58 protein-coding genes, 1 tRNA gene, 1 pseudogene and 1 other annotated feature (1 of these 61 running past the window's edge) are annotated in these 57,671 nt (G+C 46.3%); of the genes and pseudogenes, 16 read left to right on the top strand and 44 right to left on the bottom strand.

Going from position 1 to position 57,671, the window contains the following annotated elements; translation table 11 throughout:
• From QZV31_RS07040 to QZV31_RS07030, 3 genes are all read right to left on the bottom strand, one after another.
• Positions 1-213: the 5' portion of a hypothetical protein gene (locus QZV31_RS07040; RefSeq protein ID WP_295359362.1), read on the bottom strand. Its footprint begins 189 nt before the window's first position; only the first 213 of its 402 coding nucleotides appear in the window; its start codon is at positions 211-213; its stop codon lies beyond the left edge, outside the window.
• 42 nt (positions 214-255) lie between these two features.
• Complete coding sequence (locus QZV31_RS07035; protein ID WP_295359361.1) at positions 256-681, bottom strand: hypothetical protein; 426 nt, start codon at positions 679-681, stop codon at positions 256-258.
• Positions 682-758: 77 nt separating this feature from the next.
• The gene (locus tag QZV31_RS07030; RefSeq protein ID WP_295359360.1) at positions 759-1,241 is read right to left on the bottom strand and encodes a hypothetical protein; all 483 of its coding nucleotides are present in this window, start codon (positions 1,239-1,241) and stop codon (positions 759-761) included.
• A 223-nt stretch (positions 1,242-1,464) separates the two neighbouring features.
• Between QZV31_RS07030 and QZV31_RS07025 the strand changes: the two genes are divergently transcribed.
• Complete coding sequence (locus QZV31_RS07025) at positions 1,465-1,914, top strand: helix-turn-helix transcriptional regulator (protein WP_295359359.1); 450 nt, start codon at positions 1,465-1,467, stop codon at positions 1,912-1,914.
• Between the two features lie 331 nt (positions 1,915-2,245).
• Here the strand turns inward: QZV31_RS07025 and QZV31_RS07020 are convergent, their stop codons facing one another.
• The 6 genes from QZV31_RS07020 to QZV31_RS06995 form a co-directional block, all read right to left on the bottom strand.
• Positions 2,246-3,739: a hypothetical protein gene (locus tag QZV31_RS07020; RefSeq protein WP_295359358.1), complete on the bottom strand. Its 1,494-nt coding sequence runs from the start codon at positions 3,737-3,739 to the stop codon at positions 2,246-2,248.
• 141 nt (positions 3,740-3,880) lie between these two features.
• The gene (locus QZV31_RS07015) at positions 3,881-4,201 is read right to left on the bottom strand and encodes a hypothetical protein (RefSeq protein WP_295359357.1); all 321 of its coding nucleotides are present in this window, start codon (positions 4,199-4,201) and stop codon (positions 3,881-3,883) included.
• Between the two features lie 90 nt (positions 4,202-4,291).
• Positions 4,292-4,522, bottom strand: a complete 231-nt coding sequence (locus QZV31_RS07010) for a hypothetical protein (RefSeq protein WP_295359356.1) — start codon at positions 4,520-4,522, stop codon at positions 4,292-4,294.
• Between the two features lie 35 nt (positions 4,523-4,557).
• A complete protein-coding gene (locus QZV31_RS07005; protein ID WP_295359355.1) occupies positions 4,558-4,794 on the bottom strand; it encodes a DUF5348 domain-containing protein in 237 nt (78 codons plus the stop codon).
• A gap of 46 nt (positions 4,795-4,840) precedes the next feature.
• On the bottom strand, positions 4,841-6,067 hold the full coding sequence (locus QZV31_RS07000; protein ID WP_295359354.1) for a site-specific integrase: 1,227 nt from the start codon (positions 6,065-6,067) through the stop codon (positions 4,841-4,843).
• Positions 6,064-6,288: a hypothetical protein gene (locus tag QZV31_RS06995; RefSeq protein WP_295359353.1), complete on the bottom strand. Its 225-nt coding sequence runs from the start codon at positions 6,286-6,288 to the stop codon at positions 6,064-6,066. Before QZV31_RS06995 ends, QZV31_RS07000 begins: the two co-directional genes overlap by 4 nt.
• Positions 6,289-6,469: 181 nt before the next feature.
• Between QZV31_RS06995 and QZV31_RS06990 the strand changes: the two genes are divergently transcribed.
• Positions 6,470-7,048, top strand: coding sequence for a helix-turn-helix transcriptional regulator (locus QZV31_RS06990; protein WP_295359352.1), 579 nt, complete (start codon positions 6,470-6,472; stop codon positions 7,046-7,048).
• Between the two features lie 162 nt (positions 7,049-7,210).
• Here QZV31_RS06990 and QZV31_RS06985 read toward each other — a convergent pair.
• The 11 genes and pseudogenes from QZV31_RS06985 to ychF form a co-directional block, all read right to left on the bottom strand.
• A tRNA-Thr gene (locus tag QZV31_RS06985) sits at positions 7,211-7,286 on the bottom strand.
• 137 nt (positions 7,287-7,423) lie between these two features.
• Entirely contained in the window at positions 7,424-7,969 is a 546-nt protein-coding gene (locus tag QZV31_RS06980; RefSeq protein WP_295359351.1) for a GDSL-type esterase/lipase family protein, read from the bottom strand.
• Between the two features lie 192 nt (positions 7,970-8,161).
• Positions 8,162-9,433: an ATP-binding protein gene (locus QZV31_RS06975; RefSeq protein ID WP_295359350.1), complete on the bottom strand. Its 1,272-nt coding sequence runs from the start codon at positions 9,431-9,433 to the stop codon at positions 8,162-8,164.
• A gap of 244 nt (positions 9,434-9,677) precedes the next feature.
• Positions 9,678-11,378 carry a biosynthetic-type acetolactate synthase large subunit gene (gene ilvB / locus QZV31_RS06970; protein WP_295359349.1) on the bottom strand — a complete coding sequence of 567 codons (1,701 nt, stop codon included), beginning with the start codon at positions 11,376-11,378 and terminating at the stop codon, positions 9,678-9,680.
• A 263-nt stretch (positions 11,379-11,641) separates the two neighbouring features.
• Positions 11,642-12,631 (bottom strand): annotated as a pseudogene (ilvC, locus tag QZV31_RS06965) (ketol-acid reductoisomerase); the annotation flags it as partial.
• A 199-nt stretch (positions 12,632-12,830) separates the two neighbouring features.
• Positions 12,831-13,334 (bottom strand): acetolactate synthase small subunit, encoded by a 504-nt coding sequence (gene ilvN, locus QZV31_RS06960; protein WP_295359348.1) that lies wholly within the window; start codon positions 13,332-13,334, stop codon positions 12,831-12,833.
• A 121-nt stretch (positions 13,335-13,455) separates the two neighbouring features.
• Positions 13,456-13,689, bottom strand: a binding site (T-box leader).
• 193 nt (positions 13,690-13,882) lie between these two features.
• On the bottom strand, positions 13,883-14,305 hold the full coding sequence (gene panD, locus QZV31_RS06955; RefSeq protein ID WP_295359347.1) for an aspartate 1-decarboxylase: 423 nt from the start codon (positions 14,303-14,305) through the stop codon (positions 13,883-13,885).
• A gap of 110 nt (positions 14,306-14,415) precedes the next feature.
• Positions 14,416-15,273, bottom strand: a complete 858-nt coding sequence (gene panC, locus QZV31_RS06950; RefSeq protein ID WP_295359346.1) for a pantoate--beta-alanine ligase — start codon at positions 15,271-15,273, stop codon at positions 14,416-14,418.
• A gap of 307 nt (positions 15,274-15,580) precedes the next feature.
• Positions 15,581-16,918 (bottom strand): MATE family efflux transporter, encoded by a 1,338-nt coding sequence (locus QZV31_RS06945; protein WP_295359345.1) that lies wholly within the window; start codon positions 16,916-16,918, stop codon positions 15,581-15,583.
• A gap of 4 nt (positions 16,919-16,922) precedes the next feature.
• On the bottom strand, positions 16,923-17,693 hold the full coding sequence (locus QZV31_RS06940) for a histidinol-phosphatase HisJ family protein (protein WP_295359344.1): 771 nt from the start codon (positions 17,691-17,693) through the stop codon (positions 16,923-16,925).
• Between the two features lie 120 nt (positions 17,694-17,813).
• The gene (gene ychF, locus QZV31_RS06935; RefSeq protein ID WP_366508696.1) at positions 17,814-18,920 is read right to left on the bottom strand and encodes a redox-regulated ATPase YchF; all 1,107 of its coding nucleotides are present in this window, start codon (positions 18,918-18,920) and stop codon (positions 17,814-17,816) included.
• A gap of 344 nt (positions 18,921-19,264) precedes the next feature.
• Here ychF and QZV31_RS06930 point away from each other — a divergent pair, with 344 nt between their 5' ends.
• Positions 19,265-20,050 (top strand): ZIP family metal transporter, encoded by a 786-nt coding sequence (locus QZV31_RS06930; RefSeq protein ID WP_295359342.1) that lies wholly within the window; start codon positions 19,265-19,267, stop codon positions 20,048-20,050.
• An 820-nt stretch (positions 20,051-20,870) separates the two neighbouring features.
• On the opposite strand, the gene QZV31_RS06925 is transcribed toward QZV31_RS06930, so the two are convergent.
• From QZV31_RS06925 to rpmH, 22 genes are all read right to left on the bottom strand, one after another.
• Complete coding sequence (locus QZV31_RS06925; protein ID WP_093729737.1) at positions 20,871-21,476, bottom strand: DNA-3-methyladenine glycosylase I; 606 nt, start codon at positions 21,474-21,476, stop codon at positions 20,871-20,873.
• Between the two features lie 24 nt (positions 21,477-21,500).
• Positions 21,501-21,881, bottom strand: coding sequence for a type II toxin-antitoxin system HicB family antitoxin (locus tag QZV31_RS06920; RefSeq protein WP_295359341.1), 381 nt, complete (start codon positions 21,879-21,881; stop codon positions 21,501-21,503).
• A gap of 28 nt (positions 21,882-21,909) precedes the next feature.
• Positions 21,910-22,086: a type II toxin-antitoxin system HicA family toxin gene (locus QZV31_RS06915; RefSeq protein ID WP_295359340.1), complete on the bottom strand. Its 177-nt coding sequence runs from the start codon at positions 22,084-22,086 to the stop codon at positions 21,910-21,912.
• Between the two features lie 648 nt (positions 22,087-22,734).
• On the bottom strand, positions 22,735-22,935 hold the full coding sequence (locus tag QZV31_RS06910; RefSeq protein WP_093729736.1) for a DUF951 domain-containing protein: 201 nt from the start codon (positions 22,933-22,935) through the stop codon (positions 22,735-22,737).
• A gap of 2 nt (positions 22,936-22,937) precedes the next feature.
• Positions 22,938-23,597: a CBS and ACT domain-containing protein gene (locus QZV31_RS06905; RefSeq protein ID WP_093729735.1), complete on the bottom strand. Its 660-nt coding sequence runs from the start codon at positions 23,595-23,597 to the stop codon at positions 22,938-22,940.
• Positions 23,598-23,699: 102 nt separating this feature from the next.
• Complete coding sequence (locus tag QZV31_RS06900) at positions 23,700-24,404, bottom strand: ABC transporter ATP-binding protein (RefSeq protein WP_093729931.1); 705 nt, start codon at positions 24,402-24,404, stop codon at positions 23,700-23,702.
• Between the two features lie 10 nt (positions 24,405-24,414).
• Positions 24,415-25,191 (bottom strand): ABC transporter ATP-binding protein, encoded by a 777-nt coding sequence (locus QZV31_RS06895; RefSeq protein ID WP_295359339.1) that lies wholly within the window; start codon positions 25,189-25,191, stop codon positions 24,415-24,417.
• The gene (locus QZV31_RS06890; RefSeq protein WP_295359338.1) at positions 25,184-26,131 is read right to left on the bottom strand and encodes a branched-chain amino acid ABC transporter permease; all 948 of its coding nucleotides are present in this window, start codon (positions 26,129-26,131) and stop codon (positions 25,184-25,186) included. The genes QZV31_RS06895 and QZV31_RS06890 overlap by 8 nt, the downstream gene beginning before the upstream one ends.
• A 12-nt stretch (positions 26,132-26,143) precedes the next feature.
• Complete coding sequence (locus tag QZV31_RS06885) at positions 26,144-27,037, bottom strand: branched-chain amino acid ABC transporter permease (protein ID WP_093729732.1); 894 nt, start codon at positions 27,035-27,037, stop codon at positions 26,144-26,146.
• Positions 27,038-27,169: 132 nt separating this feature from the next.
• A complete protein-coding gene (locus tag QZV31_RS06880) occupies positions 27,170-28,354 on the bottom strand; it encodes an ABC transporter substrate-binding protein (protein ID WP_295359337.1) in 1,185 nt (394 codons plus the stop codon).
• A 246-nt stretch (positions 28,355-28,600) separates the two neighbouring features.
• Positions 28,601-29,296, bottom strand: coding sequence for a DUF554 domain-containing protein (locus tag QZV31_RS06875; protein ID WP_295359336.1), 696 nt, complete (start codon positions 29,294-29,296; stop codon positions 28,601-28,603).
• A 54-nt stretch (positions 29,297-29,350) separates the two neighbouring features.
• Positions 29,351-30,364, bottom strand: coding sequence for a ParB/RepB/Spo0J family partition protein (locus tag QZV31_RS06870; protein WP_295359335.1), 1,014 nt, complete (start codon positions 30,362-30,364; stop codon positions 29,351-29,353).
• Complete coding sequence (locus tag QZV31_RS06865; protein ID WP_295359334.1) at positions 30,357-31,121, bottom strand: AAA family ATPase; 765 nt, start codon at positions 31,119-31,121, stop codon at positions 30,357-30,359. Before QZV31_RS06865 ends, QZV31_RS06870 begins: the two co-directional genes overlap by 8 nt.
• A 116-nt stretch (positions 31,122-31,237) precedes the next feature.
• The gene (locus tag QZV31_RS06860; protein ID WP_295359333.1) at positions 31,238-32,116 is read right to left on the bottom strand and encodes a ParB/RepB/Spo0J family partition protein; all 879 of its coding nucleotides are present in this window, start codon (positions 32,114-32,116) and stop codon (positions 31,238-31,240) included.
• A gap of 138 nt (positions 32,117-32,254) precedes the next feature.
• Positions 32,255-33,034, bottom strand: a complete 780-nt coding sequence (rsmG, locus tag QZV31_RS06855; protein WP_295359331.1) for a 16S rRNA (guanine(527)-N(7))-methyltransferase RsmG — start codon at positions 33,032-33,034, stop codon at positions 32,255-32,257.
• On the bottom strand, positions 33,031-34,917 hold the full coding sequence (gene mnmG, locus QZV31_RS06850) for a tRNA uridine-5-carboxymethylaminomethyl(34) synthesis enzyme MnmG (protein ID WP_295359329.1): 1,887 nt from the start codon (positions 34,915-34,917) through the stop codon (positions 33,031-33,033). Before mnmG ends, rsmG begins: the two co-directional genes overlap by 4 nt.
• 6 nt (positions 34,918-34,923) lie before the next feature.
• Positions 34,924-36,306 (bottom strand): tRNA uridine-5-carboxymethylaminomethyl(34) synthesis GTPase MnmE, encoded by a 1,383-nt coding sequence (gene mnmE / locus QZV31_RS06845; RefSeq protein WP_295359328.1) that lies wholly within the window; start codon positions 36,304-36,306, stop codon positions 34,924-34,926.
• Between the two features lie 64 nt (positions 36,307-36,370).
• Positions 36,371-37,348, bottom strand: a complete 978-nt coding sequence (jag, locus tag QZV31_RS06840; protein WP_295359325.1) for an RNA-binding cell elongation regulator Jag/EloR — start codon at positions 37,346-37,348, stop codon at positions 36,371-36,373.
• Positions 37,349-37,379: 31 nt separating this feature from the next.
• The gene (locus QZV31_RS06835) at positions 37,380-38,036 is read right to left on the bottom strand and encodes a YidC/Oxa1 family membrane protein insertase (RefSeq protein WP_366508699.1); all 657 of its coding nucleotides are present in this window, start codon (positions 38,034-38,036) and stop codon (positions 37,380-37,382) included.
• 36 nt (positions 38,037-38,072) lie between these two features.
• The gene (yidD, locus tag QZV31_RS06830; protein ID WP_093729928.1) at positions 38,073-38,282 is read right to left on the bottom strand and encodes a membrane protein insertion efficiency factor YidD; all 210 of its coding nucleotides are present in this window, start codon (positions 38,280-38,282) and stop codon (positions 38,073-38,075) included.
• A 26-nt stretch (positions 38,283-38,308) separates the two neighbouring features.
• Positions 38,309-38,665, bottom strand: a complete 357-nt coding sequence (rnpA, locus tag QZV31_RS06825; RefSeq protein ID WP_256324766.1) for a ribonuclease P protein component — start codon at positions 38,663-38,665, stop codon at positions 38,309-38,311.
• A gap of 63 nt (positions 38,666-38,728) precedes the next feature.
• A complete protein-coding gene (rpmH, locus tag QZV31_RS06820; protein WP_176760399.1) occupies positions 38,729-38,881 on the bottom strand; it encodes a 50S ribosomal protein L34 in 153 nt (50 codons plus the stop codon).
• Positions 38,882-39,073: 192 nt separating this feature from the next.
• Here rpmH and dnaA point away from each other — a divergent pair, with 192 nt between their 5' ends.
• From dnaA to QZV31_RS06755, 13 genes are all read left to right on the top strand, one after another.
• Positions 39,074-40,435, top strand: a complete 1,362-nt coding sequence (gene dnaA, locus QZV31_RS06815; protein WP_295359319.1) for a chromosomal replication initiator protein DnaA — start codon at positions 39,074-39,076, stop codon at positions 40,433-40,435.
• 261 nt (positions 40,436-40,696) lie between these two features.
• Positions 40,697-41,809, top strand: coding sequence for a DNA polymerase III subunit beta (dnaN, locus tag QZV31_RS06810; protein ID WP_093729720.1), 1,113 nt, complete (start codon positions 40,697-40,699; stop codon positions 41,807-41,809).
• 3 nt (positions 41,810-41,812) lie between these two features.
• Positions 41,813-42,943, top strand: coding sequence for a DNA replication/repair protein RecF (gene recF, locus QZV31_RS06805; RefSeq protein WP_295359317.1), 1,131 nt, complete (start codon positions 41,813-41,815; stop codon positions 42,941-42,943).
• Position 42,944: 1 nt separating this feature from the next.
• Positions 42,945-43,775: a DUF721 domain-containing protein gene (locus tag QZV31_RS06800; RefSeq protein WP_295359315.1), complete on the top strand. Its 831-nt coding sequence runs from the start codon at positions 42,945-42,947 to the stop codon at positions 43,773-43,775.
• A 1-nt stretch (position 43,776) separates the two neighbouring features.
• Positions 43,777-44,043, top strand: coding sequence for an extracellular matrix regulator RemB (gene remB / locus QZV31_RS06795; RefSeq protein ID WP_295359314.1), 267 nt, complete (start codon positions 43,777-43,779; stop codon positions 44,041-44,043).
• Positions 44,036-46,048, top strand: coding sequence for a DNA topoisomerase (ATP-hydrolyzing) subunit B (gyrB, locus tag QZV31_RS06790; RefSeq protein ID WP_295359313.1), 2,013 nt, complete (start codon positions 44,036-44,038; stop codon positions 46,046-46,048). Before remB ends, gyrB begins: the two co-directional genes overlap by 8 nt.
• 82 nt (positions 46,049-46,130) lie before the next feature.
• Positions 46,131-46,442: a hypothetical protein gene (locus tag QZV31_RS06785; RefSeq protein ID WP_295359312.1), complete on the top strand. Its 312-nt coding sequence runs from the start codon at positions 46,131-46,133 to the stop codon at positions 46,440-46,442.
• Positions 46,439-47,167 (top strand): thiamine diphosphokinase, encoded by a 729-nt coding sequence (locus QZV31_RS06780; RefSeq protein WP_295359311.1) that lies wholly within the window; start codon positions 46,439-46,441, stop codon positions 47,165-47,167. Before QZV31_RS06785 ends, QZV31_RS06780 begins: the two co-directional genes overlap by 4 nt.
• Positions 47,168-47,282: 115 nt before the next feature.
• On the top strand, positions 47,283-49,745 hold the full coding sequence (gene gyrA / locus QZV31_RS06775; RefSeq protein ID WP_366508698.1) for a DNA gyrase subunit A: 2,463 nt from the start codon (positions 47,283-47,285) through the stop codon (positions 49,743-49,745).
• Between the two features lie 162 nt (positions 49,746-49,907).
• A complete protein-coding gene (locus QZV31_RS06770) occupies positions 49,908-51,353 on the top strand; it encodes an NAD(P)/FAD-dependent oxidoreductase (RefSeq protein ID WP_295359307.1) in 1,446 nt (481 codons plus the stop codon).
• A 42-nt stretch (positions 51,354-51,395) separates the two neighbouring features.
• Entirely contained in the window at positions 51,396-52,676 is a 1,281-nt protein-coding gene (locus tag QZV31_RS06765; RefSeq protein ID WP_295359305.1) for an FAD-dependent oxidoreductase, read from the top strand.
• A 10-nt stretch (positions 52,677-52,686) separates the two neighbouring features.
• Positions 52,687-53,043, top strand: coding sequence for a DUF1667 domain-containing protein (locus QZV31_RS06760; protein WP_295359304.1), 357 nt, complete (start codon positions 52,687-52,689; stop codon positions 53,041-53,043).
• 197 nt (positions 53,044-53,240) lie between these two features.
• Positions 53,241-53,486: a helix-turn-helix transcriptional regulator gene (locus QZV31_RS06755; protein WP_093729710.1), complete on the top strand. Its 246-nt coding sequence runs from the start codon at positions 53,241-53,243 to the stop codon at positions 53,484-53,486.
• 135 nt (positions 53,487-53,621) lie between these two features.
• Here the strand turns inward: QZV31_RS06755 and QZV31_RS06750 are convergent, their stop codons facing one another.
• Both QZV31_RS06750 and QZV31_RS06745 read right to left on the bottom strand, forming a co-directional pair.
• Positions 53,622-55,331: a [FeFe] hydrogenase, group A gene (locus tag QZV31_RS06750; protein WP_295359301.1), complete on the bottom strand. Its 1,710-nt coding sequence runs from the start codon at positions 55,329-55,331 to the stop codon at positions 53,622-53,624.
• On the bottom strand, positions 55,325-57,157 hold the full coding sequence (locus QZV31_RS06745) for an NAD(P)-binding protein (RefSeq protein ID WP_295359299.1): 1,833 nt from the start codon (positions 57,155-57,157) through the stop codon (positions 55,325-55,327). Before QZV31_RS06745 ends, QZV31_RS06750 begins: the two co-directional genes overlap by 7 nt.
• Between the last annotated feature and the right edge of the window lie 514 nt (positions 57,158-57,671).

Here is a 57,671-nt window from a genome sequence, read left to right as displayed (position 1 = left end):
ATAAGGAAGATACTGCTTTCTAAATCTTTCTTTTGAAGGCGAATATGTTTCTTTCGTATGGTCGGGAATTGACGCAACAAGCTTATCATATGCCTTCATTTCCGTTTCCACTTCATTCCGCAGAGACATATACTTCTGTTCATTGCTCTGCCCACAACCAAACAACGAAATTGCCATTACTACACACATAATCATCATTAAAATACGTTTCATTTTGCATTTCCTCGCTTTCTTAAATTAATATCATTTTATAATTTAGTCTGTAAATAGTGAATGTTTTTGATTAGGGTCATACCCTTTTCTTTTAAGCGACTTTGATAAATCGTCAGTACCATTAATTATTTTCGTTTCCTCGTCAATAGCATATTTAAGAAGCGTTGCGCTTTTTATACCAAAATCTTCAAAATCTTTTTTTAATTTCAAATCATCTTTTGCAAGTTTTTCCATTTCTTCTAATTTTGGCATAACACGTTTTTGAATAGCAACCAACTCTGATAAAGATTTTTTATGACGCTCTTTTGAAACACCATAAGGTGTTGCACTAACAACAACATAATATGCTTTCATTTCAGTTTCCACTTCGTTCCGCAGAGACATATACTTCTGTTCCTTGCTCGGTCCGCACCCAAATAGCGAAATCGCCATCACTACACACATAATCATCATTAAAATACGTTTCATTTTTCATTTCCTCGCTTCTCCTTCAATAATTAGTTATAATCATATGTTCCAAAACTAATTTCTTTCCCTCTATCTTTTCAACGGTTTTCAAATTGTGCCAGCAATGCTTCGTTATTATCAATGTTAATTTTCCTTTGTTTCAAACTTTTATAAGCCATTGCAGCTATAGCCGGGGCCATAACAATTCCGGAGATAAAACTGTCATTATAATTAGCTACTTTATCATCCCATGTTCCAGGGTTAAGTTCTCTATTATTAACTTTATGCATACCACTGATTGATTCCGGACAACAAGCAAGCCAAAGGGCTATAATTAAACTTGCAATAATACTGAGTCCACCAGTAAAGCAAATAACAAATACTATCACACCTAATATTTTTCCTATATTAAGCCTCTTCTTAATACCTTCATAGTCTGCCTTATCTGCTTCAACATATTGCCTAAAGCAATCCTGACAATAACTTTGACCACCAAGAGTAATGATACAGTCCCTGCATAATCCTTTTCCACATTTTTGACAAGTCGTAACAGCATCTTCACCATGATAATAACATTTCATAATCATTCGCTCCTTTTTTAATTATCTTATGTTATTGAAACTTCACCAAATAATAATATTATTGTTTATCATCCCCGTTTTCTTGGTATTACATATATGTTACTATTATTATATGACAGAAACATGACGATTTCAACTATTATTCCGATATATAATTAATTATGCTGACGTATTGAAACTTCCCTAAAAATTGCTTTATCATAATCATAAATGGGAGGTTTCCATGTTAGGTGATAAATTACGACAGTTACGGAAAAAACATCATAAAACCCAAGCAGAACTAGGACGTTTGTTAGGTACAGACCAGAGTGGCTATTCCAAAATTGAAAACGGTGTGCACTCCCTGCCAGTATCCCTAATAGCTACCATTGCTAATTTTTATCAAATCACCACGGATGAACTCCTTAATTTCGAATTGGAACAGCCACGTTCAGAAATTGAAAAAGCACTTGAAAAGCTGGACGGCTATAAAATCACTTACAAAAAGGGCACAGATGATTGGATAGAAATACCTATCAGCCAAAGCTACTGTTTTAGGGTTCCTGCTAAAAAGCTACCCCTTTTAATCGCCCGACTGGAGCAAAGGACTGATGACTCTCTAAGAGAGGCACGGGCACAGGTTTTTAAAGCTGTATTATTCGATTACTTGCAATCTGATAATAAAACCGATTAAGACTCTTTCAAAAAAACCAGCAAAGACTTTATGATAGTCTATGCTGGCTTTTTTATTTTACTTTTTATTTTTTATCTTAAAAAATAAAAAGTAAAAATGCGATAAATATTGGACTTTTTATATATAAATTAGCGGTGTTATCATCAATGCTTTGTTGTTTTGTGATTATATCAAAAACACAAGTATTCTGTATAAATAACTTAACCGCCCACGGGAATCAATACCGCAGACGGTTTTTTACATATTGTTATACATTTTATTCTCTTCTAAAAAGGACTTTAAAATATCCGCCGGATCTAGTTAAATTTTGTCTAACTCAACTCACCAATAATCAATGACGTTCGTTGCTCTTGGACCGCTCCCGTTTACTACTCTCTACAATCAGCTGTTTCGACTTCTTTCCGGTATTCTGTACAATGCTTTCCAGCTCATTCGCTATTTGAGGATAACGCTCTTCCAATATTCTTATTTTTACTTTTTCTTTCTGTCCTTCCTTTTCTGCATCACGCTTTATACGTTCAGCTTCAGTTTTTGCACTCTCTATTATAGCTTGTGAATCAGCCTGTAATCTCTCTTTCATTTCCGTTACTTCTGCTTTTTCTAACGCTAATTCATCTGCTAACCTTTTATAACGATACTGTTGGTCACGGTCTTCCAAACTCCATTTATATGCCTGTGCCTCTTTTAATATGCGTTCTGCCTCACGTTCCTTCTGCTTAATGGAAGCCTCACGCTTCTTGAAATCTTTCTCTGCATTCCGTTCCCGTTTCTGCAATTTAACATTCAAACGTTTCACTGTTTCATTCTGCGACGCTTTTTCTCGACGACCTATTTCTTCTGCGTTCTCCGCACGAGCCATCAGAATTGCACGTTCTTTCATCATTTCATTAATCAAGGCCCGCATATCATGCTCACTATACACCGTACCAACAAATGGAATCCGCTTAGCTTCCAATGCATCCAGCGGGTTTTCTCCCCTGTCCACTATCATCTTTACTTTTTCACGTAAAAGCCTGCTCCTTTTACGCAGTTCCGCAACCGGTACAGACTGCAACTCCTTATCTTCCTTCGGTTTGCCAGGTACACGTTCTATACCGTGCCGACGCATTACATCCGTCAGTATTTCGTCCAACACTTTGTTAAACGCATGCTTCACTCCATCATCCCTTTTCCGATTATAGGGTATATTAAGCGCATCCAAACTTTCTGCTAATGCATCCATCAACTTTACCTGTACCGGCAGCCCACGACTATTGTTATGGCAAATTGCCGAATATTGAATCATACAGTGCGGACACGCCTCATCGTTATGCGTCGCACTACAAGTGACTATAAGATTCTTAAATTTTTTCTCGAATTCTACTACAAACTCTTCATAAACTTTATTAGTAATGAGAGCCAGCTCAGGTTGAACCTTCTTGCCATCGACTACTTGCCACGCCTCATTAGTGAGCATATCACCACACTGAATAATGATGTCATTCCATAACCGAGGACGTTTTGTTCCGTTCTTTGCACGTTCACCTGCAAGTATTTCCTCCATATAGCCATCAAGGCTTTTACACCGTTCCGGATGCGGATGCTTGCCCGCAATCTGTTTTGCATTGTATTCCTTAATGCCAGGGCCGATATGTTCATCATATACCTCACGAACATCCCTGTTCACTAACACCCTGTTCCACGGAGTGCGCTCCACATCTATATGCTTACTATAGTCACGATACGGTTTCCCCGTTTCTTCATCGACTCGCAATAACTCCACTCTGGTAGAGCGGGGTTGCGTATTTTTCGAAAGCGAGACGCTTCCCGTCAACTTGTATTTCATGTTCGTTACCTCACACACTATTAAAACCTTTGTTATCCCTTTACAAGGGATAACCGCAACCCTTGTAGTGGGTGCCCCACTACAAAGATTGCGCCCTGCGGGGCTAACTATATGCTACTACCGCAGTCATTATCTTTACTTTCAACTGTTGCGCTTGCGCTCACGCAAAGATTTAACATACTCTACGAATTCATCGGAATGTTTATCCAGTACCCAGCGTAATGACAATGTACGCAAATCGTTTAACGCAAGTTTCACATCACAGCCGGCTTTCGTCAAACGTGACCGTACACGTTCCCTGTCTTCGTCGTCTAATAAACGTTTAGTATTCTTTTTTTTCGCCTGTGCTTTTGCTTTATCTAAAGCGTCTTTCTGCGCCTTCTTAAATATTACTTTTTCCTCCGCCGACAACTTCGCCCAAATCGATTCAACAGAAATCTGTCCCGTGTTATTATCATCCATGATATTTTCCTTTCTTAAACTATCCATTACAATTACTACTTCAACTGTTGTGGCAGGGGCGGGGTTTAACCCCCGTCCCAAAGATTATCGTTAACCCCACCAAATCTCTCCTCTTGTTACCCGCTCCAAGTGTTGTAAGATGTCAGTATACATCCCTAATAGACTGTCAAAACGTACATTGACAGTAGCTTTCGTAGTATGGAAGATAACAATAGCTTTTTCGTTTTTTTCATCATACTTAATCTCAACAATACCTTTATAACTGTCTGTTTCCTTCAAAGCTTTAGCAAACAAGTCCAAACCCTTCTGGATATTTTCCATTATCTCACCTCCCTTCTTTACAGCGTTAGTATCACTTATACTCTTGCTCTTAACCCTTGTAATGCTGCTCCACGATGATTAGGCATACCAACCAAATACCACGCATCCATACCATCTTTACCCCATGCGCCTTCCACAACAGTTTGTATCCAACGCCCATGCACGTTTACATCCACGGGGTCACCGCAATGAAGTGCAATACTCTTACCATTATTATCGGTTAAATAAAATCTATCTTCCCGCTTAATGTAATATAATCTGCCTTCGGTCATAATACGTCCTCCTTTCTTCCGTGTTCACTTGACAGCATAGCTTCAGCTATTCCTTTTTTGCATTCAATTTTAACGTGGGTAATTCTTCCAGAATATTACCCATAATCACAGCTGACTGCTCTTCAATGCCGTGGATAAGTCCAGCATAACGTGTTAAAGTTACTGAAATTTTACTGTGGCCAAGCCGTTCACTTACAACTTTTACGGGCACGCCTGCCTGTAAGAGCTGAGTCGCCATTGTCGCCCTGAGCGAATGCCAATGCACTCCGTGTGGCATCTTTGTCGCCTTGAGCAAGGGTTTCCACCAGCGCTTTGCCAAATTTTGAGGATATACCAGTGTTCCCCACGAACTACAAAAAATCAAACTGTTATCCGAGAATTCCCAAAAACCCCATTTATCACAGTACGCTGATTGATAAACTTTCCATTCCTCTAATAATTTTAAAGCACCTTTTGAAAGCGTTATCGACCGATAACTCGTGGGTGTTTTGGGAGTTCCAATTTTATTCCCTTCCAAAGCCCTGCTGATATACAGCTTTCCATCTTTTAAATCCCGCCAGCGTAGCGCAAATAATTCCCCGTACCTGGCACCACTGTCGATTGCCACTGCTAATGCATAAAAATAGCATCTTCTCAAAAACAACTGACTTTCATCAGAAGTAGTAGGCAGAAAATCACACTTATCCGCTGCATCCAACAATACAAGAATCTGCTCCTTAGTAAGAACTATCGGATTTTTTTGCTCTATACGAGGCGCTTTTGTGAAATTAACAGGATTAGTCTGTAAAATCTTAAACGCTATAGCTTTATTAAGACAAATACTCAATACACGACGAACTGTTGCAACTGTCTCAGGCGACAACCCGTCATGATACAAATTATTTATCATCTTCTGTATATGAACAGGTGTTAACTCATTAAGCCTGATTTTTCCTAAAACCGGATTAATGTGCTTTTTAAAAATACCTTTATAGCCCTTATAGGTTTTCACTTTCAGCGTATCTTTAAAAAGGTCCAGAAACTGTTCTCCCCACTCTTCAACATTCATCTGTTCAGACGGGTGTTCTGCCTCTTTCTGCCTTTTTTCCCTGTCCGCTTCCTGCTTCCTTTTCCATTCATTTACCTTTTCATCTAACTTTTGCTGGGTTAAAGCTGTTATGTTCTTCCTTTTCGTTACGCCTGTTAGCGGGTCCGTGTAACTAAACGAATATACGTACAGTCCGCTTTTATTATTACGATAATAACTGCCTTCCCCATTCCTACGTCTCTTCATAATGAATTCCCTTCTGCTTTTCGCTGCATTTCCTTAACGAATGACGCTGGAATCAACATACGCCGACGAGTCGGCTTTCCTTCCCCATCTATTGCACTTCCAAGCCTTTCACAAGGAATATCACCCCGCAGACACATGTTGCGTACTGTACCGATTGAGATAAGACCGTCATACACAATTTCCCTGACTTCTTCGGGCGTATACCATTTACGTTCAGCCATGATATTTATCTCCTTTCTTTATCTTTTAAGACAAGTATAGCATAGTGTTATCTTTTAAGTCAATAGTTGTTTGCTATAAAGTTAAAAATCTCCAAAATTATTTTTTTAGATAACTTTTATTTTGATAAAAACTGTGTTATTATAAATTAAACTGGTAAAAAATCAAAAAGAGGATACATAGATGAATAAGGAAGAGAAGCTAAAACTTTTTGCCGAAAACTTGCGCAAAGCCCGTGAAAACGCTGGGTTAAGCAAGCCGGAAACTGCATCAAAATTGAACATTCAGCCAGCCCAGTATTATAGGTACGAAGCCGGGAGCGCAGAACCAGGCATCTTTATTGCGATTGAAATGGGCAAGTTGTTCGGCATTACTACAACCAAACTGTTTACTGGAATAGAATCAGATTTATCAAAAGCGGATTATATTGTTAATAAACTTCGGGAATACGGAGTTGACGCTAATATTATCGAAGGCGATTGCGAACATATACAAATTCAATTTAGGGATTACCCCACATCAAAAGAATCTATATCTTTTATCGAAGCAGTTATATCCGTAGCCGAGGAAACGACACGATTAACTATGAAAAATGCATTTCCTGCAGCTTTCTTTAAAGTTCTTTTTGAATCTGTAGATAAAGATGCTATAGATAAACACCTGCTAGAAACTTTTGCTAAAATCAAAGGTATTCCAGCCGAATCATCGAAGCGGACATCTATCGTTAAAAAAAGAAAACCTAAGCCAAAAAAAGAAGATTAAAAAAGTAAAACCGGATTATGCATAAATTTTTGCATATCCGGTTTTTCTTTTTATCTTGATTTTTTACTTTTTTTGACTAATTGCCATACTAATAGCTATACTAACGATATAAAAGGCATAATAAAAGCGGCTCCCAATTTCTCGGGAACCGCTTGTTTTCTTTGGAGCCACTTATAGGATTTGAACCTACGACCCTCTCATTACGAATGAGATGCTCTGCCAGCTGAGCTAAAGTGGCAACTATGATAGTACTATATTATTATCCACATTTTTGGGCCTTTCGTCAAGTGGTTTTTTATTATCATAAACAATTTTCCTTGTACAGCGTGGAAATGCTTTTGGCTTCTTTATCTTTGATTCACCTTTTCTTTCGTTTTACCTTTCCTTTATCCACGTTTCCAGAAACGGCGACGCAAAATTCCCCAATGCTTCATAGGTTTCCGCTTTGGGATGTACGCCGTCCCAGATAAACCACTCAATCCGGTGTTTTTTCGTTAAAAACATAGGTTCAAAGTCAAGCAGACAGCATTTATTATCAAATTCTTTTTTCATTGCGTCACGCAGGCGTTCAATCAGATGATTCAATTCCTCCGCACCGCACAACCAGGGCAGCACCAGACAAAACGCTGCGTTTTGCTCGTCACAAAACTGTTTCGCCAGTTTGATCTGCTCAATGGAAAAGGTCAGCGGACAGCCCTGAATGATATCGTTCATGCCGCCTTCAAAAAGAACATGGGTTACCTCTTTTGGCAACGGACGCCAGATCAGGCGGTCTTTTATATCGTCGCAGCATTCGCCGCAGATACCGTGGTTCAGCATGCGGATTCCCGTATTCTTTTTTACCTGCGCAATCCAGCTGTTCTCCGGTGAAAAGGGAAAGCCTTCAATTAATGAATCTCCGAAACAGGCAATCGTTTTCATACATTTTTCTCCAAAAGATTTCGTTTACTCCATTGCGTTTGCAAAAATTCATTTTGTTTGGATTACAAACCAAAAGTTTCACGTGAAACATAAAATCAAATTCTGTTTATAAAAACGGTTTTATAAAACGCTATTCTATAACTCTCCGGAACTCACTGACTAAACTGCTTTAAACATTTGCGTTACGAATCATCAGTTGTTTCCCAAATACCATTTTACAAACTGATTGGCAATTCTCCCGTTCCGTCCGGAATGTTCCATTTCCCAGCGGACGCCTTCCAGCCGCAGCTCTTCTTTTGATAAACGCACGCCTGCTTTACGCAGTTCGTGGTCAATGATCTGCAGGTATTCTTCCTGGCTGGGGGTGGAATAATGCAGAATCAAACCGAAGCGGTCAGAAAGCGAAATGCTTTCGTTGGCGCTGTCCTGCCGGTACACTTCCGCTTCCAGCGCATCGTTCCGGTCGCTCCATGTTTCTTTCAGCAGATGCCGGCGGTTTGAGGTTGCATAGATCAGCACATTGTCAGGCTGGGCCGTAACGCTTCCGTCAATGGCAGATTTCAAGTATTTATAACCGGACTCCCCTTCGTCAAAGGAAAGGTCATCAAAAAACAGAATGAACTTTTTACTGCGAATCTCATTCAGCTTTTCCAGCACCGGCGCCACCAGTTCCAACTGATCCCGGCCAATTTGGATAAGCCGGAGTCCGTCAGCGGCAAACATGGCTGCCAAAGCCTTCACTCCCGTAGACTTTCCGGTTCCCCGTGCGCCGGTAAGCAGCACATTGTTGGCAGGCCTGCCTTCCATAAAATTCTGTGTGTTTGTCAGCAGTTTGTATTTCTGATCTTCATAGCCTAACAGGTCATCCCAGTTAAAGACAGGAAAATCTGCAATGCCGATCAGGGTTCCGCCTGCCCCGATGCGAAAAGCGGTGTACCGGGCCATCATGCCACTGCCCCATTTTTCGTAATGCCGCAGCAGATGCCTGGTTGCACTGGTAATTGTTTTCATTTCCACCAGTCTTTGCAGTAAGTTAGTTTCAAACAGATTCTGCTCTTTTTTGGCAGGATGATAATTATTCAAAAAAGGATTATCCCTTCCGATAACTACTGTGGTCTTTACCTTCAAATACGGAAGCAGTAAAATCATGTCATCGCCCAGGGAATCCAACAGTCCCTTACCGTAACTGCCGACAGCCTCTATGGTCCTGGCAGCAACATTACCGCCTTCTGCCAGCAAATGCACTATATATGCGGGTAACAAATTACCCGAAATACCCAGCTTTTCTGCTTGTTGTATCAGCAGAGCTGCCACTTCACTCTGAAGAAAGGACTCCATTCTGTTTTTCGCTGGCGATGATGGATATTTTTCCCGGAATTCAACCAGCTCAATAATCTTTTGTATTACAGGATCTTCCAGTAAATCCCTGCATACGACAAGATTCCGCAAATCAGTATTTTTCATATGACTAACCCCTCATTTTCAAACAGCAGAGCCTGCCGAACCGACAATCCTTCTGTCAGCAAATTCAGCAACTCCCGCTGTATTATCAACTTCAAATACGAAAGTACCGGCAGTCCATGGATTTCGTCAGCGGATCGCCGGTACTTTATTTTACTATACTTTGCTTTTTCAGGCAATGCCGGTTATCAGGTTAACAGGATATACACAGGATGTCCGTTTCATTGCCAGATTACGGAACAGCTGCTCAGTCTATCGTGTCCTGCAGGATCATCTGGTCCAGGTGCTTTCCTCCGGGCACCATGGGGAACACATTCTCATCGTTGGGAATCGCCACGTCAACCAGCACGGACTCCTTGCTCTCCAGCGCCGCTTTCACAACACTGTCCAGTTTTTTGGGATCGCTGACCTTCATGCCTTCCACGCCCATGGCCTGGCCCATAGCCGGAAAATCTACCAGATCTTTTACGATGGACTGACTTTCCCGACCGCCGAAGAACAGACGTTGCCACTGGTTCACCATGCCCAGCACGTTGTTGTGCAGCACGAAGACCTTCACCGGAATTCCGTACCGGTGCAGCGTGGCAAATTCCTGGCAGCACATCATGATGCTGCCGTCGCCGGTAAACAGAATCACCTGTTTATCCGGACAGCCCAGCTTTGCACCCATGGAGGCGGGCAGACCGAAGCCCATGGTCCCCAGACCGCCGCTGGACAGGAAATGACGGGGCTGGTCCACATTATAGAACTGGGCCGTCCACATCTGATGCTGTCCTACATCGGTCACCACCACGGCATCTTCGTCCGCATGCTTCATGATCGTCTTATATAACAGTTCCGGCGTAATCTTACCCTTGAGCTTGCGGGAAACGAACGGATGCTCCGCTTTGATTTTCATCATGGCTTCCCGCCAGGGAGCAAACTGTTTTTTCAGGCTCGCGCTGCTTTTCTTTATTTTTTTCACAAACAGCGGCATGGACCAGCGCAGATCGCCGATTACCGGAATGTCCGCATGAACGATCTTGTCGATTTCGACACTGTCCACCTCGAACTGGATAACCGTAACGTTTTTGGCAAATTTGGCCACGTCACCGGTGACACGGTCGCTGAACCGTGCGCCCACAGCCAGGATCAGATCGCACTGGGTTATGCACATATTGGAAGCAAACGAACCGTGCATGCCTACCATGCCAAGGTGCGCGTCATAAAAATCCGATACCGCGCCTTTGCCCATGAGTGTCGTTACAACCGGCACGCCGGTAGCTGCCACAATCTGACGGACAAGCTCCGCCGTATTGGAAGAAATGACGCCGCCGCCGGTCATCAGTACCGGCTTCTTTGCTTCTTTAAACGCGGCAACTGCCTTGTCGATGTCCGCTTCATTCCCGGTAAAATCTGCTTTGTAACCCCGCAGATGAACTTCTGCCGGATACTCAAAATCAATTTCCGCACGGAACACGTCCGTCGCAATATCAATAAGCACCGGACCCGGCCGCCCGGTCGTAGCAATCAGGAACGCTTCTTTAATGACGCGGGGCAGATCCTGAATCTTTTTTACCAGATAGTTATGCTTGGTAATCGGGGTTGTAATACCGGTGATATCCGCTTCCTGGAATGAATCCCTGCCAATGGCCCGGGTTGCCACCTGTGCACTGAAAACAACCAGCGGAATCGAATCCATATAGGCCGTCGCGATACCTGTAACCATGTTGCATACACCTGGTCCGGACGTTGCGAAGCAGACGCCGGGACGCCCTGTGGCACGCGCATATCCGTCTGCCGCGTGTACAGCGCCCTGCTCATGTCCGGGCAGGATATGCCGGGGATACTTCGCCTTATACATTTCATCATACAAAGGCAGGATCACGCCGCCGGGATAGCCGAATACCACATCTACTTTTTCTTTTTTTAAGCTTTCAATTACAACTTGCGCGCCATTCAGTTTCATCGGGCTGTACCTTCTCATTCTTTCAGAGTTATGCTGCCGGAGATACTGCTCCGGCAGCCGTTTCTATTGGGTAATGCAGACTGTTGATTTCATTGAGGCTAAAACGTTCCCTCCGTTTTTCACCTCAATGATACACTGACCTTAAGTCATTATTTTTTTACAGGAGCCTTTTTAGCAGGAGCTTTTTTGACAGCCGCTTTCTTTACCGGTGCTTTCTTTGCCGGAGCTTTTTTAGCAGGAGCCGGAGCTGCTGCTTTGGGAGCCTGCAGCCAGCTCATCATGCTGCGCAGTTTTTTACCAACTTCTTCCAGCTGGGTTTCCGCATGGATACGGCGTTCTGCCAGGAAATGAGCACGGCCTGCGGAGCGGTTTTCCAGCAGCCAGTCTTTGGCAAAGGTGCCGTCCTGGATTTCTTTCAGCGCTTTCTTCATAGCAGCGCGAGTGTCATCGGTAACGATCTTTTTGCCGGTATGATAATCGCCGTATTCCGCCGTGTCGCTGATGGAATGACGCATTTTGGCCATGCCGCCTTCATACATCAGGTCAACGATCAGTTTCATTTCATGGAAGCATTCAAAGTACGCGATTTCAGGCTGATAGCCTGCTTCAACCAGCGTGTTGAAACCGGATTCCATCAGAGCGGTTACGCCGCCGCACAGTACGCACTGTTCGCCGAACAGGTCGGTTTCGGTTTCTTCCTTGAAGGTGGTCTCGATAACGCCGGCACGGGTGCCGCCGATGCCGCGGGCATACGCCAGGGCCAGGTCAAAGCACTTTCCGCTTGCATCCTGATACACCGCAAATACATCGGGAACGCCGGAGCCTTCCGTAAATACGCGGCGAACCAGATGGCCGGGGCCTTTCGGGGCAACCATAAATACATCTACGTCAGCAGCGGGAATAATCTGCTGGAAATGAATATTGAAACCATGGGCAAAAGCCAGCGCGCTGCCGGGTTTCAGGTTCGGCGCGATTTCGTTCTTATAAACGTCAGCCTGCTTTTCATCCGGAATCAGGATCATGGTAATGTCAGCCCATTTCACTGCATCGCCTACAGTCATAACCTTTAAGCCTGCAGCTTCTGCCTTGGCAACGGACTTGGAGCCTTTGTACAGGCCAACTACTACTTCCAGCCCGCTGTCCTTCAGGTTCAGCGCATGAGCATGTCCCTGGCTGCCATACCCTACGATAGCAACCTTTTTACCTTTGATAACGTCCCAGTTAACATCCTGATCGTAATACACTTTTGCCATGATAAATCTCTCCTTTTTTAATTAAAAATATGATAATGATACACCGAAAACGACGTTACGGAATTGCTGATTAAACGCGTTTGCGCAATGGCCGGAGCTTTTGACGAACGGCATACATGCAGGCGGTTTAATTCGCACTTCCTTTATATTTTATATCCCGGACGGCAGTCCGGAATCAAAATATCCGCAAGAATCAGCCTCACATCTTTTTTACTGCGTTAGAACCACGGGACAGGGAAATCTGTCCGGTCCGTGCCATTTCTATAATTTCATATTCCTTCAGCATCTGCAGCAAGGCTTCGATATGGTCTTCCCTGCCGGTGACCCGCATGACCACAGCTCCCGGATTGACGTCCACAATCTTGGCGTGGAACAGGTCCGCCAGGTTGGCAATATCCGATAATTCCTGCGTGGAGCTTACTCTGACTTTAATCATCGCCAGTTCGTAGCTGATGAACGGCGCTTCGTCCAGATTTACAACCTTGATTACATCAATCAGCCGGGCCAGCTGCAGAATTGCCTGGTTCAGGGCCCGCTGGTCTTCCACGGATACGACGATGTTGATACGCGTCACATCCGGTTCTTCCGTATAGCCGGCGTTAATATACTCAATGTTGATGGCTCTCCGGCTGATGAGGCCGGCTACGTGCGTCAGCACGCCCGGTTTATTATCGCACAGAATAGCCAAATGCTGCTTCATCATGTTGATCTCCCCCTGTATCCTTCGAGATTTTCCTACAGCTTTTATTACGTAAACGGCAACAGCCGCTGCGTTTCACAGCATGAAATAACTATCACTATATAAAAAAACCGTCCCACAGAAGCTGAGGGACGGAAATACTCCGCGGTACCACCCTGATTCCCGTAAATATACGGACACTTTACCACGTACCAACATACGCGTTTCCTGTAACGTGGAAAAGACGCAGGCGCTTAATGCTGATTCAGCGCCAGTCTTCAGGGAGGATTTTCCTCTGTCCGCCGTCACCGGTTTTCACCATCCACCGGCTCTCTGGGACCTGCCGCAACAGACTACTCTTTCCCTTCATCAGATGTAACAATTTTAAAATTACGTTAAAATTATTATATGGAAAGATAATTTTTTTGTCAAACAAAATCATTATAAAATAGTATTTTTTTGCGAAAGATTTTATGATTTTTGAAAAATGTTACAACTGATACAAAAACGGGCCCCCGAAAATTCAGGAACCCGCGTTTCACTTGAGGAACGCTGATTAATCAGCTTCTCCTTTATTTTTTCTTTTTCTTCTTTGCTTTTTTCAGTGCGCCGGATACCGTCTGTTTTTCTTTTTCCTGACCGATATCGCTGAGAATATGATTGTGTTCATCCACCATGACGACCTTCGGCTTGTTCGCTTTCGCTTCCTTTTCGTCCATCAATGCATAGGCAATGATAATGACCGTATCACCCACCTGGGCCTTACGGGCAGCCGCACCGTTCAGGCAGATGACGCCGCTGCCGCGCTTGCCGGCAATGGTATACGTCTCCAGTCGTTCCCCATTGTTGTTATTCACGATCTGCACCTTTTCGCCCGGCAGAATTCCGGCAGCCTCCAGCAAATCTTCATCAATCGTTATACTTCCCATATAATCCAGACGGGCCTGGGTAACAACCGCGCGATGAATTTTACCGTGAAACATAGTATATAACATGTATTTGTCCTCCTGTTAACACAACACTGTGTGCCTTTGCAGTTTTATCTGCAAACCTGCGACCTTCTCATTACGAATGAGAGGGTCTTTCATTTCCCGGGAAATAGTTCTTATTTATTTACAGCCAATACCACGTTATCGATGAGCCGGGTGGTTCCGAATTTAACGGCAACCGCCAGCAGATGGTCTGTTGTGATTTCCGCTTCAGCTTCCGTCAGCTCCGGAAGCTGGTACATTTCCACATAATCAATATTACTCATGGGCTCGGTCCGGATCATGTCTGCAGTCAGGGCCACCAGTTTTGCGCTGTTCCGTTCTCCGGCGGCAAACGCTGCTTCCGCTTTTTTCAGCGCCCGGTTCAAAATGACGGCTGCTTTCCGTTCTTCCGGGTTCAGGTACACGTTCCGGCTGCTCTTCGCCAGTCCGTCCTCTTCCCGGACAATCGGCATCACCCGGATCTCCAGCGGGAAGAACAGGTCTTTCACCATACGTTTCAGCACCTGCGCCTGCTGGGCATCCTTCTGCCCGAAGTAGGCCTTATCCGGCTGGGCCAGATTGAACAGCTTGCTTACGACAGTTGCTACGCCCCGGAAATGGATGGGACGGGTACGGCCGCACAGCACTTTGGTAATGTCTCCGGTCACTTCCACCCAGGTCATGTCTTTGCTGGGATACATTTCCTTCGGAGACGGCGCAAACAGTACGTCTGCGCCCATGGCTTCCGCCAGCTCGCAATCGTGATCCAGGGTGCGGGGATAGGCATCCAGGTCTTCCGTGGGTCCGAACTGCGTGGGATTTACAAAGTCACTGACGATGGTAAAATCATTTTCAGCATGGGCCGCCCTGATCAGAGAAGCGTGGCCTTCATGCAACGCACCCATGGTGGGAACCAGGCCGATGGTCCTGCCGCTCCTTTTTACTTCTTTCACAATTGCCTGCAATTCTGCAACAGTTTTTACTAACTTCATAGTATGCACCTCCTGTGTCAGTCGCCGTGGCCCATTAAGTAAACGCTGATTAAATGAGTTTCCTTAATAAAAAACGCGCACCCGAAAACGGATGCGCGGCAAAAGCTGCTATGGCGTCACGTCCCGGTCATTACTGATCCAAGCGATATCTGACTGTATTGTTATACGGTATCTCAGGTTTTCCGGTAAAACTCTCGCGATGTCTTCCGGCTCCCTTCAGACCAAAAGTACTATAGCACACATCAATCAAGAATGCAATAACATTTTTGTGTTCTTTTTTTGAAAAAAATGTAAACTGCTTTTTGTTTTACCGGTTCAGCCGTTCAAACAGGCTGATAAAATACCGGTACGCAAAAAAGAGGAAGACGGACCCAGCCACCCAGGCTACCGGGCTGGCGTAGCACACGCCCCGGTACCCCCAGTCCGTGGCCAGGAACTTGGCCACGCCGGTCCGCATACTCAGTTCGATAAGGGACGAAACCAGGGGCACCATGCCCACGCCCATGCCCTGCACCGCGCTGCGGTAAATAAACATCTGGCTCAGGAAAAAGTAAAACGGCACGGAACAGTTCAGATACAGCAAGGCGTCCTCAATGACTTTCGGGTTTCCTTCTTCGATAAAGACGCCGATAATATTTTCACTGAAAAAGAAAATCAGGATGCCGGAGCAAACGGCAAAAGCCATGGCAATCAGGGAGCATTTTTTCACTGCGTCCCGGATGCGCTGGAACTGGCGGGCTCCGTAATTTTGAGCGCTGAAGGCCGCCATGGCGATACCAAAGGAAGCCATGGGCTGAAGGGCCAGCTGCTCCACCCGGATAGCCGCCGTAAATCCTGCAATGGTATTGGGTCCAAAGGAATTGGTGATGGACTGGATCAGCAAAATGCCTACGCCCAGAATGGAGAACTGCCCGGCCATGGGCAGGCCCATCTTCAGATGCTGAATCGCAAATGCGTTATCCCATTTCCAGTCGCTTTTCTGCAAACGCAAAATGGGAAAGTGCTTCCACATATAAATGACGCACAGAAAAGCGGATATGCCCTGGGCCATGACCAGCGCATAAGCGGAACCCGGCACGCCCATGCCAAACTTTAAAATGAACAGCAGGGCAAGCCCTACGTTGATAATGGTGGCAAAAATCAGAAATGCTACCGGCGTCTTGCTGTCGCCCAGGGCACGCAGCACTGCAGAAAAAAAGTTGTAGGCCATCATGGCCCAAAGCCCTTCCGCCACGATCAGGATATAACTGCGGGTGTCTTCATACAAAACCTCCGGCACGTTCATCATCTGCAGCAACGGATCAATCACAATGAACATGCCAACAGCCAGAATGATCACCGAGATAACACTGAGCATCATGCTCATAGCCACACTGCGGCGCATGTTATTGAAATCATTGGCGCCAAAGAACTGTCCCGTTATGACCGTCAGACCGTTGGACATACCCATGGTCATCATTACCAACAGCATAAAAATCGGAGCCGCCGCGCCGACAGAGGCCAGCGCGTTGACACCGATGGTACGGCCCACGATTATAATATCTGATATGCTGTACATCTGCTGAAATATGTTGCCGATGATCAGCGGCACCATAAAGGTCAGCAACAGTTTCAGGGAGTTCCCCGAGGTCATACTCTTTTGCATAAAACTACCTGTCTAACATCATTTTTCTTTCTTTGAAATACACCGGCTGCAGCTCCGCTTCTTTTGCTATCGCTGCCGCTACACCCAGACGCCGGCCAATATGCTCCGTGTAATGGGCGTCGCTACCCAGCGTGCAGTATTTACCGCCCAGTTCTTTATACCGTTTGTATAAAGGCAGCAACGCTTTAACCGCCGCCTCGGAATCCAGCCGCCGTGTGTTGATTTCAATGGGTTTATTCTTTTCAATCAAAACCGTAAACAGCCTGTCCCACTCCTGCTGGTTTTCTTCCATATGGAATTCCTTATCCGCATAGGGCCAGTACCGGCAGATGTAATCAATATGCCCGAAAGCATCAAAGTTGTTATGACTTTCCGCGGAACGAATGCTGTCCCGGAGGAAGTCGTGCATGGTTTCCTCTTTGGACAGGCCTTTATACGTTGTCACCTCGTACAAGTCCAGCCGATTCATCATGTGGATGGAACCGATCACAAAGTCAAAGGGATAACCTTCCGGCACTTTGTCTTCCTTTTCTGCTAAATGGGGCTGCATCCCCACTTCGATGCCCAGCAGCACGTTATCGCTGCGCAGGGGCAGGTTCTTTTTAAAATACGCGTCCCGGTCGAACAGGAACTGCTCCGGATTGGTGGGATATTCATAATCCCAGTGCTCCGTCAGGATGATTCCGATGCCCAGCTTCGCAGCGGTGTCTGCCGCCTGCTGCAGCGTCATTTTCGAATCGCAGGAAAACTCACAGTGATTGTGTGTATCAAACATGGTCTTCTTCCTTGTAAAGTTACTCAATTATAAAGCAAGTCCTGTTATGGAAAATCAATATTGCCAAAGGATTGTTTCTTTAAACGCAAGACTCCGATTCGTTTCTTTGCTTTCTTCACCTTACACATTAAACCGGAATTCCACAACGTCCCCGTCCTGCATGACGTAGTCCTTGCCTTCCAGACGGACCAGCCCTTTTTCCCGGGCCGCCACCTTGCTGCCGCATTTTACCAGGTCGTCGTAGGAAACGATTTCCGCTTTGATAAAGCCTTTTTCAAAATCCGTATGAATCTTGCCGGCGGCCTGGGGCGCTTTCGTGCCGATGTTGATGGTCCAAGCCCGGCTTTCGATTTCACCGGCAGTCAGATAAGTCTGCAGACCCAGCAATTTGAAGCCCGCCTTAATGAGACGGTTCAGTCCCGCTTCCGTCAGCCCTTCCATTTCCAGATATTCTTTTGCTTCTTCTTCCGGCAGTTCCGCGATCTCCGCTTCCACTTTGGCAGAAATCACCACCACCTCCGCATGCTCCTGGGCAGCGAACTCCTGCACCGCTTTCACATGGGGATTGCCGCTGGCGTCCGCCGCTTCTTCCTCCGCCACATTGCAGATATAAATGATGGGTTTCCTTGTCAGCAGATGCAGGTCGTAAAGAGCTGCTTCTTCCTCTTCGGTGAACTCCATCCGGCGGGCCGGCACAATATCCTCCAGCCCTTTGGCGACGCGTTCCAGCAGCGCCTGTTCCGCCGCCGCCTTTTTATCATGGGCTTTCAGCAGCTTTTCTACTTTTTTCATGCGGTTGTTGATGGTATCAATATCCGCCAGGCATAATTCCGTATCAATAATCTGGATGTCCCGCACCGGGTCCACGCTGCCTTCCACATGGGTCACATTTTCATCCTCAAAGCAGCGCACCACTTCAGCAATGGCGTCGGTGTTGCGGATATGGCTGAGGAACTGGTTGCCCAGCCCTTCGCCCTTGGACGCGCCCTTTACCAGCCCGGCGATATCTACAAAGTGCATGATGGCCGGCGTGATTTTCCGGGAATTGAACATTTTGGCCAGTACGTCCAGCCGTTCATCCGGCACCGCCACTACCCCTTCATTGGGCTCAATGGTGCAGAAGGGATAATTGGCCGCCTCTGCCCCGGCTTTGGTGATGGCGTTAAATAACGTGCTTTTGCCTACGTTGGGAAGCCCAACAATACCTACATCCAGATTCGTGCTCACAGTTTTCTCTCCTTTATTCATGCTGCGTGATTAAGCTGCAGATTTTTCTACTATTAAATGACATATTATTATAACATAAGAAAAGTAAGTTAGCAAAAAATAAGTGACGGGCAAGACTCCGCAAAACCACTCAGGTTTGCTATTTCACAGATGCATTCACTTTTGCTTTTTCCATAAACGCGTACAGCAATTCCCGCACAAGAATGAATTATACTCTTGTCAGAACCGAAATGCAAGAATAAAAACCACCCGTGATGGCGAATTCAGAAACAGGAAAAAACTGTTTGCCTTATTATAAAAGTTGAGTATAATAATTAGTACATAATTGCAAGAAGAGGTAAATTATGCCAACTGAAATGTTACAGGCTCTCCTGATTCCTTTTCTGGGAACTGCGCTGGGAGCCGGCTGTGTATTTTTTATTCGGGGTAACCTGCACTGGAAGGTAGAGCGCGCCTTCACAGGCTTCGCTGCCGGGGTCATGGTAGCTGCTTCCATTTGGAGCCTGATCATCCCGGCCATGGAGCAGTCAAAAGCCATGGAAAAGCTTGCGTTTCTGCCGGCGTTGGTCGGATTCTGGTTCGGCGTACTGTTTATTCTGCTGCTGGATCACATCATCCCCCATCTGCACAGGGAAAGTAAAGAATCCGAAGGCATGTCCAGTTCCCTGTCTCGCACGGTAAAACTGGTACTGGCAGTGACACTGCACAATATTCCGGAAGGAATGGCGGTAGGCGTTGTCTACGCAGGTCTCTTATCCCAGATGGTCAGCGGCATCACCCAGACCGGCGCACTGGCGCTGGCGTTAGGCATAGCCATCCAGAATTTTCCGGAAGGCGCTATTATTTCCCTGCCGTTACGGGCTGAAGGGGTAAGCAACGGAAAAGCATTCCTGTATGGAAGTCTGTCCGGTATCGTGGAGCCCATCGGTACCTTCCTGACGATTATGGCAGTGAGCTATGTGGTTCCCTTCCTTCCGTACTTTCAGGGATTTGCTGCCGGAACCATGCTGTATGTAGTAGTCGAAGAACTGATTCCGGAAATGAGCCAGGGGCAGCACTCAGATATCGGGGCCATTGCATTCGCCATGGGATTTTCCCTGATGATGGTACTTGACGTAGCGTTAGGATAACATTACCTGTTCCGTTACCGGTAATAAAATGGGGACATCGTAAAACATGTCCCCGGGACAAATCGGGGACAATCCGGGGACATAATGGGGACACCATGTAACGCAGCGTTACATAGTGCGTTACATAGCAGCGTTACATAACGTTACACAGCGTTACATAATGCGTGACATAGCGTTACACAATGCGTGACATAGCGTGACAGCCCTGTGACAACTTGTGACACTTTGCGTGACACAGGATGTGACAGGGCTGTATTTTTTATGCAAAAAACCAATTAAGTTAAAGAAAAAAGCGCCAAAACACCGGCGCATCACCTGAGAATTTGGATATTCAAGAAGCATTTCGGTCGTTTTTCCGACCGGGATTTTAACAAAAATCCCATTATTATGCGGTTTCCCGGCGCAAGACTTTATAGTTAGATAACCTGACTGTTTGGTATGTCTGTTAAACTGATAGCATGTAAGGATTGTTTGTCTTTGTCTACGTGGTAACCATCTTGGTTTTTCTTGTCATGGTTTTTTGTCATTTATCATTCATTTATCATTTATCATTTCCTTGTCATTTATCATTCGGGTTATAAGCTTATATGCTTTTAAATGCTTATATGCTAATTGGCTAATAATTTTTTTATTTGACGTGCGAGCACTTTTGGCATGCACGAAGCGCTGGGATGCGCGGAGTGCATATTGGGTTTTTGACGCGCCGGAGGCGCATTGACGATATTTTATCCTTACGGGGCAAACGATGAACTTGATTACACGACATACAAAAAAACATAATAAAATATGAAAGATAACTTGTGAAAGCCGAACTTGCTCTTTATTTCACCTCGTGGTCTCTTCGTTTTCTGACCGTCGGATGCGACTCATTAATTTTCCGATAGCAGGGACAGTCCCTGTCATGGTCGTTGATAATCCCGCAGGCCTGTAGGTGGGAATAGATTGTAACTGCGCCTACAAATTTGAAGCCGCGTTTCTTCAGATCTTTACTGATTCTGTCGGAGAGCCCGTTGCTGACCGGAATCGTTCCAGCATCATGCCCCTGATACAGGATTGTCTTCCCATCGGAATACGCCCAAATATATCCGCAAAAGCTCCCGTATTCCTCACGCACCTTCTGATAGCACCGGGCATTGTTGATTACAGCCTCAACTTTGCGCCGGGACCGGATCATGCCTTCTGTGTTCAGGATGCGCTCCACATCTGCATCAGCATAGGCGGCAATCCTGTCATACTCAAAATTGTCAAAGCACTGCCGGAAGATTTTACGCTTCTTCAGCATCAAGTCCCAGCTCAGACCACATTGCAGGCATTCCAGCGACAGATGTTCAAACATATGCCGGTCATCGTGCACCGGAATACCCCATTCGGTATCGTGGTATATTCTGTTAGCCTCGTTTATATCTGCCCAAGTACAATAGCCCATTCTCACTCGTATCTCCTGACATCTTTACACCAGATTCAAGCGTTCTTTCAATGCATCCTGCAGTACTTTGGACAGGCTGATGTTTTTCATTTCCGCTTCCTTTGCCAGCCAGGCAGGGATGGACAGCATTTTCTTAACTGCCCTTGTGTCGCGGCGATACTTGTCAATATCGGTAGAGATATAAGTCAGCTGTCCTTCGTCTGCCGTTAAGTCGGCAATATTGGATGGAGCAGGAATCTCTTGCTTGTTTTCAATAAGGCTTACCAGATACAGGCCCAAAGCCTCCTGCGCCAGTTCCATTGTTTCCTCCAATGTTTCACCATAGGTCTGACAGCCTTCCAAATCCGGAAACTCAATCCAGTATCCACCTTCTTCATGTAATATAGCAGGATAAACTTTTAACATAGCTTTCTGTCCTTTCATTAATTGTTAATTACTGTAGTCCCGTTCTCTTTTTGATTGCGTTCAGCAGCCCCGGCGGCAGGTCAGTGTTATGACAGGGAATAACTTCTGTCTGGTTGCCTTTCTTCATAATATGATGACTTCCTTTAATCCGGTCTATTTTCCAACCCATTTTCAAAAGCTGCTTCACAACGTCTATTCCTTTCATGTATTACTCCTTATCACATTTTATTATATAATTTATATAAAATCAAGATAAAATATATAAATTATATAAAATTGTTACCCAAATTCAACACTATCTTCATCCGGTTTCAAACTAACGTTCGTGATTATTGTAGCACAGTTTATGAAAAATGAAAAGCAAACAGCTAAATAACTTCTCCCTTCCGCAAGGTTGGTCGTAGAAACGACCAACCTTAAACCGCAAACCCGCATGGATACTGGGCTGAAGTAGCATCACCTCTCAATATATAAAGGTAGGATCTTATTGGAAGCTAAGGCTGTAGAAATGACTGGAAGGCAGTGCATTTCAACTGAAAAAGAGGCATGACTCAGAGTTTCCCCGCCAATTTCACTGAATAAAGTACGTAACGGTTGCGGCGGGAAAGGCTGAAGCAAAACGTAGTGAGCGTTTGCGTCATTCCATGAGACGAAATGAGCCGGCCGTGGCGAGACTGTCTGAGGGCGAAGCCCGAGTTTCGAAGCCACAGGCGAATGAGTCCATGGAATAGCAAACGGGAACGTTTTTGCGCAGCCTTTCCCGCCGCAGCGTTTACATTGGAAATAATCAAAGAGTCATTACACACAAAAAGCAGGCGCCCCCATTGGAACGCCTGCCTTTATTATTCAGTATTCACTTTTCCTCTTTCGGCAGCACTTCCCGCACCGCCTTCACAAACTTGGTGCGCGGTATCATCACGTGATGCCCGCAGCCGCAGCAACGCAGACCGAAATCCATACCCGTGCGGGTAATTTCCCAGTTGGAAGAACCGCAGGGGTGCGGCTTCTTCATCCGCACGATATCGCCCACGTTAAATTCAGCTTTTGCATCCATTTTTATTTTGCCCTGCCGGTAGTAATATTAGTCACGTTAAAGCCGGCTTCCCGGATTTCCTCGATGATGCCCATGCCAACCTGGGAAAGATCTGCCGTAATGGTCATTTCTTTTTCACCCGGCCGTTTGGTTTCACTGGTTACACAAGACAAAATATTGATGCCCTGGTCGGCAAACATTTTTGCCACTTCAGCCAGTACACCCGGTTTATCGGAAGCGTCGATGGTAATACGGGTTGCATACTGGCCTAATCCGAAAATATCCACCAGCGCACGGAACACATCGGTATCCGTTACGATGCCGCACAGATTATTTTCTTCATCCAGAACCGGTACGGAGTTGATCTGGTCCTGATACATCAGAGACGCCACATCAGCCAGGTCTGCCGTCTGGTAAACCGTTTTCACGTTATGGGTCATAACATCTTTTACTTTAATACGGCTTAACAGGTAGGAAGCTTCATAACGGGAAAGGGTACTTGCTTCCGAAGGGGAAGCCATCCGCACATCTTTATCCGTAATGATCCCTACGACCATTCCGGCATCATTCACTACCGGAACACGGCGGATATTGTCGTCGCTCATCAGTCCCTGCAGTTCCAGCAGCGTCTGATTCTGATTAATGGTAACTACGTTAACCGTCATAATATCTTTAACAAGCATGGATAAAACCTCCTGATTTCTCTTGCTTCATTTATTATATCACAGATTAACAACTGCGTCTTAAACGTTCAGCATTTCCCGTCCGGATACGCGTTTTCGGAATCAGCCGCCCAGGTACGCTTTCTGCACCGCTTCACTGTTCAGCAGCTCTTTGCCGGTTCCTTCCAGCGTAATGTTTCCGGTTTCCAGTACGTAGGCCTTATCCGCAATGGACAGCGCCATTCTTGCATTCTGTTCTACCAGCAGCACCGTGGTCCCGCTGTCGTTGATCTCTTTGATGATGTTAAAAATTTCCTGTACCAGCAGAGGTGCCAGACCCATGGACGGTTCGTCCAGCAGCATCAGCCGGGGACGGCTCATCAGCGCCCGGCCCATAGCCAGCATCTGCTGTTCGCCGCCGGACAGGGTACCCGCGATCTGGTCTTTCCGCTCTAACAGGCGGGGGAATTTGGTAAAGACATCTGTCAGGTCTTTATTGATTTCTTCTTTATCTCTGCGAAGATACGCGCCAAGCTCCAGATTCTCCAATACCGTCATATTGGCAAACACATGGCGGCCTTCCGGAACCTGGCTCAGCCCCATACCCACAATTTTATGGGCAGGTTTTCCGGTAATGTCCTGGCCTTCAAAGGTGATTTTCCCGGTTTTCGGTTTCAATAACCCGGAAATCGTATGCAGCGTAGTGGACTTCCCGGCGCCGTTGGAACCGATCAGGGTGGTGATGCCGCCTTTGGCTACAGACAGACTGATGCCCTTGATTGCATGGATCGCGCCATAATATACGTTGATGTCCTCAACTGTCAGCATGTCCATCCTGTTACACCTCCCCGCCCAGATACGCTTTGATAACCCGTTTGTTCTTCTTGATCTCATCCGGTGTGCCGGTAGCGATACACATACCGTATTCCAGCACGTACAGCCGCTCGCAGACACCCATGACCAGACTCATGTCATGTTCGATAAGCAAAATGGAAATTTTAAAATTGTCCCGCAGCCACCGGATCATTTCCATCAACTCTTTGGTTTCCTGGGGATTCATACCGGCAGCCGGTTCGTCCAGTAGCAGGAGTTGGGGCTTCGTTGCCAGGGCCCGGGCAATCTCCAGACGCCGCTGGGCGCCGTAAGGCAGGTTCTTCGCCATATCGTAGGCATGCTTGTCCAGATGGAACAGCTTTAACAGTTCCATGCCCTTTTCCGTTACGTTTTCCTCTTCGTCAAAATACCGCTTTACCCGCAAAATAGCGTGTGGCAGACTGTAATTGATATGCATGTTATAGGCAATCTTTACGTTGTCCAGTACCGACAGCTCGGAGAACAGACGGATATTCTGGAAGGTTCGGGCCATGCCCATCTGGGTCACCTGATAGGATTTTTTCCCGTTGATGAGCTTGCCGTCAAAATAAATCTGCCCTTCCGTCGGCAAATACACACCGGTGATCATATTGAAGGCGGTGGTCTTGCCGGCGCCGTTAGGTCCGATGAGGCCTACCAGCTCCCCTTCGTCAATATGCATCGTTAAATTGGAAACGGCCCGCAGACCGCCGAACACGATGGAAACATCCTGCAGGTCCAGTAAACGCTTCTTATCACTCATTGCTCTTACCTCCCTTCAGGCTGTTGAAAACCTTTTCGGAAAGTTCTTTATTACCGAACAGTCCCTGGGGACGGTACAGCATCAGGATGATCATGGCCAGTGAGTAGATAATCATACGCCATTCCGGGAAGTCCGCCAGCGCCGCCGAAATAAAGGTCAGCAGGATGGCGCCGGTGATGGAACCGGTAAGGGAACCCAGACCGCCCAGCACTACCATGGTCAGGATATCGAAAGAACGCATGAAGGTGAAGGACGCCGGATGGGCGATAAAGAAGTAATGGGAGAACAGCACCCCGGCAGTCCCTGCAAAGGAAGCGCCCAGAGTAAAGGCCATAACTTTGTATTTAGTGGTGTCGATGCCCATGGTGTCCGCCGCGATCTCGTTTTCGCGGATGGCCAGGCAGGCCCGGCCGTGGGCAGAGTTCTTAAAGTTTTTGATAAAGAACAGTACGGCGATCATCAGCCAGAAGGTGATGGTGAAGTTGGTCATACGGGGAATGCCCATCAGACCGGAAGCACCGCCGATATATTCAATATTGAGGATGCAGATACGGATGATCTCGCCTAAACCCAGGGTCGCGATGGCCAGATAGTCGCCGTCCAGCCGCAGGGTAGGCAGACCAATGAGGAAACCCAGAAAGCCGGCGGCTACGGTTCCGGCCACAATGGCCAGCGGGAATGAAAAGCCCAGCTTAACCGTCATAACGGCACCCATGTAGGCACCTACCGCCAGAAAACCGGCATGACCGATGGAGAACTGGCCGGTAAAGCCGTTGATCATGTTCAGGCTGGATGCCAGAATCACGTTCATGCAGATCAGTATCAGGTTCAGTTCCCAGAAAGGACCGATAACCTCTGCAGACATGAGACCCTGCAGGATTGCAAATAATACGGCAGAGGCAGCCAATGCTTTTAAGTCAAACTTACGTACTTTATTCATTGTCATCACCTCTTAAACCTTTTCACGGATATTCTTGCCCATCAGACCCTGAGGCTTGAAGAGCAAAATAATGATCAGAATCGCAAACGCGGCGGCATCGCGGAAGGTGGAAGAAATGAAACCGCTGACCAACGCTTCCACCACGCCTAAAATGATTCCGCCCAGCATCGCCCCCGGAATGATACCGATGCCTCCCAATACCGCGGCGACGAAGGCTTTGATACCGGGAACCATGCCCATCAGGGGATCGATGGAGTTGTAATATATGCCTACCAGGACCCCGCCGGCCGCTGCCAGGGCAGAACCCAATGCAAAGGTCATGGAAATTGTCGAGTCAATATCAATACCCATCAGCCGGGCCGCGTCCGCGTCAAAGGACACCGCGCGCATGGCCTTGCCGGCTCTGGTCTGGTTTACAATATAGGTAAGGGCAACCATCAACACCAGGGCACTGATCAGGATTACAATCTGCTGGCTGTTCACCACCCAGGCGCCTACATGATATACCGTGGCCGTAAATACGGCAGGGAAAGTACGGGGCTGGGGGGACGCAAACAGGATCATCACATTTTCCAAAAAGAATGAAACGCCGATAGCCGTGATCAGGATGGCGATACGGGGTGCATTCCGCATGGGACGGTAGGCCACACGTTCAATGACCATACCGGCCAGGGCTGCCCCGATCATGGATACGATCAGCGCCGGCAAAAAGGACAGTTTTAAAATGGAAGTGCAGACAAACCCTATATAAGCGCCCAGCATATAAATATCGCCGTGGGCAAAATTAATTAATTTTAAAATACCGTAGATCATGGTATAGCCAAGGGCAATCAGCGCATAGATGCTGCCCAGGGAAATACCGTTGATCAGCTGTTGAACAAACTGATGCAAAAAGCCGGATTCCATAATTCCTTCCTCCGAACATAGTATCAAAAGAATGGCTGTGGCGACCAGCACCACAGCCTCAATGCTTACGGATTACTGATTTTTTCAGGAAATTACTTCTTCAATTCCCCGATTTTTCATCTGCGTTGTGAATCAGCCGCCAATTTTCTTGTTCAGCGTCATCTTACCGTCTTTCAGTTCCAGAACTAACGCAGTCGTAATCGGATTGTGTTTTTCATCATATGTCAGCTTGCCGTTGGCAACCTGCAGGTCTTTTGTCTTGGCAATGGCGTCCGCCAGTTTCGTGCCGTCGGTGGTCTTTGCGGTCTTGATCGCATTGAACAGGATCAGGCCGGCATTATAGCCCTGCATAGCAAACACATCAGGAACCTTGTTGAATTTGCCCTGATAGGCTTTGACAAATTTCTGCACAGCAGGATCTTTGTCTTCTGCCGTATAGGCATTGGTGAAGTAACCTTTGTTGCAGGCTTCTTTGCCGGCAACTTCAACCAGTTTGGGAGAATCCCAGCCGTCGGAACCAAGCATCGGGCAGGTCAGGCCGATTTCACGGGCCTGTTTGATGATCTTGGAAACTTCTTCATAGTAACCGGGTACATAAATCGCTTCCGGACTGGTTGCTTTGATCTTGGTCAGAGAAGCCTTGAAGTCAACGTCTTTGGACAGGAAAGCTTCGTCAGTGGTAATCTGTCCGCCGTTTGCGGTAAACACTTTGGTAAATACTTCTGCCAGACCCTTGGAATAATCGCTGGAAGAATCGTGCAGGATCGCAACTTTCTTAACCTTCAGGTCTTTTGCGGCAAACTGCGCCATGATGTCGCCCTGATAGGGGTCAATGAAGCAGGCACGGAACACGAAGGGTTTCGTCTTGCCGTCTTTTTGTAAGGTAATGCCAGGCGCCGTTGCGCAGGGAGCAATCATAGGAATCTTGTTGGCAGTCAGCACCGGTTCTTCTGCAGCCACGCAGCCGCTGGTAGCCGGGCCGATGACAGCGATTGCTTTGTTCTGGGTCACCAGTTTGGTCGCCGCGTTACCGGATTCCGAAGGCTCGGACTTGTTGTCCGCAGTCACAACTTTGATCTTTTTGCCGTCAATACCGCCGGCTTTGTTCGCTTCTTCTACCGCCAGTTCAAAACCGGACAGCATGCTCTTGCCGTAGTTGGCAACGTTGCCGGTCAATTCGGCGTTAACGCCTACCACGATTTCTTTCCCCGCGTCAGCTGCTTTTTTCTCGCCGCCGCCACCGCCGCAGCCTGCAGTCAGGCCAGCGACCAGCATAGCTGCCAGTGCAATACGGGATGCTTTTTTCCAGAATTTCATTTTGTCTTCACCTTTCCTTTTATAAAATTTTAAATAAAACCCCTCTTTACAAATACCGTAAATCAGTGTTTTCCTAAATACAGGGAATAACCCTGTTTCCATATTATAGAAACTGTTTCACATTTTTGTCAACATTTTTCCTGCAAAAATATGCATTTTCACGCCTTTAGCAATGAAACAGTAACATTTATGTCAGTTTCTGTATCTTTGTTCACTGAAAATATACTTACGTCCTTCAGTAAAACACTACAAAAACAGCTTTGCCAGCACCACGGCAACCGGCAGAGCGGGTATCTGATTAGCCAGACGGATCGGCAGAAGCCGGGCCTGCACGATGCCGATAGCCATAATCAATACACCGCCGGCAGCGCTGACCTCCCGTATGATTTCCGGCGTCAGCAGGTTCTGCATCCAGGAAGCAAGCAGGGTGATCGTTCCCTGATACAGACCCACCGGTACAGCGGAAAGACCCACGCCCGCTCCCATATTCGCCGCGAATATAATAGAAAGGATCCCGTCAAGCATGGCTTTGGCAAACAGAATCTGGCGATTGCCTGTCAGTCCTTCTTCAATACTTCCTACGATGGCCATGGCGCCGATACAGAAGATCAGGCTGGCAGAAATAAAACCTCTGCCAAAAGAACCGGAGGTCTGTCCTCTGTCACCCAGAAGCTTCTTCTCCACCCAGGCGCCAAAGGCATTCAGCTTTTCCTGGATATCCAGCATCTCGCCGATAATGCTGCCAATGACCACACTGGCAATGACCAGCACAATATTCTGGCTCTTTTGCGCCATTTCCACGCCAATCAGAAAAATACAAAGGGCCACGCCGTACATGATCGTTTCCTGCCATTTTTCAGGAAACCCCTTTTTTAAAATAAGGCCAACTGCACAGCCGACTATAATGGCTGCACAGTTGACCATTGTCCCCAAACCTGTCATTTAATTATCCTTATCTTTTCATTGTAATAACACGGTTAATGAAGTGCAGGGCAATCATACCGGAAACTTTGTCTTCAGCCAGGGCGCCGTGTCGATATTTTCACTTTCATTTTTACCCTGCAGTAAATCACAGATACGATCCAAATCGTCCAGGGAATAATAATCGATTTCTATTTTCCCCACGTTGTCATTTTTGCTGACAATACGTACCTTGGTACCCAATGCTTCGATCAGGCTTTCTTCAAAGTGTCTGTAATGGATATCCCCGCTTACCCGGGAGGTTTTCTTTTTCTCATTTTTTCCTTTTACGGAAGACGGATCTTTGACTGGTTTGCCGTTTTTATCCAGAATGACAACACGTTCGTTCAAGACCTGAAGTTCTTTCCCTTCTTTAATGGTCTTAACAACTTCTTCCACCGTACGGGCACTCCAGCCATGTTCAGCCAGCGCCCTGCCGACCTTCAGCTGCTGCTCCCTGTCCGCCAAAGCTAACAGGGGACGCATCTGTCCGGCAGTCACCCTTTCCTCTGCTACCATAGCCTGCAATTCTTCCGGCAGATTCAGCATACGCAGCAGATTCGCTACCGCAGCCCGGCTTCTCCCCAGCCGTTCCGCAGCCTGCGCCTGGGTATAATCAAATTGTTTCATCAGTTCCTGAATCGCCTTCGCTTCTTCCAGGGGATTCAGATCATGGCGCTGAATGTTTTCCACCAGGGAAAGCTCACGCATCTGCTTTTCATCATATTCCCGCACCAGAACGGGGACTGTCTGCAGTTTTGCCAGCCTGGCAGCCCGTAGCCGCCGTTCCCCGGCAACCAGTTCATAATTCAGGCCCTTTTTACGGACAACCAGAGGCTGGATGATACCGTGCTTTTTAATAGATTCGCTCAGTTCTTTCAGTTTTTCTTTATCAAAGGTCTTTCTGGGCTGGTATGGATTGGGCCGGATACTTTCTACAGGAATTTCCACCGCCCCTTCCGGATCCTTGGGCATGGCGGTTTCATACTGGGATTCGCTGGAAGAAAGCAGGGATTCCAGTCCTCTGCCCAGACCGCTGTGCTTACTCATCGCCGATTACCTCCCTGGCAAGTTCCTGATACACTTGGGCGCCTTTGCTTTTGGCATCATAGGCAAGCACCGGTTCCCCGTGACTGGGAGCCTCGCTTAATTTCACATTGCGCGGAATGATCGTATTGTACATCTTGGCAGAAAAATACTTTTTCACTTCATTGACTACATCAGTCGCCAGGTTGGTCCTTGCGTCAAACATGGTCATGACTACGCCTTCCAGCTTCAGTGCCGGATTCAAGTTGCGCTGCACCCGCTGGATCGTGTTCATCAGCATGGTAACGCCTTCCAGGGCATAAAATTCACACTGGATGGGAATGATAACCGAACTGGCAGCCGTCAGCGCATTTAACGTCAGCAGCCCCAGAGACGGGGGACAGTCGATCAGCACATAGTCATAATCATATTTAACCCGCTCCAGCGCATTTTTCAGCCGGTTTTCCCGGCTCATCATATTGACCAGGTCAATTTCGGCCCCGGCCAGCGCAATGGTTGCAGGCAACAGGGAAAGGTTATCGTAAGCCGTCGGTATGATTACATCTTTCGCCAGCACATCATCATTTATCAATATATCATAAATACTCTTTTTGATATCCCGTTTGTCCAGTCCCAGACCGGTGGTTGCATTACCCTGAGGATCAGAGTCTACCAACAGTACCTTGCGCCCCAGCGCAGCCAGGCAGGCCGCTAAATTTACGGCAGTTGTCGTCTTTCCGACACCGCCTTTCTGATTTGCTAACGCAATGACTTTTACCACAACAGTTCCCTCCGTTACATCCCTATATAACAGCAGCCTTTTTAAACCTGCTGTCCGTTTCACGTGAAACCACTAATTTATACACATTATACACAGGGTTATCCACAGGCTGTGTATTAAAAAAGCTTAATAACTTTAGGGTCTTTTCTCTTTTTCACATTTTTGATACGCAAGGTCACTACGACATCATCCCCGTCCATGTCCTGTTCCATGCTGGCAGGGATCCCGGACGTTTTTACCGTCTCCATAATCTCTCTGATGCTGTTTAAATAAATGCGCACATCATTTACAATCACAATCCGCGGTTTCTTTTTATCCAGCTTGCCATTTTCTTTCAGTGTTTTTTCAACCAGTGCTTCCGTCTGTCTTACATTTAAATTCCCTTTCAGTACTTTTTGCAAAACAGCCTTCTGCGTCTCTTCGTTTTCCAGCTTTAATAAAACACGGGCATGCCGTTCTGTCAGCTTGCTGTCATGAAGTTTATTGCGCACAGAAACCGGCAGACGCAGCAGACGCAGTTTGTTGGCAATGGTTGACTGCTTTTTTCCTACCCGGATCGCCATGGACTCCTGGGTCAGGTGAAACGTATTTACAAGCTTTTCATAGCCTTCCGCCTCTTCCAGATAGTGCAGATCCTTGCGCTGCAGGTTTTCGATCAGGGCAATTTCCGCTATCTGCTGGGTAGTATATTCGCTTACAATAACAGGAACCGTACCCAGCCCGGCCATGATCGATGCCCGCAATCTTCTTTCCCCGGCAATGAGGATATAAGTGCCGTCTTTTCCCGGAGCCACCAGAAGAGGCTGCAGCACGCCGTACTGACGGATGGAATCGGCCAGTTCCGACAGAGCTTCCGACTCAAATTCCTTACGCGGCTGGTATGGGTTTGGCACAATTTTGGAAAGAGGAACCTGAAGCACCTGGACATCTGTATTTTTTTGCAAATGATCTGTCTTCAGTGTTTCAACATTTAAATCGTTGAATCCATCCTGCACAAGTTTACCCCGCTTTCACTATAGAAAGGATCCGTTCCTTTTTAAACAGATCCTGTTTTTTATTATTTAATACGGTTATATTTTATCATAAAACGCCAATACCTGCAGGAAATTTACGCAAGTAATTTTTCCGGCTGCTTACCCGTTTCCTAGCGGATTTTTTCCCGGAAGGCCGGCCTTACGCGGATAAATGGCAGGTGTATCCTTGATTTTCTGAATGACAATGATGGCCCGCCCGTCATTTAATCCGGGCAGCTCCACTTCTTTCACTGACGTCACCCTGCCGCCTAAAATCCGCAGCGCTTTTTCCCCTTCCAGAAGTTCTTCCTTATATTTGCTCCCTTTTAATGCAATAAAGAAACCGTTCTTCTTTACCAGCGGCAAACAGTATTCTGCCAGAACAGAAAGCCGGGCCACCGCCCTGCTCACTGCAATATCTGCCTGTCCCCGCAGCTTTTTATCCCGCCCGGCATCTTCCGCGCGCATATGTTCAAAGCTTACGTCCGTTAATTGCAGCTGCCTCACGGTTTCCTGCAAAAACTTCAGCCGTTTTTCCAGGGAATCCAGCAATATTAATCGTAAGGAAGGATCATAAATCTTCAGGGGTATGCCTGGAAAACCGGCTCCGGTTCCTACATCTATCACTTTTCTTCCCTGCATTATCGTTTTGTCATAACAAAGCAGGGAATCAATATAATGTTTCACCGCCACATCCTGCGGGGAAGTCAGCGCTGTCAGATTCATGACCTTATTCGTTTCTGTCAGCAGATCAAAATACCGGCCGAACTGCAAAAGCTGGGTCCGGCTTACACCGATTCCCGCAAGGGCACACTGTTTTTCCAATATCTCCTGACACTTTGCGGCTTCCGCAGAAACTGCAACTGTATTCTGTGTAAGTGTTTCAGGCCGGGCTTTCATTGCTTTTCCGCCTCCTGACGACGGTGTACCTCCAGCGCGATCATCAGCACCCCTACATCCGCAGGGGAAACACCGGAGATGCGGGAAGCCTGACCCAGGGAATCCGGACGGACTTTGTCCAGTTTTTCCGCCGCTTCGTTGGATAGTTCCTTGAGTGCAAAATAATCAATGTCTGCCGGGATTTTTTTGCTTTCCAGCCGCAGGGCTTTTTCTACCGCCTGTTTTTGTTTTATAATATAGCCTTCATATTTACACTGGATCTCTGCCTGTTCCCTGACTACCGGTGAGATTTCCGGCGCACCGAAAAATGCCTGCAGCTTTTCATAGGACATTTCGCTGCGCTTCAGCAGGGTCGCCAGGTTTTCCCCTTTTTTCAGGGGCACGCTGCCGGCGGAGATCAGTTTGGCATTGATTTCTTCTGTGGGGGAAACGAGGGTATTCTGCAGGTAATGCATTACCCGTTCGATTTCCGATCTCTTTTTCGTAAACTTCTCCCAGCGTTCGTCTGTGACCAGACCGATATCCCTGCCTTTTTCCGTCAGCCGCAGATCGCCGTTGTCCTGCCGCAGCAACAGACGGTATTCCGCCCGGGAGGTCATCATCCGGTAGGGTTCGTTGGTGCCTTTTGTCACCAGGTCATCGATCAGCACGCCGATATACGCTTCATTCCGGCCTAACACCAGGGGCGGTTTGCCCTGCAGTTTACGTACCGCGTTGATGCCGGCAATCAGTCCCTGCCCTGCCGCTTCTTCATAGCCGCTGGTCCCGTTGGACTGGCCTGCCGAGAATAATCCTTTTATGTGCTTATGCTCCAGAGAGGATTTTAACTGCAGCGGATCCAGGCAGTCGTAGTCGATAGCATACCCGGGACGCATCATTTTAACATGCTCCATTCCCGGTATGGTCTGCATGAACTTTACCTGTACATCCGCCGGCAAAGCCGAGGACATTCCCTGCACATACATTTCGTTGGTGTTCAGCCCTTCCGGTTCAATGAACAGCTGATGGCGTTCCTTATCCTTGAAACGGATGATTTTAGATTCAATGGAAGGACAGTAACGGGGACCTATCCCCTCTACCAGCCCGTTGAACATGCCGGAACGTACCAGATTGTCTTTGATGATCTGATGGGTCACGGGAGAGGTATAGGTGAGCCAGCAGGGAACCTGCTCCCGGTGCGTAATATTACTAATGAAGGAAAAGTTGCGCAGTTCCGGATCCCCTTCCTGGATCTGCATTTTGGAAAAATCAAGACTGCGCCTATTCACCCGGGCAGGGGTGCCGGTCTTGAACCGGGTCAGTTCCACCCCGGCATCCTGCAGGGATGCGGATAATTTGTTGGCGCTGCGCAATCCGTTGGGACCGGATTCATAATTGACACTGCCGAACACAATTTTACTGCGCAGGTACGTACCGGTACAGATAATAACAATGGAAGACTCAAAAACTTCTCCGGTTTCCGCTTCTACCCCCACTACTTCATCATTACGCACCAGCAGTTTATCAATCATCAGCTGCTTCACATCCAGATTTTCCTGGTTTTCCACAACCTTTTTCATGATCACATGGTAAAAAGGTTTATCTGCCTGGGCCCTCAGGGAATGGACAGCATATCCCTTCCCCGTGTTCAGCATGCGCATCTGGATGCAGGCTTCGTCCGCGCTGATGGCCATCTGGCCGCCCAGGGCGTCTATTTCCCCTACCAGTTGTCCTTTGGCGCTGCCGCCTACGGACGGGTTACAGGGCATAAGAGCAATATTATCCAGGGAAAGCGTCGCCAGCAGCGTTTTATAACCTAACCGCGCCGCTGCCAGGCTGGCTTCCACCCCGGCGTGTCCTGCCCCTATTACAATTACATCATATGAATCTACAATGATTCCCATTTTTTCTCACTTTCCCACACAGAAACGGGCAAAAATTTCATTGATTATCTCATCCCGTACCGTTTCTCCGGTAATTTCGCCCATCAGGGTCAGAGCCCGGTCCACATCAATGGTGAGACAATCATAGGGGAGCCGGTTTTCCGCGGCTTCCAAGGCATCTTTTAAACTGTCCGCAGTCTGGCGCAGCAGATTGATCTGCCGCTCATTCTGGATGTAAATCTCTTCCTCCGACTGTCTGCTGCTGCCGTAGACATATTCCTTCAGCCAGCTTTCCAGTCTGTCGATGCCTTCTTTTGTCTTGGCAGAAATTTCAATGACATTTCCCGATGAAAACCGTTCCGCCAGTGTTTTTGTGATGATGCTTTCCGCAAGATCCGTTTTGTTTACTACAAAAACCGCATTTTTTCCTTTTATCGCTGCCAGAATTGTTTCATCGTCTGACGTTAAAGGCTGGGTTCCATCCAAAACCACAAGGATCAGTTCGGCTTTGTCCAAAAAGGCACGGCTCCGTTCTACACCCAGTTTTTCCACAAAATCTTTGGTATCGTGGATGCCCGCGGTATCTGCCAGCAGTACGGGAACCCCCCCGATGACCAGCTGTTCCTCGATTACGTCCCGTGTCGTTCCCTCATATTCGGAGACCAGGGCCCTGTCTTCTTTTAACAGTGTGTTCAGCAGACTGGACTTGCCTACGTTAGGACGTCCGATAATCGCCGTCCGCAGTCCTTCTTTTAAAATTTTGCCGGTATGGGCTCCTTCCAACAGGACGGATACTTCTTCTTCCGCTTCGGATATGGAATTTTTTACTTCATTATAAGTTACGTCTTCTATGTCTTCTTCCGGGTAATCAATCACCGCTTCCAGATGCACGATCACATCCCGCAGCTTTCTGCGGACTTCTTTCAGTTTTTTTGAAAGGAATCCTTCCTGCTGCTGCACTGCAATTTTCAGGGCAGCGGCACTTTTGGAATTGATGATGTCCATGACGGATTCCGCCTGGACCAGATCGATGCGGCCGTTTAAAAACGCCCGTTTCGTAAATTCCCCGGGTTCGGCCGGACGGGCCCCGTAATAATACGTCAGCGCCAGGATCTGGCGGATACTCTGCATACCGCCGTGACACTGTATTTCAATTACGTCTTCCGCTGTATAGGACCGGGGGGCTTTCATATAGACCGTCAGTACTTCGTCTATATCTCTTTCCTCTCTGTCCCTGACAAACCCATAGACCATCGTATGGGAAGGATAGGTTTCCAGTTTTTTCCCGGATGCGGCAAAAAACATCTTATCCGCAATTTGCAGGGCATCCGCACCGCTTATCCTCACAATGCCGATAGCCGCGTTTCCCGGCGCTGTTGTAACAGCGCTGATCGTATCTTCCTGTATCATGCTATCACCTGAAATAACAAAATAAACCCGGGCAGAAAATCTACACCGGGTTTTCCATTATTGATTACTTTTTAAGTTCAATAACAACCTTACGGAAGGGTTCGCTTCCCTCGCTCAGCGTCGTAATTTTGTTATCGTTCTGCAACGCGGTGTGGATTATTTTCCTTTCATGAGGGTTCATGGGCTCCAACACAATGCGTTCTCCGCTTTTCTTTACCTTGTCGGCCAGGCGTTTTGCCAGACGGGTCAGCGTTTCCGCCCTGCGGTCACGGTAATTTTCCACATCAATCACAATGTGTACTCTGTTTTCCGTGTTTTTATTGGCCACCAGATTGGTCAGATACTGTAAGGAATCCAGCGTCTGCCCGTGTTTGCCGATCAGGATGCCCATATCGTCGCCGTGAAGCTTCAGCACCACACAGCCATCTTTTTTATTGACAAACTTTTCCATGACGACTTCAATCTTCATAGCCTTGAATATCTTGGCCAGGAATTCTTTGGCTTCGTCAACAACAGCATCGTCCACTACAAACTCTTTTACATTTTCACTGGAAGAGCGTTTGTTTCTGCGTTCCGCCAACGTATTCTTAACTGCAGCAGATACGGCGTTCGCCGTTTCCACTTTTTCATTCACTGCATTCCTGACTTTATCTCCGCTTTCCTTCACAGAGTCAACCGTATCATTCCATTTTTCTTTAACCCTGTTATTGAAAGCTTTCTGTTTTTCATCCAGCTCGTCGGCTTTTTCTCCAACTTTACGTAACACAGCTCCTGCCGATTCCGTTGTTTTTTCTCCGAACGAAACAACTTTTTCTTTTAAAGATTCCGCAACGGTAGGATCTTCTTTATTTTCTGATTTCAGGGAAATGGTATCCGCTTTGGGGGTTACCAGAATTTTTGCTTCTTTTTTACCGAAACCCAGAAATCCTTTTTTCGGCTCTATCAGAACTGTATAATCTACTTCTTCTTTCTTGAGGTTCAGTTCTTTTAACGCTGCTTCCAACGCTTCTTCTACTGTTTTACCTACAGATTCTACGTTCATTTTTTACTCCTTATCAATCATAAAACCGTCCTTATTTACGGTCCATCTGCGAGTTAATATAAGCCTGCTGGGCAATCTGCATGATGTTCATTACGATCCAGTAAAGAACCAGCGCGGCAGGAAAACTTAAACTGATATACCCGATAAACAGCGGCATAAAATAGGTCATCATCTGCCCCTGCATCATGCCCATCAAACCGTCCTGCTGTTTATCATTGGGATTCTTTTTGGGCATTGTCTGCTTCGCCTGTATATAAGTAGTTACGGCAGACAGAACAGGTAAAATGTACATGGGATCCGGATTGGCGATATTATCCATCCACAGGAAATTAGCAGGTCCTTCGTACTGAAAATCCCGGACAGCATAATAAATACCAAACAAAATAGGCATCTGGATCAGTAACGGCAAACAACCGGCCATGGGATTCACACCCTGATCCTTGTACAGCTTGGCCAGTTCCTGGTTCAGACGAACCTTATCATTCTTATATTTTTCCTGAATTTCTTTCATCTTGGGCTGGATCGACATCATAGCCCTTGTAGATTCAATCTGTTTCTTCGTCAGAGGGAACAGGATAATTTTAATAATGACGGTCATCAGTACGATTGCCAGACCGTAATTCGGGAAACCAAAGCCTCCCAGAAAATGATACAACGTCTGAATGACCTTAATAACCAGATTCGATATAAAGTCCAATTTTTCACTCCTTCAATGTTACGCACATCATTTCACAGGATCATATCCCCCGTCGTGCCAGGGATGGCAGCGGCAGATTCGTTTTACCGCCATCCAGCAGCCTTTTATAATCCCCTTTTTCTCAATTGCTTCAATCGCATACTGGGAACAGGTGGGATAATATCTGCAGTTATTTCCCAGCAGCGGGGATATGCATAACTGATAAAAACGAATCAGGGAAACCAGTATGGTTTTAATAATGTAAGTAAAACCCTTTTCCATTTTTATTCCTGCTGCAGCAACGCTGCCCGTTTTGCCAGTCTTAAGAAAACCCGTTCATACGTTTTGTAATCTGCCTGTGCCAGTCTTTTACGGGCTACCCAAATCACCCGGAAATTTGATTTCAGCTCTGCTTTATGCATACGAAAGACTTCGCGCATCATACGTTTTATATGATTGCGAATAACGGCGTTACCTACTTTCTTACCCACAGCAAAACCTATTTTTATTTTTTCATTTTCGCCGGGCAATACATAGAAAACAGATAAGCCGTCCACCACAGAATGTCCTTTTTCATACACATTCTGAAACTCTTTCTTGGCTTTAATCTTATTGGATTTGGGAAAAGTAAACTCTTTCATTGCGTCCATACTCCTGTCTACATGGAAAAAATAGGCCACTCGCGCGGCCTATTTATTCTAAAGTTATGCAGACAATTTCTTTCTGCCTTTTAAGCGTCTTCTTTTCAGAACCTGGCGGCCACCCAGTGTAGCCATTCTTTTACGGAAACCGTGCGTTCTTTTTCTTCTCAGATTGTTGGGCTGGAATGTACGTTTCACAGTGCTTACCTCCTTCATTCCATGGTCTTATCAATCTCTATATAAATGATTTCAATTGATAGCTGACAGAATTATACTAAAAACCCCTCACAGTGTCAAGGATTTAACAATATTTCACAAAATAAATGCGATTCTGCCCTGTGGATAACTTTCATTTTTATCCGTTTTATGGTAAAATAAAGAGTAAATTTTTAAGAAAGGAAATGCTTCATGGAAACATTTGAGTTACCGCAAATCTGGGAGCGGCTGACTGACAAATTAAGCCACGCCACCAGTGAATCCAATATGGACATGTACATCCGGCAGATCACCCCTCTCCGGCTGGAAAATGACATTATATACTGTTCTGTACCCAGCACTACCCTGTGTTCCGCTATCCAGCAGAATTTTCTGCCGCTCATTTCAGCTGCACTGAAAGAAATTACCGATAATAATAACATACAGGTGGAACTTAATATAAAAAATCATAACAGCCTGGATGTTCCCAAAGAAACATATAAAACAAAATCCCTGTTCAGTGAAGATGAAAAATCGAAAGATACTTCTTTTGAAAGCAACATCAATAAAAAACAGCGTTTTGAAACTTTTGTAGTAGGCAATTCCAACCGCTTTGCCACAGCAGCAGCCCAGGCAGTTGCCAAAGATCCCGGCAATGTGTACAACCCTTTGTTTATTTACGGGAATTCCGGTTTGGGAAAAACACATCTGATGCACGCCATCGGCAATGCTATTTTGGAAGTGAATCCCGGTGCAAAAGTCAAATATGTTACCAGCGAAACCTTTACCAATGAAATCATCAACGCCATTCAAAATCATACCGTCAAGGATTTTCAGGAAAAATACCGCACCATTGACTGTCTGATCATCGATGATATTCAGTTTTTGGAAAACAAGGAACGGACACAGGAAGAATTCTTTCACACCTTCAATGCGTTAAAAGAAGCCAATAAACAGATTGTTATTTCCAGTGACCGTCACCCGCAGAGTATGGATAAACTGGAAGAAAGACTGCGTTCCCGCTTTGTCAACGGCCTCACGGTAGATATCCAGCCGCCGGACCTGGAAACCCGTATCGCTATCCTGAGGAAAAAAGCAGAATTGGAAAATATAGAAATGCCAAACGAAGTCATACAGACAGTTGCCATCAGCATCGATAACAACATCCGTATGATTGAGGGCGCCTTCAACCGAATCGTTGCGTATGCAGACTTAATGCATATGCCCATTGACATGAAAGTTACCGCCAAAATTCTGGAAGATTTCGGATCCCACACACGGCAGAACATTACCATTGAAAATATTACCAACCATATCTGCAATTTCTTTAACCTGCAAAAAGAAGATTTAATAGGTAAAAAACGTCCAAAAAATATAGCCATGCCACGGCAGATCGCCATGTATCTCTGCAGAACGCTCACAGACTCTTCCCTTCCAAAAATCGGGCAGTATTTCGGAGGCAGGGATCATACCACAGTAATCCATGCCTGTGAAAAGATAGACAAATTACGAAAAGAAGATAAAAGTTTTGACAACCAGATACAGCAATTTGAAGAAAAAATCCGTTCCCTCTGATTTAATTTCTTTTTCCCGGTATCACTGTGAAAAAATATGTGTATAAACTGTTACTTCCCTGTGGATACTTTTGAACAACTACGTTTCCTGTTCATATTGTTCATAATCTTTTACACACTATCAACAGGTTATACACAATCGGAATTACGAAATTAAGCCTATGCGGACCGGTTTTCCACAAAATACACAGCATTTACGATTACGATTAAAAAAATAAATATATAAAATAAATAAAATGAAAAAAGAAAGGAATGTGAACAAATGAAATTTACTTGCACAACCACAGATTTGAATAAAGCGGTACAGTCTGTAATGCCAGCCATTGCAGCCAAACCCAGTACACCTATCTTCGGAGGCATGCATATCATTGCAGCCAATAATACCTTGCGGCTGGAAGGAATGGATATCAACCTGTCCATGAGCAATGAAATCAAAGCGGAAGTGGAAGAATCCGGTGAAATTGTAATCGCGGCTTCCCGTTTCAATGATTTAGTCCGTAATTTTAACGGGGAAACCGTAAAAGTTACGAAATCGGAAAATGACAATAACGTACGCCTGCAATCCGGAAAGGCGGATTATAAGATTTTGCTGATGAATGTAAATGAATATCCCAAGTATCCTTCCATTGAAGCTACCCAGTCCTTTGTTTTGGAAGAAGAAAAAATTAAAGAACTGATTAAAAAGACGGCATTTGCCTGCTCCAGTGATTCAGCCAGGCCTTTATTTACCGGCGTACTCTGCGATATCAAGGATAATAAGATTACCTTCGTCGGAACCAATACGCACCGTCTGGCCATCCGTACGTTAGATGTGGAAAATGCACCGGACATGAGCGTTATCATTCCTTCCCTGGTATTAAAGGAAATCAATAAAAACCTGAATGGAAAGCTTCCTCAGGATGTCATCTTTTCCATTGTTAATAACCAGTTGATGGTCAAAATCGGAAACTGGTCAGTTGTATCCCGCCTCATTGAAGGAAAATTCCCTGATTATAAGAGGGTCATTCCGCCGCAGTTTTCGGTAAAAACAAAAGTAAATGTAAAAGATCTGGCTGGCGCTGTCAGCCGCATGAGCCTGTGCAGCGGCAGTGAAAATGATTACAGTATTGTAAAAATCAGTATAGGCAGCAATGAAATCAAAGTTATGTCCAGCAGTCCGGATGTAGGTACCGGCGAAGAAATTATTTCCTGCAATACAGAAGGAAATCCCATAAATGTAGCGTTTAATGCCGCGTACATCATGGATATCATGAAAAATATTGAAACGGAAGAAGCAGAAATTAATCTGAACAATTCGTTGAGCCCGGTATGCATCAAACCTATCAGTGAAGAAGAATATATTTATATTGTAACGCCGGTAAGGGTAATTTTCTAAAATATGAAAATAAATAAGCTTCAACTGGTCAATTTCCGTAATTATGATCATTGTTCCGTTGCTTTTGATAAAATGGTAACTGTGTTTTACGGTAAAAACGGCCAGGGAAAAACAAATATTCTTGAAAGTATTTTTTATTCTGCTTTTGGTCTAAGCCACCGTACTAACAAAGAAGATGAAATGGTAAAATTTTCATCGGAAGGAATGGCAGTGCTTTTGGATTTTACAAAAGAAGACGGAAGCCATTCCATCCATATGAAACGTTTTACAGAGAACGGGAAATATCACAAAGAAATAAAAATTGATGGAAAAAAGACTACGGCAAAGGACCATTACAGTTTTTTAAATACGGTAATGTTTTCTCCAGAAGATTTGCAGATTATCAAAGGAGACCCTTCGTTACGCCGGCGTTTTATGGATATGGAAATTTCCCAGACTGACCCTGTTTATTATGCGCTTCTTGTCCGCTACCGCAGACTGATCAAGCAACGAAACAGCCTGTTAAAAGGGATTCGGGATCATAATCAGCCGCAGGAACCGCTTACTGCGTGGGATGATGAACTTGCCGATACAGCAGCGCAGATTTTGATCAAAAGGCTGGATAATCTCAGAAAACTGAAAGAAATCGCAATTCCTGTATTTCATATTTTGTCCGATAAAATTGATTCTCTGGAAATAAAGTATGAAATGAAAGGGAATGACGGAGAGTTATTTTATCCGGAAGAAGAAAAAATAGATAATATGAAAGACTTTTATATTGAAAGTCTTAAAGAACGCAGGTTCAAAGATATTATGCAGGGAAGTACGGGAATCGGCATCCACAGAGATGATTTAAAAACGTATATCAACGAAGCGGACAGCAGGTCTTTTGCTTCCCAGGGCCAACAGCGCTGCTGCGCCCTTGCTTTAAAGCTTTCTCAAATTGAATATGTAAAAAAAGTTTCGGGAGAATATCCTGTCCTGTTGCTGGACGATGTGATGAGCGAACTGGATCAGTACAGAAGAAATCAGCTGATTGGTTTTATCAACGATAAAGTACAGACAATCATTACGGTAAATGATAAAACCCTGATTCCTGATTTTGGGTCTAATCAGTATTTTAATGTGGAAAAAGGAAATATAACACTAAATTAAGATGGAAGATGTAGAAAAAACAGTATTGAAGATGATTGGTTCCCAGGCGAATCAAAATCAGTACAGTCTGTTTAAAATGAAAGCCTGTTGGAAAGAAATAATAGGGAATAATAATGCAAAGCATTGCGGACCCGTAAAACTGGAACGCAGGATTTTAACATTGCAGGTAGATTCTTCTGTCTGGGCTAACCAGTTTTTATATTATAAGAATCAGTTTATTCAGCAAATCAATACATTTATCGGAACCGATTATGTAAAGGATATCAAGTTTACCCAGGGTAAAAATTTTAAAAAAGGTTTTAAAAATAAAGAGGAAACAACTGATATAAGGGATACTAAACTTCCTATCCCTCCCGCAACAGAAGAAGAAAAGAAAGGGTTACAGTTAAAATTTTCCCATATTGCGGATGATAAAATCAGAAACGCTATCATTGGCGTAGAAGAAACAAAACTGGGACTGGAAAAACTGTACAGGGAAGGAGTTATTAAAAAATGCCCTGTGTGCGGCAGTTTTTTAAAAAATAATGAAACAATCTGTTATGCCTGTGAAATAAAAATGAAGCAGGAGCTGGAATACAAGTTGTGGAGCCATATCCTTAAAGAACCGTGGATTAAGTGGTATGACCTGCAAAAAGCGGTAAAATGCAGTGAAACAGATTTTACTATGATTAAAAACGATATTAAAAATTATTATTTTGAAAAAATACGCACGAAAACAGCCGACAGTCAGGAAATAAAATTGGGAATACAGCTGAAAGCTGAAAAGCCGCTGGCTCTTATTTCAGAAAAAGAATATGAAAATATTTTAAAGTTTTTGCAAAAAGGAAAATAAAATGTACGTTCATTTAGGAGGAGGTTGTCTCATCAGAGCAACAGAAATTATAGGAATTTTTCCGGTAAAGAATAATACGGAAGTATATAAAGGTTTAAAAAATAAAAAAGGCGGATGTTATGAAACGGAAGATTTGTCGGAGAACGGTATCATTGACAGTATCGTGCTGACAGACAATAAAATGTATTTATCAGCGATTTCATCATCTACTTTACAAAAACGGGTAAATCAAAACTTAATTTATAATAACGGAGGAAACAATGGCTGAAAATAATGAAACAGTGTTGCAGACAAGTGATGATGCGGAGAAAATCCGCGCTGCAGAAGAAGCCAGACAGGTAGAAATTGAAAAGGAAATCAAGGAAGCTACTGGTGTGGAAGGACAGTACGGCGCCAGTCAGATCCAGGTTTTAGAAGGACTGGAAGCGGTACGGAAACGCCCCAGTATGTATATTGGCAGTATTTCCAGCCGCGGTCTGCATCATCTGGTATCGGAAGTTGTCGATAACAGTATTGATGAAGCGCTGGCGGGTTTTTGCGATACCATAAAGGTTACCATTAATTCGGATAACAGTATCACCGTGGTGGATAATGGCCGCGGTATTCCTGTTGATATGCATAAGACAGGCAAACCGGCAGTAGAAGTCGTTATGACTGTATTACATGCCGGCGGCAAATTCGGTGACGGAGGGTATAAGGTTTCCGGCGGTCTGCACGGTGTAGGCGTATCCTGTGTAAATGCTTTGTCGGAAAAGATGGAAGTAGAGGTACGCCGTAACGGAAAACGGTACGGTATTGAATTTATGCGGGGCAATACAAGTAAGCCTTTATATGAAATTGGCGAAGCGGATTCCACTGGGACCACGGTACATTTTATTCCGGATAAAACAATTTTTACCGAAACGGTATACGATTATGATATTTTACGGCTTCGTCTCCGGGAACTGGCTTTTTTAAACAAGGGTGTGACCATTTCGCTGCAGGACGAACGGGACGGACGGAGCGAAACCTTCCATTTCAAGGGAGGTATCATTGAATTTGTTAAGTATGTAGACGCCAATAAGGATAAAATTAATGCAGAACCGATTTATGTAGAAGGCGTCAAAGATACAAATATTGTGGAAGTAGCCATGGAATATACCGACAGTTATACGGAAAATATATTCAGCTACGTAAACAATATCAATACGGAAGAGGGCGGTACCCATTTAAGCGGTTTTAAACAGGCCCTTACCCGTTCCGTCAATGATTATGCACGTAAAAATAATTTACTGAAAGACAATGACGAAAACCTGAGCGGCGATGACTGCAGGGAAGGTATTACCGCGGTCATCAGTATTAAAGTGCAGGAACCCCAGTTTGAAGGGCAGACAAAGACAAAACTGGGAAACAGTGAAATCCGCGGTATCGTTGATAATCTGGTAACGGAACAGCTGGAAGAGTTCTTTGAAGAACATCCCGGTGAAGCAAAAAAGATTATTGAAAAAGCGGTTATGGCTTCCCGCGCCCGGGCGGCAGCCCGTAAGGCCAGGGACCTGACCCGGAGAAAGAGTATTCTGGAAAGCAGCAGTCTTCCCGGCAAGCTGGCCGACTGCCAGAGTAAAGATAACACCATGACAGAAATTTATCTGGTGGAAGGTGATTCCGCAGGCGGCAGCGCCAAGCAGGGACGTGACCGCAAGTTCCAGGCGATCCTGCCGTTGCGCGGTAAAATTTTAAATGTGGAAAAAGCCCGTCTGGACCGTATGCTGTCCAGTGATGAGATTAAAAATATGATTACCGCCTTTGGCTGCGGCATTGGTGAAGATTTTGACATTACCAAAGCCCGGTACGGAAAAATCATCATCATGACCGATGCGGACGTGGACGGAGCCCATATTGCGACGCTGCTTCTGACTTTCTTCTACCGCTATATGAAACCTCTCATCACGGAGGGTCATGTATATATTGCCAAACCGCCCCTGTATTTAGTGAAAAAGGGACAAAAAGCTCACCGTTATGCTTATACCGATGAGGAACTGCGGGTTTGCATGGATGAAATCGGCAGCGATAAGAAAAATGTGACAGTACAGCGTTACAAAGGTCTGGGCGAAATGAATCCGGAACAGTTGTGGGAAACGACCATGGATCCCCAATATCGTACCCTGTTGCAGGTAACTCTGAGCGACGCGGCGGAAGCAGACGCCATCTTCTCGATCCTGATGGGAGACAAAGTTGAACCCCGCCGTCAGTTTATTGAAGAGAATGCTACCAAAGCGGTGCTTGACCTGTAAGCAGTGTGGGAGTTTCCTTTAAGGGAATAAACACAGTCATTTTATTATCCTGTTTTATTAATTGCTATGATGGAGATTAATCGTGAAAATAAGAAAGAATCTCTCCGACGCGGATATGTTTCGCGGCGTGGAAGAAGAAGAAAGCTTTGAAACAGCGTTGTTAAGCGATGATAGCCGCCGTATAAAACTGCGTAAAAATTCTTCCGCAATCAAAAAAGAAGCGGAGGCTATGATGCTTCCCCCGGAAGCAATAGAGAAACTGAACCGTTGTATCTTGGAAGTCAGTATGGAATGGCTGAAAGATAAAGGCGGGGACGTAGACTGGAAAGTTATAAGGGAAGGGACCAGCATTATCATTAAGCCGGCTCCTGCCAAAAAGAAGGTACGGTCATGAATAAACTGTTCTTTCCCCAGGGAACATTGCACATTGACGATAATCAGCCTGTTCGGGAAATCGCCTTTTCCATATGCGGCGGTCGGAAACCGGCAGCAGGCTGGTTGCAAATGACAGCGGAAAAACTGCCGGGAACCCCTGAATTCTTTGCTGCGGACAGAGGGTTAAATTATTATCATGCTGCCCGGTTTTATCCCGATAAGGTCATTGGAGACGGTGACAGTGCCGACCCGGTTCTCTGGCAGCAGGCGGTAGAACAGGGGAAAGCGGAAGTGTTTCCGGTGGACAAGAATGAAACAGATTTACAGCTGTTGCTGGAAATCCTGCCACCTGAAAAACTATGGATTCTTTCCGGTGTCTACGGGGGCAGGCTGGACCATCTGCTGAGCGCCTTTGAAACATTAGGTACTGCAGCACTGCAGAAGAACCGTACCATTGTGCTGGCAGATGAAAGGGAAATTACGGTTTTTGTTCCGGCGGGAGTAAAAATAAAATTTTATCCCCCTGCCGAAGAAACACCGGTAGCCGTTTCCCTGCTTTCCTTTACGGAAAAAAGCAAAGTTTCCATAACAGGTACAAAATGGCAATTGGAAGAAACTGAACTGAGCCGCAATAACCCCTTTGCTATCAGCAATGAAATGAGTGAAACAGAAATAATAAGGGAATTGCCACATGTGTCTTTCACCTGCCATACGGGCATGACGGTATTTTATATTGCGGGTTAAAAAAATAGTAAAATTTTATAATTTATTTATAAAGATTGATATATGAGGTGATAAAGTGGACGATACGACAAAAACCCCTGAACAGGAAACAATAAATGAACAGGAAAATGTTGTGATGAATGATGATGGTTATATTGCTTCCGGCGGAAAGATTGAGGAAGTTGATCTGACCAATAAAATGAAAGATTCTTATATCAACTACGCCATGAGCGTAATTGTACAGCGCGCGCTGCCGGATGTAAGGGACGGTCTGAAACCGGTACACCGGAGAATCCTGTATGCCATGCAGGAAGCGGGAATGACTTCCAACCGTCCTTATAAAAAATCGGCGCGTATCGTCGGTGAAGTATTAGGTAAATACCATCCTCACGGAGATTCTTCCGTTTACGATGCAACCGTGCGGCTGGCTCAGGATTTTAATACCCGTTATCTGCTGGTAGACGGCCACGGCAACTTTGGCAGCGTGGACGGCGACAGCCCGGCAGCCATGCGTTATACGGAAGTCCGTATGACAAAAGTGGCGGAAGCCATGTTGGAAGATATAGAAAAAGATACGGTTGAGTTCGGTCCTAACTATGATGAATCTTTAAAAGAACCTACCGTACTTCCGGCCAAGATACCGGCCCTGCTGGTGAACGGTTCTGCCGGTATTGCCGTCGGTATGGCTACCAACATCCCGCCTCATAACCTGCGGGAAGTTGTCAAAGGCATTGATATGCTGATCGATAACCCGGATGTTTCGGTAGACGAGCTGATGACGGCTGTCAAAGGTCCGGATTTTCCCACCGGCGCTACTATTCTGGGAAGGGAAGGCATCCGTCAGGCTTACGCAACCGGCAGGGGCATTATCAAAGTGAGGGCTAAGGCAGAAATTGAGCCTATGGCGAAAAATAAAAACCGCATCGTGGTGACGGAGATTCCGTATCAGGTAAATAAAGCACGCCTGCTGGAAAATATTGCGACTTTGGTCAAAGACGGTGTCATTGAAGGTATTACGGATCTGCGGGACGAATCAGACCGCCGCGGTATGCGAGTCGTAATAGAACTGAGGTCTGACGTAGTTCCGGATGTTATCCTTAACAAATTATACAAACATACGCAGCTGCAGGATTCCTTCGGTGTCATCATGCTGGCGCTGGTGGATAACAAGCCGAAGATCCTGAATCTGAAACAGATTCTGGAATGTTATGTTTCCCATCAGAAGGATGTAGTAACCCGCCGGACCCGTTACGATTTGGCAAAAGCAAAGGAACGCGCGCATATTTTAGAAGGGTTGAAGATTGCGCTGGATCATCTGGATGAAGTCATCAAAACCATCCGCAACAGTGCCAATGCAGAAATCGCAAAGGCTTCCTTAATGGAAAAATTCAGCCTCTCCGACCGCCAGTCCCAGGCGATTCTGGATATGCGCTTACAGCGGCTGACCGGCCTGGAACGCAAAAAGATTGATGACGAGTATGTGGACGTAGTGCAGACCATTGATTATCTTGAAAGCGTACTGGCAGATGAGCAGAAAGTGTTAGATATCATTAAAAAGGATCTGCAGGAAAAAGCGGATAAGTTTGGCGATGACCGCCGGACGGAAATCGTGAACGATACCGGGGATATGGATGTGCTGGATCTCATTGCAGACGAAGAAATCGTCATTACCCTGAGCAACCAGGGCTATATCAAACGGCAGACCCCGGATAATTTCCGTAAGCAGCAACGGGGCGGTATCGGTAAAAAAGGTGGCAGCGGCAAGAAGGAAGACGATTTTACCCAGTATCTGTTCCTTGCCACAACCCACAATTATGTTCTGTTCTTCACTAATAAAGGACAGGTTTATACGTTGCGGGGTTATCAGATTCCGGAAGCCGGCCGTACGGCCAAAGGGACTGCCATTATCAACCTGCTGCAGCTGAGTCCGGGAGAAAAGATTACCGCTGTAATCAACGTTTCCGAATTTGAGGAAAATAAATACCTGTTCATGGCTACGGATAGAGGCACGGTAAAACGCTGCAAGCTGACAGACTTTTCCTTTGTACGCCGGAGCGGTCTGAAAGCTATTGTTCTCAATGAAGATGAGGAACTGATCAGTGTCAGGATGACGGATGGCAATGCTTCGATTTTAATAGCTACGCGGGATGGCATGGCCATTCATTTCAGTGAAGAAGATGTACGCTGCATGGGCCGGAGTGCTCACGGTGTGCGTGGTATCAATCTGGCACGCCACGATACGGTAGTGGCTATGGATTGTGTGTACGACCCGGAAAGCGAAGTACTGACCGTCACAGAAAAGGGCCAGGGAAAACGTACGAAACTGTCCGAATATACAAGGCAGACCCGTGGCGGTAAGGGTCGTATCAATTACAAGCTCACTTCTAAGACAGGCGATGTTGTGGGCATGACGGTTGTGAATCCGAAAGACGAGCTGTATATTATTACCGCAGCGGGTATTGTGATCCGCATGGATGTGGATCAGCTGCGTAAACTGGGCCGTAATACCCAGGGTGTAAATGTGATTACCTTACGGGAAGACGATACGGTTACGTCAATTGCCGCGGTAAAATCCGAAGAAGAAATTGTAAAAGAATAAAAAGTTTCATTTAAAATTTATAACGCCTTGGATAGAAATAAGCACAGTTTTACCGCGGCGTTTTAAAGTCTGGAATCGCCATGTTTTGTAAAATATGGTAAAATAAACATATGACAAAGATATCAAAAATACTATTGCAATTTTGGTATGGGAAGTGAAATAATGAACTTTTTTAAAGAAACAGACATTGTGGTTATCGGCGGCGGCATCGTGGGTACAGCAATACTGCGTGAACTGAGCAAATATAGTTTACGCAGTTTATTGGTAGAAAAAGAACCGGATGTGTCCACAGGTACCACAAAAGCAAACAGCGCTGTATGCCATGCGGGCTTTGACGCTCCTACCGGAAGCTGGAAACAAAAGACCAATGTGCGGGGCAATGCGCTGTATCATCAGTTGCAGGAAGAATTGAATCTGGATATCAAATGGACCGGCAGCCTGGTTGTGGCAACCAGCGAGGAGGAAGTACAGCAGCTGCAGGTATTGCTGGAACGGGGTAAAGCAAATGGTGTTCCCGGTTTGCAGATTATCACAAAAGAAGAAGTGTTGGAAAAGGAACCGAACCTGACGACGGCACTTGCTGCAATGTGGGCGCCTACCGCTGGTGTGGTATGGCCTTTTGGCTGTGCGGTCGCTTTTGCCCAGTGTGCGGTACAGAACGGAGCGGAAGTGATTTGCGACTGCGCGGTTACAGGTTTTGTTAAGGAAAACAACGCTGTAACGATAGTGAATACAACAAAGGGAGCAATTCGGACAAAATGTGTAATCAACGCAGCAGGCATCTATGCGGAAGAGGTTGCTAAACTGGCAGGAGATGATTCGTTTACCATTACACCCCGTAAAGGCGAATACATTCTATTTGACAAGACGGCTGCTTCTTCTTTGGTATATGGGGTTGTGTTCCCCTGTCCTACTGAAAAAAGCAAAGGGATTCTGGTGTGCACCACAACCCACGGTAATACATTTATCGGTCCCAACGCCAATGAACAATTCAGTAAAGAAGATACTTCCGTTACGTCTGCCGGCATGGATGAAATTATTGCCGGAGCCCGGAAGCTGGTTCCCAATCTGCCTATGGGAGCATGCATAACGGAATTTGCGGGACTGCGGGCTGCCTCTGATACTGGAGACTTTATTCTGGGTGTTTCCAAAGTACCGGGTTTCTTTAATGCGGCAGGAATCCAGAGTCCGGGCATCGCTGCGGCTCCTGCCATTGCCGAGGTAGTCGTGGAAGCAATCGGGAAAGAAATGTATCTTCGTAAAAAAGACAATTGGAACGGAAGATTGCCGAAGAAGACGGCATTTAATCGCATGACCGGTGCGGAAAAACAGAAAGCGATTCAGGATAACAGTCTTTACGGACGGGTGATATGCCGCTGTGAAACGGTTACAGAAGGTGAAATCGTAGATGCAATCCGTCAGCCGGTAGGAGCCCGTACGGTTGACGGTGTGAAGCGCCGTACCCGGGCCGGCATGGGCCGTTGCCAGGGAGGTTTCTGCGGTCCCAGGGTGACACAGATACTGGCACGGGAGCTGGGTATCCCGGTGGAAAAGGTGCTGAAAGAGCGTCCGGGGTCAGAACTTTATTTCAAAAAATTTGAAGAATAGTCCGTGAACAGTGCGGAATGATAAAAGCAGACAGTGGTTTTGATGTTGGAGTGGAATAGAATGAAACTGTATGATGTAGTAATAGTAGGAGGCGGTCCTGCCGGACTTTCGGCTGCGTATTCGGCCTATCAGAATGGAGCCAGACAGATTTTGGTCATGGAACGGGACCGGGAAATGGGCGGCATTTTGCAGCAGTGTATCCATAACGGCTTTGGCCTGCATCACTTCAAGGAAGAATTGACAGGCCCCGGTTATGCAGGCCGTTGTATTGCGTTGATTAAGGACCTGCCGGAAATTGAAACCATGACAGATACCATGGTACTTTCGGTTACGAAGGATAAACAGGTGACTGCGGTAAATCCTGAAAAGGGTTTATTTACCGTACAGGGAAAGACCGTGATTCTGACCATGGGCTGCCGGGAACGCACGCGGGGCGCAATCCGTACGGCAGGGGAACGCCCGGCCGGTATTTTTACGGCAGGCGCAGCCCAACGTATGGTGAACATGGAAGGCTATCTGCCCGGAAAGAAAATAGTTATTTTAGGCAGCGGTGACATCGGCCTCATCATGGCCCGCCGCATGAGCCTGGAAGGATGTAAGGTGCAGGCGGTATGCGAAATCTGTCCCTATTCCAATGGGCTGACCCGCAATATGGTACAGTGCTTATATGATTTTGATATCCCGCTGTATCTCTCTCATACGATTTTGAAAATTAAAGGCAAAGACCGGGTGGAAGGGGTTACCGTTGCCAAAGTGGATGAAAAGATGCGCCCCATTCCCGGTACGGAGTTTGATATTGCCTGTGATACGCTGCTGCTGTCCGTGGGTCTGATTCCGGAGAATGAGCTGTCAATGGCGGCGGGAGTGGAAATGGCTCCCTTTACCAACGGACCCCGGGTTGACCAGCGGAGGCAGACTAACCTGCCGGGTATCTATGCGGCGGGCAATGTGGTACATGTGCATGACCTGGTTGATTTTGTTTCCGACGAGGCGGAAATTGCGGGAAAGTTTGCCGCCCTGGAAGCTGCAGGAACGCTGTCGCCGGCTGTGAATACGGTGGAAGTCTCTGCAGTGAACGGTATCCGTACGTGTGTGCCCCAGGTATTGCATTTACCGGAAGAAGGAGAATCGGTGCGGCTGTTTATGCGGGTGGGGGCCCCTGACCGCAAGGTTACACTGGAAGTAAAATGCGGCGACGAAGTTCTCATGAAAAAGATGCTGCCGGTAGTAAAGCCCAGCGAAATGATCACGCTGGACATACCTGCCGAGAAAACGAAGCTGATGCACGACAAAATTGAAGTAGGTCTGCAGCTAAAGGGGTAAGGAGGGCAAAATGGAAACAAAGACAATGAACTGTATCATGTGCCCCATGGGCTGTGAAATGACTGTAACATTAGAAAACGGAAAGTTTGTCAGCGTGACAGGAAACAGTTGTCCCCGGGGAGCAAAATATGCGGAAACGGAAGTAATAGATCCCCGGCGCATGCTGACAACAACCATCCGGATAAAAGGCGGACTGTTGCCGTTGCTGCCGGTTGTTTCAGCGGATGTACTGCCAAAGGGAAGGATTGCGGATTGTGTGGCGTATCTCCGGAATGTGACAGTGGAAGCGCCTGTAAAGGCCGGAGAAATTATTGTGCATGATATTTTGGGTCTGGGTGTGGATATTGTGGCAAGCCGGGAAATGTGAATGAGTGTACTGCACACAGGTTTGACAGGTTGTTATTTTTGTAATAGAATAAAGTGTATTTTATGAATTGTTTTAAAAGATAAAAATATTTCTAAAAAAAATGGAAAAGTATTGTGTTTTGTGTTATAATACATCAATAAGGTTATATACAGCCATATAATACTTTGCAGTTAAAATAATTCAAGGGAGGGTCTACAGTGTCTGAAGCAAAGTCGTTTCAGGAAAAATGTCGGCGTTTAGGCGCTAAAATTAAGTATTACCGTACTATCGCAGGTCTGAACCAAACTGCATTAGCTACTAAACTGGGTATATCTTATCAGTACCTGAGCCGGATTGAATGCGGGAAACAGAGTCCCAGCTTTCCGTTGTTATCTGCGTTGGCGGACGAGTTAAAGGTTGATCTGGCTGAACTAGTCAGCGACAGGGATATCCGCAGATATTAACCCCATCGTTTGTTGTTTGAAAAGGAGTATAAAAAATAGAACGGCATTGTTTTCAATGCCGTTCTATTTTTATAACAAAAACCCGGAAACGTTAAATAAAACGTTCCGGGCTTTTTGTTAACCTGAATTATAGTATTAGTCGATGGTCCAGTTTACCTGATTTGTGTGCAGATAATGCTCTGCTTTTTCAGATAACGGCTTTTCCAGGAAGTTTTTATACAGTTCCTGGATATACGGATTTTCGTAAGAAACGCGCAGTTTGGAACGCTTGTCCAGCTCTTTCAGGTAGTTACCGCGTTCCCAGGCCAGTTCTTCGCCTTCATGGATTGGTTGTCCGCCGCCGCCGCTGCAGCCGCCGGGGCAGGCCATGATTTCTACGAAATCATAGTGTGCCGAACCATTCTTAATGGCTTCTACCAGATCCCGGGCACAGCCCAAGCCGCTTGTAACGGCAATACGTACGGTAACGCCGGCAACGGTGATTTCCGTTTCACGCCAACGGTCTAACCATTTCCACTGGATGAAATGATCCGGGTCGGGCGGATTCTTTCCGGTCAGCATGTAGTAGGCGTTGCGGACGGCTGCTTCCATAACGCCGCCGGTAGTGCCGAAGATTACAGCGCCCCCGGTTCCTTCGCCCAGAGGCTTGTCGAAAGGCTCGGGTTTAAGTTTGGCAACGTCAACATTGGCAGCCTTTAACATGCGCACCAGTTCCCGGGTCGTAATAACATAGTCAGTATCCTTGATGCCGGGCTCGCTGTTGACTTCCGGCACGTCTGCTTCGTATTTCTTGGCTACGCAGGGCATGACGGCCACGCAGACGATTTTTTCCGGTGAAACATCCAGCAGTTTGGCGTAATAGCTTTTTACGATGGCGCTGAACATGGACATAGGCGATTTGGAAGTGGACATGTAATGAACCATTTCCGGATATTCTTTCTTTAAGAACCGGATCCAGCCTGGACAGCAGGAAGTGAACATAGGAACAGGGTACTTGCCTGCATGGGTCAAATGCTCGATTAATTCCGCACTTTCTTCCATTATAGTTAAGTCAGCGGAGAAATTGGTGTCAAATACGTAATCAAAACCTAAATGCCGCAGGGCTGCCGCCAGTTTTTCCGGAGTAGCCATTTCTCTGGACACATTGGCTTCTTCAGCCCAGGCTGTACGAACGGCCGGCGCCGGTTGTACGATGACGATTTTTTCCGGATCCGATATGGCGTTCCAGATTTTTTCCGTGTCGTCCCGTGCGCTTAATGCGGCTACCGGGCAATGGGTAATGCACTGTCCGCACAGGGTGCAGGTGTTCTGTACCATGCCGACGCGGGTACGTTTACCGGTATTCACCAAATCCCAGACGTGCATATTCTGCACCTGGTCGCAAACCTGGATGCAGCGCATGCATTTTACGCATTTTGTTTCATCGCGGTTCAGCGGGAACGCATTGTCCCAGGTATCCGGACGGAATTTTTTGGGATAGGTTTCCACGTTTACGCCCAGCTGTGCCGCAACTTTCTGCAACTGGCAGTTGCCGTTTCTGGGGCAGGAGGGGCAATTGCAGTTATGCTGGGATAAAATCAGTTCGACGTTTAAACGGCGCGCCATCCGGACCTTGGCAGAACGGGTAGAGATTTCCATGCCTTCCCGCACTTTGGTGTTGCAAGAAGAAACCAGGCGGTGCTGGCCTTTCACTTCTACCAGACATAAACGGCAGGCGCCGATTTCATTTAGGCCTTCCAGATAGCATAAAGTGGGAATAGAAAAACCATTTTCGCGGGCTGCCTGCAAAATCGTAACATCGTCACGCACCTGCAGCTTCTTTCCATCTATAATAATATTTACCATGGTAAATTCCCTCCCTGCTTTAAGGCACCGAGGCCGAATTTATCACAACGGAGGCAGCGAAGCGCTTCCTGTTTTGCTTCTGTTTCTGAAAGTCCCCGGCCTACGGTTTCGAAATCCTTTTTACGGATACCGGCTTCCCTTTCTTTTATATTGCAGCGTCCGCAGGGTTTGCGATCAATAAAGTGAGGCGCTGCAGAATGAACGCCAAAGTCCAGCTTATGATTGAAGCCGAGATATGCGTCAATGTTGATTGCCGCAACTTTACCTGCAGCAATCGAACGAATGAGAGTTGCGGGACCGGTCACGCAGTCACCCCCGGCAAAAACACCGTTGCTGCCTGAAATTGAACCGTCTGCCATGGCATCGATAACGCCTTTCCTGACAGGGATACCCTGCTGGTTGAAGCGTTGCCATTCAATATCCTGGCCGATAGCGGAAACTATTAAGTCACAGGCAAGTTCCAGTACCGGTTCCGGTGCGTCATACGGTTTGGGACGTCCGCCTTCAATGGGACCCGGGATTTGAGGACGAAGGGCCAACGCTTTTACGTGACCGTTTTCGTCTGTTACCACGTGATCCGGTGCGTACAATTCCATCAGTTCGCAGCCTTCGGCAATGGCGCCGTCGATTTCTTCATCTAAAGCAGGCATATCGGCCCGGCTGCGGCGGTACGCGATGTAAACTTTTTCCGCGCCTAGTCGTACAGAAGTACGGGCAGCATCCATAGCAACATTGCCGCCGCCTACAATGACTACTTTCTTGCCGGTGAGGTCTGGCGGATTGCCGTATCCCACTTCACGTAATATATCAATGGCAGAAATAACGCCAGCGCTTTCTTCTCCGGAAATACGCATTTTTTTTGCGTTATGTGCGCCAAAAGCCAGATATACAGCATCATATTCTTTTCGTAAATCTTCAACTGTAAAATCTTTACCGACAGAAATACCGAATTGTGTTTTGATGCCAGTAGAGAGGATATGGTTAATGTCCGCATCCAAATATTCACGCGGCAGACGGTAAGCCGGGATTCCATACCTGATCATGCCGCCCAGTTTATCCAGGCGTTCCATAACGGTGACCTGGTGTCCCATCAGCTGCAGGTAGTAAGCTGCAGTCAGGCCGCCGGGGCCGCCTCCCACGATGGCAACTTTTTTGCCCGTATCCGGCAGGCGTTTCGGAGCAGGAACCTCTCCGATATGTTCTGCTGCATAGCGTTTTAAGCCGCAGATATTGATAGCTTCATCTATCATATTACGGCGGCAGTTTCCTTCACAGGGATGCTCGCAGACAAAGCCGCAGGAAGCGGGGAACGGATTGTCTTTTCTGATTAAACGGATCGCATCTTCGCTGCGCCCGTCAGCAATTAAGGAAAGATATCCGGGGATATCAACATGTGCCGGACAGGCTACACGGCAAGGCACGGGCTGATTCTGATGCATCAGGCAGGCATGATGCTGAACGTGTTCCTGATATTCGTCAGCAAAAGCAGCCAGGCTGTTTAATACGATTTCGGCAGCGCCATAACCGATGGCGCAGTCTGCGGAAAGGAAAATGCTTTCGGCAGTTTTACGCAATATTTCCAGATCTTCCGGGGAAGCTTCGTTATCCAGGATTTTTTCCAGCAAATTTCCCAGGGGTCCCAGGCCGATACGGCAGGGAACGCATTTGCCACAACTCTGGGTATGACACATGCGCACAAAGGAGAGGGTGATGTCAATTGGACAAACACCGCCGGGACTGGCTTCGAGGCGACCTTCCATGGTCTGGTACATTGCGTCGAGAACTTTTTGGGACTTCTCGGGAATGTCCAGTGTAATTTTGCTCATGATGATTACCTTCCTCTACGATATAAGCAGGGTGTTTTGTTTATTTCTGCTTTCAATGTAGTATATCACATTTTCCATAATTAACAAAATAGAATACACACTAAAAGACCTTACTATGGGCTCTTTTTAATTACTCTAAAAAAATGTAAAGTTTTTTACAAAAAACTGTTGACAAGAGTAAAAAGAAGTGCTATTATAATCAAGTCGTCGAAAGATGGCTGCTACGTCGGGGTACTTTTCTGAAGCTCTTCGGGAGTGAAGAAAAGTACAGAACGTAGAAAAAACAGTTGACAACATCCTTGCGATGTAGTAAACTATGCAAGTCGTCGGTAGACGGCAAGGAACCTTGAGAACTGAATAACAAACCAAATGAATGTGCGGGTCAGTCCCTTTTGGGACGGACCTAACGAAGTCAAAAAATTTCTGAACAACAAGAAGAGCCGAATCGGCTTTCTGTAAGTTATTATGGAGAGTTTGATCCTGGCTCAGGACGAACGCTGGCGGCGTGCCTAAC

Source organism: uncultured Succiniclasticum sp. (assembly GCF_902793885.1).
Taxonomy (GTDB): domain Bacteria; phylum Bacillota; class Negativicutes; order Acidaminococcales; family Acidaminococcaceae; genus Succiniclasticum.
Note: the sequence above shows the minus strand (reverse complement) of the source record. Positions and strands in the feature narration are given on the sequence as shown.

What these genes read in the sequence shown, in the direction of transcription:
- gyrB (WP_295359313.1), top strand. Translation starts at nt 44,036, where the DNA reads ATGGCTGAAAATAATGAAACAGTGTTGCAGACAAGTGATGATGCGGAG.
- rpmH (WP_176760399.1), bottom strand. Translation starts at nt 38,881, where the DNA reads ATGAAGGAGGTAAGCACTGTGAAACGTACATTCCAGCCCAACAATCTG.
- ilvB (WP_295359349.1), bottom strand. Translation starts at nt 11,378, where the DNA reads ATGAAACTGAATGGCGCGCAAGTTGTAATTGAAAGCTTAAAAAAAGAA.
- QZV31_RS07000 (WP_295359354.1), bottom strand. Translation starts at nt 6,067, where the DNA reads ATGAAGAGACGTAGGAATGGGGAAGGCAGTTATTATCGTAATAATAAA.
- QZV31_RS06745 (WP_295359299.1), bottom strand. Translation starts at nt 57,157, where the DNA reads ATGAGCAAAATTACACTGGACATTCCCGAGAAGTCCCAAAAAGTTCTC.
- mnmE (WP_295359328.1), bottom strand. Translation starts at nt 36,306, where the DNA reads ATGATACAGGAAGATACGATCAGCGCTGTTACAACAGCGCCGGGAAAC.
- recF (WP_295359317.1), top strand. Translation starts at nt 41,813, where the DNA reads ATGAAAATAAATAAGCTTCAACTGGTCAATTTCCGTAATTATGATCAT.
- QZV31_RS06980 (WP_295359351.1), bottom strand. Translation starts at nt 7,969, where the DNA reads ATGAAAACGATTGCCTGTTTCGGAGATTCATTAATTGAAGGCTTTCCC.
- QZV31_RS06760 (WP_295359304.1), top strand. Translation starts at nt 52,687, where the DNA reads ATGGAAACAAAGACAATGAACTGTATCATGTGCCCCATGGGCTGTGAA.
- gyrA (WP_366508698.1), top strand. Translation starts at nt 47,283, where the DNA reads ATGAATGATGATGGTTATATTGCTTCCGGCGGAAAGATTGAGGAAGTT.
- QZV31_RS06995 (WP_295359353.1), bottom strand. Translation starts at nt 6,288, where the DNA reads ATGGCTGAACGTAAATGGTATACGCCCGAAGAAGTCAGGGAAATTGTG.
- QZV31_RS06890 (WP_295359338.1), bottom strand. Translation starts at nt 26,131, where the DNA reads ATGAATAAAGTACGTAAGTTTGACTTAAAAGCATTGGCTGCCTCTGCC.
- dnaN (WP_093729720.1), top strand. Translation starts at nt 40,697, where the DNA reads ATGAAATTTACTTGCACAACCACAGATTTGAATAAAGCGGTACAGTCT.
- QZV31_RS06770 (WP_295359307.1), top strand. Translation starts at nt 49,908, where the DNA reads ATGAACTTTTTTAAAGAAACAGACATTGTGGTTATCGGCGGCGGCATC.
- QZV31_RS06780 (WP_295359311.1), top strand. Translation starts at nt 46,439, where the DNA reads ATGAATAAACTGTTCTTTCCCCAGGGAACATTGCACATTGACGATAAT.
- QZV31_RS07005 (WP_295359355.1), bottom strand. Translation starts at nt 4,794, where the DNA reads ATGACCGAAGGCAGATTATATTACATTAAGCGGGAAGATAGATTTTAT.
- ilvN (WP_295359348.1), bottom strand. Translation starts at nt 13,334, where the DNA reads ATGATGAAGCAGCATTTGGCTATTCTGTGCGATAATAAACCGGGCGTG.
- QZV31_RS06870 (WP_295359335.1), bottom strand. Translation starts at nt 30,364, where the DNA reads ATGAGTAAGCACAGCGGTCTGGGCAGAGGACTGGAATCCCTGCTTTCT.
- dnaA (WP_295359319.1), top strand. Translation starts at nt 39,074, where the DNA reads ATGGAAACATTTGAGTTACCGCAAATCTGGGAGCGGCTGACTGACAAA.
- QZV31_RS07025 (WP_295359359.1), top strand. Translation starts at nt 1,465, where the DNA reads ATGTTAGGTGATAAATTACGACAGTTACGGAAAAAACATCATAAAACC.
- QZV31_RS06945 (WP_295359345.1), bottom strand. Translation starts at nt 16,918, where the DNA reads ATGCAAAAGAGTATGACCTCGGGGAACTCCCTGAAACTGTTGCTGACC.
- QZV31_RS06895 (WP_295359339.1), bottom strand. Translation starts at nt 25,191, where the DNA reads ATGAGTGATAAGAAGCGTTTACTGGACCTGCAGGATGTTTCCATCGTG.
- QZV31_RS06910 (WP_093729736.1), bottom strand. Translation starts at nt 22,935, where the DNA reads ATGGATGCAAAAGCTGAATTTAACGTGGGCGATATCGTGCGGATGAAG.
- QZV31_RS06975 (WP_295359350.1), bottom strand. Translation starts at nt 9,433, where the DNA reads ATGAAAAATACTGATTTGCGGAATCTTGTCGTATGCAGGGATTTACTG.
- panD (WP_295359347.1), bottom strand. Translation starts at nt 14,305, where the DNA reads ATGTTATATACTATGTTTCACGGTAAAATTCATCGCGCGGTTGTTACC.
- QZV31_RS07020 (WP_295359358.1), bottom strand. Translation starts at nt 3,739, where the DNA reads ATGAAATACAAGTTGACGGGAAGCGTCTCGCTTTCGAAAAATACGCAA.
- QZV31_RS07010 (WP_295359356.1), bottom strand. Translation starts at nt 4,522, where the DNA reads ATGGAAAATATCCAGAAGGGTTTGGACTTGTTTGCTAAAGCTTTGAAG.
- QZV31_RS06885 (WP_093729732.1), bottom strand. Translation starts at nt 27,037, where the DNA reads ATGGAATCCGGCTTTTTGCATCAGTTTGTTCAACAGCTGATCAACGGT.
- QZV31_RS07035 (WP_295359361.1), bottom strand. Translation starts at nt 681, where the DNA reads ATGAAACGTATTTTAATGATGATTATGTGTGTAGTGATGGCGATTTCG.
- QZV31_RS06765 (WP_295359305.1), top strand. Translation starts at nt 51,396, where the DNA reads ATGTTGGAGTGGAATAGAATGAAACTGTATGATGTAGTAATAGTAGGA.
- QZV31_RS06800 (WP_295359315.1), top strand. Translation starts at nt 42,945, where the DNA reads ATGGAAGATGTAGAAAAAACAGTATTGAAGATGATTGGTTCCCAGGCG.
- rnpA (WP_256324766.1), bottom strand. Translation starts at nt 38,665, where the DNA reads ATGAAAGAGTTTACTTTTCCCAAATCCAATAAGATTAAAGCCAAGAAA.
- QZV31_RS06940 (WP_295359344.1), bottom strand. Translation starts at nt 17,693, where the DNA reads ATGTTTGATACACACAATCACTGTGAGTTTTCCTGCGATTCGAAAATG.
- mnmG (WP_295359329.1), bottom strand. Translation starts at nt 34,917, where the DNA reads ATGGGAATCATTGTAGATTCATATGATGTAATTGTAATAGGGGCAGGA.
- panC (WP_295359346.1), bottom strand. Translation starts at nt 15,273, where the DNA reads ATGAAGTTAGTAAAAACTGTTGCAGAATTGCAGGCAATTGTGAAAGAA.
- remB (WP_295359314.1), top strand. Translation starts at nt 43,777, where the DNA reads ATGTACGTTCATTTAGGAGGAGGTTGTCTCATCAGAGCAACAGAAATT.
- QZV31_RS07030 (WP_295359360.1), bottom strand. Translation starts at nt 1,241, where the DNA reads ATGAAATGTTATTATCATGGTGAAGATGCTGTTACGACTTGTCAAAAA.
- QZV31_RS07015 (WP_295359357.1), bottom strand. Translation starts at nt 4,201, where the DNA reads ATGGATGATAATAACACGGGACAGATTTCTGTTGAATCGATTTGGGCG.
- QZV31_RS06875 (WP_295359336.1), bottom strand. Translation starts at nt 29,296, where the DNA reads ATGACAGGTTTGGGGACAATGGTCAACTGTGCAGCCATTATAGTCGGC.
- QZV31_RS06920 (WP_295359341.1), bottom strand. Translation starts at nt 21,881, where the DNA reads ATGTTAAAAGTTTATCCTGCTATATTACATGAAGAAGGTGGATACTGG.
- QZV31_RS06750 (WP_295359301.1), bottom strand. Translation starts at nt 55,331, where the DNA reads ATGGTAAATATTATTATAGATGGAAAGAAGCTGCAGGTGCGTGACGAT.
- QZV31_RS06900 (WP_093729931.1), bottom strand. Translation starts at nt 24,404, where the DNA reads ATGCTGACAGTTGAGGACATCAACGTATATTATGGCGCGATCCATGCA.
- QZV31_RS06990 (WP_295359352.1), top strand. Translation starts at nt 6,470, where the DNA reads ATGAATAAGGAAGAGAAGCTAAAACTTTTTGCCGAAAACTTGCGCAAA.
- QZV31_RS06880 (WP_295359337.1), bottom strand. Translation starts at nt 28,354, where the DNA reads ATGAAATTCTGGAAAAAAGCATCCCGTATTGCACTGGCAGCTATGCTG.
- QZV31_RS06925 (WP_093729737.1), bottom strand. Translation starts at nt 21,476, where the DNA reads ATGGGCTATTGTACTTGGGCAGATATAAACGAGGCTAACAGAATATAC.
- QZV31_RS06915 (WP_295359340.1), bottom strand. Translation starts at nt 22,086, where the DNA reads ATGAAAGGAATAGACGTTGTGAAGCAGCTTTTGAAAATGGGTTGGAAA.
- QZV31_RS06905 (WP_093729735.1), bottom strand. Translation starts at nt 23,597, where the DNA reads ATGCTTGTTAAAGATATTATGACGGTTAACGTAGTTACCATTAATCAG.
- jag (WP_295359325.1), bottom strand. Translation starts at nt 37,348, where the DNA reads ATGAACGTAGAATCTGTAGGTAAAACAGTAGAAGAAGCGTTGGAAGCA.
- QZV31_RS06930 (WP_295359342.1), top strand. Translation starts at nt 19,265, where the DNA reads ATGCCAACTGAAATGTTACAGGCTCTCCTGATTCCTTTTCTGGGAACT.
- rsmG (WP_295359331.1), bottom strand. Translation starts at nt 33,034, where the DNA reads ATGAAAGCCCGGCCTGAAACACTTACACAGAATACAGTTGCAGTTTCT.